Here is a 57671-nt window from a genome sequence, read left to right as displayed (position 1 = left end):
ATGTTTATTTGTTATATAAAGATTATAGGATATTTTTGTGGTTAGTAGTGAAAAATTTAGTAAAACTATCTCTATATGAAAAAAGATTCTGCTGTCTCCAACAGAACCTTTTCTAAAATGGCAAAGAGTAACTCTTACCTTACTCTTTGTTTATATACTACAGGAGTGTTAATGAAAATCCAAGGTTTCTTATATTGAGAAATAAAGAAGAGTTATTTTAAAGAATTTGATCATTGTTATAAATAAAGGAGCAGTTAGCAAAAACTAACTGCTCATCTCCAAGGGGAAACCAAGAACAAACAGCTATTATAGACGATTTAAAAAATCATACTATTGGTTTAGGATTAGTAAGGAAATACATTGCTCTCCAGAAATTAGAAAAGGCTGTAGCTTGTATAATGAAATAAGTGGTGATATGGCACGAAAGCAAACGCGAGAGTCTCTTAGTATTGTACTAGATAAAACGATAAATACGTTTATAAAAATGAGGAATAAAAGAAAGGACCCCCTGGAGTTCGGGTCCTTTTAGAAGTGATGATGTTTTCTCGGCTTGGGAAACTGAGAAAATACAAAAATATAATACATTGAGATTTAGAGAATTTCAATACTAAATTAGAGATTATCATGAGGGAGTTATAACGAGTTACTATTTATATATCCACAAATAAAACAACATAATATCACCATGAATCCCTATAACAATATGAATTTTTGTATATTTCAAAACCTAATATATCCTTCAAAAAATTTTAATAGTATAATATGTTTTGTCATATTCTTTTAGATTTTTCGACAAAAAATAACATAAATAGAAAAGATATTGGGAGAAGGAATTATGTACACAAAACTACTAAAATCAATTACATCATTATCACTTATTGGTGGTGCTTTACTATATACAAATGGTAGTGATGTAAGAGCAGCTGAGGCAAGTATTTTTTCTGATGTGCCTACGTCGCATTGGTCGTATCCGGCGATTAAAGATTTATCGAGTAAAAATATTATTTCTGGTTATGGAAATGGGAAGTTTGGTTTCGGTGATGTTGCGACGAGAGAGCAAGTTGCAGCTTTAATTTATCGTGCGTTGTTACCGAATAAGCAAGGTGGTACGTTTAGTAATGATGGTGCTCGTTACGTATTACAAGATGGATCTACTTTAAACAATCCGTATCGAGATATTCGCTCAGGATCCACATTGTTTCCAGAAGAGGTTTTAACGTTAACGAAATTAGGGATTTTTAACGGGGATGGAAACGGAGGTTTTAGACCGAAAGATTCTGTTAGCCGTGCAGAAATGGCGCAAATTATTAAAAATGCTTTTCAAGTTTCGGCTAAGCAAAAGCATACATTTAATGATGTTCCGAATGGTTTTTGGGCAGAAGGGGCGATTAGTGCGGTGCAGTCAAACGGGATTGCATCTGGTACAGGCGAAGGGAAATTTGAACCTGCTAAAACGGTAACGCGTGAACAATATGCACAGTTTTTATATAATGCTTTGCAGTATAAAAAGCCTGCGGTTGCGGTGCAAAATACAGGAGATGCAGCACTATTAGCAGCATTTAAAGATGAAGTGCAAAAGCGTATTAATGCGTACGAAACGAATATTACACTTCCATATAAAACGACAAATAGTAATACAAAAGAAGTGATGAATACACTTTTTAACGCTTATAAAGAAGTGGCAAGTAAAAATGAGTATACAAATAATAATAGATCGAATGTTTCATATGGACTTTCTGGATCACCTGGAAATTATACGTTTACACTAAAAATTACATATCGTGAAACGAAAGAACAAACAGAATATGTAATGAAGCAAGCGAAGGCAATTGTTTCTTCTATTACACAAGTTGGGATGGATGATCACGAAAAAGTGAAAGCGATTCATGATTATGTCGTAAAACATGTTTCTTATGATACGTCTTATAAAGCTTACACAGCATATGAAGCACTCGTAAATCGTTCTGCGGTTTGCCAAGGTTACGCACTATTAACTTATCAATTATTAAAAGAAGCAGGAATTGAGAATCATTTTGTAGTAGGAACTGGAGACGGTCAGCCTCATGCTTGGAACTTAGTGAAAATCGAAAACAAATGGTATCACCTTGATACAACATTCGATGATCCTCTGCCAGATGAACAAGGCCGCGTAACATATTCTTATTTCAACTTATCAGATGAGCAAATCGCAAGAAATCATGAGTGGAACCGCGGGGACTATCCGCAAGCTACAACAAATTATTATAGTACATTAACAAATAAAATTGCTGCAGGTGGTACGAAAATCCCTGCCTATCAGCAAATATTAAAAGATACAAAGTTAAACTATTTAGGAAATGAATACATCGCAAATAACTATAACGAATTAAAAAATAAAATGCAGCAACGTTATAACGAAAAGTCACCAAAGATCGAAATCCTTTATAAACAATCAATGGATGGCGCATTGCAAGATGTGAAAAAAGCAATTGGGGAAATCGGTTATCCGCAAGGGGCGAACCGTGTTTCTTATAAAGCGGAGCCGTATAATGCGAAAGAAGGATATTCTTTAGTGACGATTACGTTTATGTATTGAAATTAACCTAGATCCATAAAAGGGATCTAGGTTGTTTTTTTATTCCTGTATTTAATATATACAGTATAAATTGTATTGATATGTTACACCGTTCAAGAAAATCTGCTGTATAGAGCATGTCCCATGCTCATCAACTTAAAATTTAGAATTACCTCAAAACGAAAAAATGAACTTGTTTATTACAAGTTTAGATAAGAGAGCAGTTCGCTCTCTTTTTTATTTATCTTCGACACGATATGACAATATCTGGATGACTTGTTTGCTACCATGAAGTGAGAAATCTTACATTTTAAAAAGGGATACATTATGGCTACTCAAAAACACACTAAAATTGATGAACGCTTTGGCGTTATTAAATATCCGATCACAATCAATGAAATGGTTGAAATATCTAAAGAAATACCAAAAACTGATCGCAAATATTATCAATATGCTTTCGATGCTTTAAGGAAGGTTATGAGAGCTAAAGAAAATATCCATTACTTTGAAGTTGCGGATCCGAAGCTAACAAAAACTGGTTTCATTGTTGTCGGGGAATATAATTTATACCTAGTAATGATGAAAGGTGGCTTATTTGGTGGCGCTGAAGCTGAAGTTGTGAAATATAAAGATATCAAAATGGTTGATTTTGATATTATACAAGGGCCATTTGGGATTTCTCTTATGAATACAGGAATTATATATCTTGAAATGAAGAAAATGTTTGGAACAAAGAAGCGTACAATCCGTAATATTCCTGATTACAATGTTGATGGGGTATTAAAAGCGGTTCGTAACAAATTGAAGTAACTAATACATAATGGAGGAATCATACATGAAACGAAAATTACTTACCGCATTAACTTGTAGTGCCTTACTTATGGGAATGGCTGCTTGTAGTTCAAATGAAAAAAACACAACGGAATCAAAACCCTCTGAACCAAAGTACAAAAAAGAAGAGATGAAACCTAAAGAGAAAATAGCATTTAAAGATATGACTACAGATCAATATCTACAAAACTACAATAAAATTAAAGACGAGTTAGCTGGTCAAGGTATTCAAATACTACCTTTCAGTCTTGAGGTTGAAGAAAGCACTAAAACTTATCGTTTTTATTACACAAAAGCCGAAGATACTACATCAGAAGCAAAATGGGTTAGTGTGAACCTGAGAAGAGATGGTAAGACAATTGACAGCATGTTATATAATGGTGCGCCTGACATTAATACTGTTAAAGCCATGATAAAAGCTACTGGATTAACATGGTCAGATAAACTAGATAAAATGGTTGAAGGAAAAGAATCAAATAAAGATAGCGAAAATATGGTAGTTGATGGTGTAAGGATATCTATTTTCGGAAGTCCTACAGATATCAATGTTTCAATTGATGCACCACCAAGTATTTAAAATCATGAAAGTTGGTGAAAGATTTGTCTCTTTTTTGTTATGAATGTGGAGAAATAATCGGGGATATCAATCTCGAACAAATGTTGAATATTTCAAATTATGAAATTGAATGTAATTTTTGTGAATCCAGAAAAAGATTCAAGGATTGCTATTATCCTCATTTTTCAGTAAAGGATTTTATAAAGACCATAGACAAAATGTATGAACAAAACAAAAAAAATTTAACTGGAGAAATAAAATCAGCTTATAAAATATTTGATGAAATTAAAGATACTAATGACAACTTTACTTTAGAGGAATATACAAAAATTTATCATGCACTAGACAGTCTACTTGAAGATGAAGTGAAATATAGTATTGATATTAAATCTAATGTTTATGACAATTTAGAAGATGTATTAGTTCAAATGTATCCAACCGATTTAGCGATAAGTATCGTGGCTTCACTCCATGTTATAAATGCACCCCTTAGGAAACCAATTGTAATTTTGATAGCTTCTACAATGGAACTAATGTTTAATATTTACTATAAAGATGCACTTAGAATTGGAAAAATAAAAGAACATAGCAATCCATTTGTATCGCTCCATAAAAAAATTCAATATTTAAATGAAAATAGAACCAAAAGTCTAAAACAACATATAGAGCAGTATGACAAAGATTTTTACGATTTATGGGACGACTTACGAAAAATTAGGAATAAAGTTATTCATAGTAATTCATTATATATTTCGAACAAAATGATAGAAGATTATATGACCTTATTAAAAATATCTGTTACCGTATTTTTAAATATAACATCCGAACTTTATAGAGAATACTACAAAAGTAATAACCCAAACATAGTAAAAAAATAAATTCTTAACTATGAGGATTTAGAAAGAAAATGAAATGTAGGTTTGAACCATATTTCTCAATAAACAAAAACAACTTAACATGGTAAAATAATAGTTGGATGGGAGTCCAATACATATTATTAAAATTAAGATGGTTCAAGTCGGAGGAAGGCACCTTAGGGTGTCTTTTCTTTATTTTGCTAATGAATAGATTGTCCTCTTCTATATAACTCTTTAAAATATAAAATGTGCCATCTTTGCCCTTCCCTTATGAAGGGAGGGACAGGCATGAAAAAACGTAAAAAAAAGGCGACCAAAAAGACACAATCCCAGTCTTTCGTAAGTAATCTAGCATCGTGGACGACAGTAATGAGAAATATTCATTACTTTTTCACGCAAAGCCAGTTTGTAAAACATATAATTCAATTCATCAAAGAACAAATTGGAATGTAAAAAAGTGCTGCTATGATTAGCAACACTCAACTCAAAACTAAAGTAGATGGAACACTGAGCTGAAAGTACTGACCATACTTTCTTCGCACAAGACCAAAGTGATTTAGAAGCGGCAAAGGTGTCAGTGTTCTATCTTCTACTAAGATTATATTTTATTTTGTCCATAATAGACCTATATATACGTTAATAAAAAAGAAATACCCCAGCGACCAACCGGGGTATTTCATGACCGATAGGAATGAAAAAACTTGGCGACCAAACCTAGCTTTTGTGTTATTCCCATAAAATTTAAAAACTAAGCAACATCTTGTTGCACTTTTATTTTATCATTATCTTTCTCTTATTGTAATACATTAGATTATTTTTTAGATAAGAGTCCAATACATATTATTAAAATTAAGATGGTTCAAGTCGGAGGAAGGCACTTTAGGGTGTCTTTTCTTTTTTCTAAAAGAGAGTTTTGCTTTCAAGAAGATACATTTTTAATGGATTACTGCCATGCGTATATAGATAAAGTCCATCAAAACATATATGTTCATGAATATGTAAAATTACATAAAATTTCCGAGAAAAAGAGAGTATACTTTCTTATTGTGTAATAAAGATAAAGCCCGCCTACGGAAATAGGCGAGCTTTTTTAACATATAAAGAAAAGCAACTTTTAAGGTGCCTTCCTTCGAGTTGAAACATTTTACTAGGTTAAGTTTTGTGATGATTATTTCTTTTCATTTAAATGAACTAGAGTAGTACATCACTTTATTTTTAAGCATCCTTCTCAACAAATATGAATATTTTCATTATCCTTTTCACTACAAAGGGTAGTAATTTAGAAGCTAAAAATGCAAGTACGAAAGCAATTGCCCATGTTTTTATCCATGATTTGAGAAATAAAGCTGTATACCCAACATTCATTGAAACCATGACGAAAGAGATAATACTAGATATACCTAAAATCATAAAGAGATTAAAAATTATCGGTTCAAATTTTTTATTGATTTTCAAAATTAACACCTATTTTCTATATATACTTTGCTGTCCGATTTCACCAACATCTAATCTTACAGTTTGAAATCTATGTTGTCCAGCTTGTTGTACTTTTCTGCAATAGCAATTATTGAGATGTTAACTAGTTTGTCTGGGATGGGAACTCATGATATTGCTATCAAGCTAAGGTTGTATAAATGAACACTTTATCTTTTTTATAGCATCGAAGTTCATTTTGGGGGCGAATGTAATATTACATCATTAAAGTAATAGTTGCACTTGAATCTCTGCATATCGCATGTCTTTTCCAATAGTTTTTTAGCAGAAGCAAGCAGCTCCAACGATGATTAATAAAATAAACAATACAACTAATAAAGCAAATCCTCCCGCGAAGCCATAACTATCACCAAAGCCGAGAACAGTTCCTCCTTTAAATAGGAGGGGGAAAATAAAGGATCAATTATGTGTGTTAACGGATTCCATTTACTTTATGTATTTATGAATGGAGCAGGTTCTTTTCAAAATAGATTTATTCTTTGAAGGAGTGCAAGGACAAAATAGGAGAATCTATATTATTTATTAATAGGGAATAAGTGGGAAATAAAATTTCCAAAAACACAGATAGAAATCCGCTTTTATACCTTTCATTAAAATAATACTAGCATTATATATTGTAAGGAATACTTATCCTTAATTGTAAATGAAAGGGGGGATTAGTATGAGTTATGGCTATAATCATCCTCCTGAAAAACATCATAAACACCACAATGAAACTTTGTCAACGGGTGTATTACGTAGACATTCCGCTACGTTGTTTCTTACTGTGGAAGCTATGAATGTTGATCCAGATGATACTCATACAGTAACTGTTGAAATGTTTGATTGGTCATCGGGTTCGCCGGTATTGTTACCATTAGTAGACCCTTCAACACAAACATTGGCACCTAATCGACGTGTTACTTTTCGTTCAGCAGCTCTTTCTTCAGGTGTTTTTGCTTATGAAGTAAGAATCATTCGTTCGAAAGATAGAGATGTTGTTACGAATGTTTTTGGTCTTAGTGCAATAGTATTTAACCCACAAGAAGGAAATAATGTTTTACAACATGATTTAGCAAAATTAGATCTTAAATAGCTTTTATAAAAGTTTATTTATTGGACAAGATTAAAAAAGAGTAGGATTACATCCTACTCTTTTTTAACATCAATTATATTAAAATTTTAAAAGAAATCCTTCATCATTTTCACATCTTTAATATTCACTGTTACACCTTCAACCTTATCCTTCTTCTCATCTTTAGCAATCGTAATTTTCTCATTATTATCAACCCAAACAAGAAATTCTTCTTTTGTGTCATCTTTATATGTAACGGTAATAGTAGAATGTGCCGATTCTCGCTTTTTTTGATCTAAAGTGATTGTTTTAGGCGTGCCTTTTTGAACTGCGGAAACGATAGATTGTATCATTTCTTCGTTGTCTGTTTGAGATTTAGAAGTAGTATTATTGGTTGTCTGAAGTATTTCGATATCTGTAATGTTTGCGGAGTTTAATTGAAAGGCATTTTGTTTCTGTTCTTGCTTAGCTTGTGAAGCTTTATCTGTAGCTGAGGTGCTTGTGCAGCCTATTAAAGTGAAAGATAGAGCGGTTAGAGCGCATATATAAGTGATTTTTTTCATTATATCCCCTCCTTGGTTTAATTATAACAATTTTCTGTTAATTTAGGTAGTTATTGTAAGGGGATTTATTCTACTAGTTTTAGGATAGAGAAAGTTCAAGAGGAGGTTAACCGTAAATAATAACCATCAGGGTCTACAATACGAAAATCTTTCATTCCCCAAGATTGCATTTTAAGGTTAGATTCCACTGGATAATTTTTTTCTAATACATGTTGGTATATTTGTTCAATATTATCAAAAACCATGATAACTTCAACACCTTTACCTTTTGGCTTAAGTCCACCTGTTTTTAAATAATGATTTTCATTGAGAATATAATCAGGGGTTAATAATAAAGAAAAATCCCCTAGTTTAATCATTGCACTAGTTGCATTCTTTTTTGAGAATACAAGGGTAAGGATTTCCTCATAAAAACGAATAGATCTTTGCAAATCTTCTACAAATAACTCTAGACGAAAGTGCATATGTACTCTCCTTTTCATTTTTTTTTTCAAATTTTATGTTTAACATTTCGAAAATAGGTGTACTACATATAATATAACAAATAATTCATTTTAAAGGAGGAAGTTAAAGATGGAAACGAAGTATAGGAAACCTTTTGTATATGAATTTATTACGGAGAAAGAGGTCATGAATGCGGCGAATGATCTAGTGAAGAAAGGAATAGACCAAAAAGATATTTACGTATTAACACACGAGAAAGAAAGGACAGATAGAATCGCAGACAATGCAGACGTGAATACAATTGGTATACAAGAGGAGGGACTTGGGACAAGTATTATTAACGTCTTTCAAAAAACGGGAGATCAGTTAAGAAATAAGATGCAGGAGTTAGGGCTTAATGAGGAAGAAGCGAACTTCTACGAAGAAAAGCTAGATGAAGGCAAAATCTTGTTATTCGTTAAAGATTTAGAGAGAGTCGGTGAATGGTTACAAGAAAGAAGATGCATGTATTCTATTTAAATTTGTATCCTGTAAATCTATAAATCTATTACGAAAAGGAGATGGGAAATATGAGTGAGAACGGACTAAAAGAACAAATTACGGGTAAAGTGGAAAAGACAAAGGGACAAGTAAAAGAAGGAATTGGTGAGGTTACAGAAGATAGAAAGTTGAAAAATGAAGGGAAGTGGGACAAGACGAAGGGAACAATAAAAGAAAAAGTCGGAAAAGTGAAACAAAAGATAAGTGATGGGTTGGATAATAAAGAATAATACATGTTTATCAAGCTTTGGTTACATACCAAAGCTTGATAAATACAATATAAAACGAATATAGGAGGGTTAATTGTGGGACTTATTATTACGTGTATTGTAGGTGGACTTATTGGTGCGTTAGCTGGAATGATTACGGGAAAAGACTTTCCTTTAGGTATAGTTGGTAATGTGATTGCCGGATTAATCGGATCTTGGGTAGGTAGTGCATTATTTGGTCATTGGGGTCCTGAATGGGGAGGCATCTTTATTCTTCCAGCTTTATTAGGTGCAATCGTCTTTATTTTAATCGTTACATTCTTCTCTAGAATGCTACGGAAAGCGTAAGTATGATAATGAATGGTAATCTTAAGTTTGTTATATGTGACTATAAAGTTAATAAGCTCGTAAAAATACATAAAAAAAGCATCCAATTCAAATAATTTGGATGCTTTTTTTTATGTATTTTGCATAGGAATGAGCGGGGGATGAAGGTCCCCCGCTCATTGGAATTACAATTTCTATTATGTATTAAACCATCGTTACTTTTTTACAATTATTTATTCTTACGACTTGCCTTGGTTCTATATGGGATAAGTCCTCGCTATTACCTATATCAACTACAATCGTATTCGTTAGTATATTAATAATGGAACCAACTAATTTTGTAGCATGATCGTGTCGATAAGAAAATTGAACAAAATCTCCCTTTTTAAAGCTGTGCTCTTCCATAGATAGATCCCCCTAAAAATAATATTTATACATTATATATACACAAATTTATAAGGTTTAAACATTTAGTAGTATTTTTTAAGTGTTAAGCCGAGAAAGGTGTGGAAAATTTATTTATAATAAAAATAAAAAAATATGTTTAAAACTAATTTTTATGGGTAATTAACATAGTAGTAGTTTGAGATAAGGGGGCGGAAATGATGAATTTGGGAATAAATATTTTGCAAAATGATGTAGGTTATACGGTACAGCTTAATGGTGAAATTGATGCGTATACGGCATCAGATTTAAAAAATAAGATTATGCCTATTGCAAGCGAAAAAGAGGTTCATATTGTCGTAGATTTTACTGAGGTAGAGTATATGGATAGTACAGGTTTAGGCGTGTTTATAGCGCTATTAAAAACAGTTAAGAAAAATGATGGAAAACTAGAGTTTATTGGTGTATCTAAAAGGTTAAAAAGATTATTTGATATTACAGGGTTAACAGAAATATTAAATTTGAATTCCGATTTTGAAAAAGTAGAAAGAAGGTGACTAGGGATGATGGAGAGATTTGAAAAGATAGAAATGAAAATTCCTGCAAAGGCAGAATATGTGGCTATTATTCGTTTAACGATGGCTGGTGTTGCGAATCGAATGGGCTTTGCTTATGACGATATAGAAGATATGAAAATTGCTATTAGTGAAGCATGTACAAATATTGTACAACATGCATACAAAGAAGACGTTGGAGAAATTGCAATTGTCTTTGGACTATATGAAGATCGATTAGAAATTATGGTTGCGGATAATGGGGTTAGCTTTGATTTTAACAACTTAAAAAGGAAAGTTGGTCCGTATGATATTAGTAAACCAGTAGAACATTTGCCGGAAAATGGTTTAGGTTTATATTTAATCAATACGTTAATGGATGATATACAAATCATGCATGATGAGGGCATGACAGTTTTAATGACAAAATATATACAAAGAGAGCAGGTGGAGAATGATGGAAATCCAATCTCAACCTACAACTCTTACTAAAGAAGACGTTATTAAACTAATTGCAGAATTCCAACAAAACCAATGTAATGAAGCGCAGGAAAGGTTAGTTGAGCATTATAAAAATCTTGTATATTCCATTGCATATCGCTATTCAAAAGGCGGGCCGATGCATGAAGATATTATACAAGTAGGCATGTTAGGGCTCTTAGGCGCAATAAGGAGGTATGATTATTCGATAGGGAATGCTTTTGAGCCTTTTGCAATACCTACGATAGTAGGGGAAATAAAGAAGTATTTACGCGATAAAACTTGGGGCATTCACGTTCCAAGGCGAATTAAAGATTTAGGCGGAAAAATTAAACTTGCGATAGAGGAGCTAACAGATCATTTGCAACGTTCACCGAAGATTATAGAGATTGCAGACCATTTAGGACTATCCGAAGAGGAAGTACTAGAAATTATGGATGCGAAAAATAATTATCGAGTATCTTCCTTAGATGATGTAGTTGAAAATGCATCTGATGGAAGTTCGGTAGCGAGAATTGAATCTGTAGGTGAAGTAGAGCAAGGATATGAAGAGACAGAAAGGCGTCTCGTTTTAAAAGATATTTTTAACGTATTAAATGAAACGGAAAAGAGTGTTATTCATTATATATTTGAAGAGAATTTAAATCAAAAGGATACAGGGGAACGGTTAGGTATTTCACAAATGCACGTTTCTCGTATTAAAAGACAAGCAATAAGTAAATTGAAGCAAGCAGCATTTTTAGATACATAAAAAATTTAAAATAATGATGTTTAAAACATGAGAAAAGGGGTACGTATTAAGTATAGGAGGAGATATTAAATGTCACACGATGTGAAAGAACTAATCAAAGGATTGAATGAAGATTTAGCAGGAGAATACTCAGCAATTATTATGTATAACCATAATGCAGCAACAGTTTCTGGTATATATAGACAAGTGTTAAAACCTTTCTTTGAATCTGAAATTAGTGATGAACAAGGACATGCCCTATATTTAGCGGAGAAAATTAAGACGTTAGGTGGTACACCTACTACGATCCCTTTACCAGTGAAACAAGTAGAAGACGTTAGAGAAATGTTAGAAGAAGCTAGAAAGTCAGAATATGAAACAATTAAGCGTTATGAAAAGAGAAAAGAACAAGCAGCGAAATTAAATATGACAGAGTTAGTTGTAAAGTTAGAAGATATGATTGCAGATGAAACAAATCATATGGAAGAATTAGATCGTCTTTTAAATGATAAAGCAATGGTGCTAAATTAAAAGTGGAAATAATTTATAGAGTGAAAGAACAAACTCTCATCTCTGGGGGTTTGTTCTTTTGCTGTATAAATGTGTTTGAGTAGGAAATTTTCATTTTATAACTGAGTATGTAATACTAGAAAAATAGAAAATGATAATCGATTTACATTTTATATAAGAAAAGGGGAAATCACTTGTGTCCATTTTAATTGTAGATGATAATCCGGTGAATATCTTTGTAATTAAGAAGATTTTAAAACAAGCCGGATATCAGGATCTTGTATCGCTTAATTCTGCACAAGAGCTTTTCGAATACATCCATTTTGGAAAAGATTCTTCCAGGCATAACGAAATAGATTTAATACTATTAGATATTATGATGCCTGAAATTGATGGACTTGAAGTTTGTAGGCGATTACAAAAAGAGGAGAAGTTTAAAGATATTCCTATTATTTTTGTTACAGCTTTAGAAGATGCAAATAAATTAGCTGAAGCTCTTGATATGGGGGCAATGGATTATATTACGAAACCTATAAATAAAGTTGAATTGTTAGCGCGTATGCGTGTGGCATTACGCTTGAAATCAGAATTAAATTGGCATAAAGAACAGGAAGAAAACCTTCGGAATGAACTAGATTTAGCTACACAAGTACAAAGAAACTTATTAAGTAGACCATTAAGAGAAGAGCATATAAAAATTGAAGCAAGTTACTTACCTTCATTTAAACTAGCTGGAGATATGTATTATTGGTATAAAATCGATGAAAATCGCTACGGTATTATATTATTAGATGTGATGGGACATGGTGTATCTGCTTCATTAGTTTGCATGTTTATTTCGTCTGTATTACGTGAAACGATTAAATGTTTAATCGATCCAGAACTCGTTATGAAAGACTTAAATAAATATATGACTCTTTTACATAATGAGAATGACAATATTCCCTATTATTTTACAGCGATATACTTAGTAGTTAATACAGAAGATAGAACGATTGAATATGTAAATGCAGGACATCCTTCTGGATATGTTTTAGTTGATGAAACAAATGTAGTTGAACTAAATCGCGGAAGTTGTGCGGTAGGGTTTTTTGATGAAATAAAAGTTGAAAAGACAGTTATACCTTTTGAAAAGAACGCTCAAATCGTATTGTTTACAGATGGCGTTCTTGAAGCAATTGCAAGTGATGAGTTTGAGGCTGAAGAGAAATTACGTACTTTTACAGAAAGAAAATGGGGAGAGTTAGAAGAAGAGATAGAAGGGTTTTACAAGGAAGAACAGAAGGAAGCACAATCAGATGATATGTGTCTCATTATGATACAAGCGAATGCGAAATAAAAAGCGTATGAAATCCAAATAGAGGATTTCATACGCTTTTATTGTATTTTTTGATAGATTTGTTCGTTCGGATTAAATTGGGTATAATGCGGCATGATATCCGAGAAACGAAGAGTTTCTTTATTTCCTAAACATAGGAATCCATTGTGACCTAAACTTTCATAAAATAGTTGCTGTACTTGGTTTTGAAGTTTACTTGTAAAGTAAATTAAAACGTTACGGCAAAGTATAATATGAAATTCGTTAAAAGACTGATCAGTTACTAAATTATGCTGTGCAAAAATAATGTTTTGTAACAGTGAAGGATTAAAATAAGCAAAACGACTATCCGTTGAATAATAGTTAGAAAACGCTTGTGTACCGCCAGCTTGTAAATAGTTTTTCGTATAAGTTTGCATTTTATTTAACGGAAGGATTCCTTGTTTTGCTTTTTCTAACACGTCTGTATTCATATCTGTTGCGTAAATAACAGCTTTTTCACTTAATCCTTCTTCGTGAAGTAAGATGGCCATGGATAATACTTCTTCACCAGTTGCGCACCCAGCATGCCAAATTCTAATTTCAGGATGCTTTCTTAATTCAGGAATAACATGCTCTCTTAGCGCCTTAAAAAAGATAGGGTTACGGAACATCTCAGTTACATTGATTGAGAAATCATTTAATAACTGTTCTAAAACCCCTTCCTCATGAATTACTTTTTCAATTAACTTTGAAATGGTAGGGATATTAGAAATCTGCATTCGATTACAAATCCGCCTATAAATAGATGTGCGAGCGTATTGGCGAAAATCAAATCCTGATAGTTTAAATACCGCTTCTAATAGTAAGTCAATTTCTAAGTTCGTACGCTTATCCATATCTACTGATGGATCGAAATTATAATACTTATTTTCCACTGAAACGAAACCTCACTTATTTTATTAACCATACACTCATTACCGAATAGAGTTGATGTAAATTTAATGGTTTACTTATATAATCTGAAGCGCCAGCAGATAAACATTTTTCCTTATCATTTGGCATTGCTTTAGCAGTTAATGCGATAATAGGTATTTCATGTAACCCTAAGTTCATTCGGATATGTTCCATCGTTTCATAACCGTCCATATTTGGCATCATAATATCCATTAAAATAAGGTCGATATTTGTATTGTTTTTTAGTATTTCTAAACACTCTAGGCCGTTTTGTGCAGTAATGATATTGGCATGTTGTTTTTTTAATGCATTTTGTAATGCAAATATATTTCGATGATCATCATCGACAATTAAAATAGTTTTCTCTTGGAAGACGTTATTTGTTTCTGGAATCACGATAGTTTCCTCAACAACTTCAGCAGGAATAACTTCATCTACTGTTGCTGCGACTTCTAAATTAGATAACTGTATATCATGTAATCCATTTGGAAGGTTAGGAATATATACAGTGAAAGTACTGCCTTCTCCTACATGACTTTCTAACGTAATCCAACCACCTAATAGTCTAGCAAACTCTTTACAAATAGATAAACCTAATCCTGTACCACCATACTTTCGAATTGTTGCACCATCTGCCTGTTGAAAGGCTTCGAAAATAAGTTGATGCTGTTCTTTAGCGATACCAATACCAGTATCTTTTACCGAAATGGTTATCCAATCATTACTGATAGACTGCATTTCATGGCTCAAATTAGTTGCTTCTATTGAATCAAAATGTAAAGAGACAGATCCTTTTTCCGTAAATTTAAATGCATTGGATAATAAGTTTTTAATAATTTGTTCAATCCGTTTTGCATCTGTATAAAACAGATCGGGAATCGTATCACTGTTTTCAACAGTAAATTCAACATTTTTTTGTGCAGCGATATGTAAAAAGTTTTGCTGCATACTTGCAGCCATATCACTTATGTTCGTTGCTTCAAAAATGACATCTAGTTTTCCGGCTTCTACTTTAGATAAATCTAGTATGTCATTAATTAAAGTAAGTAAATCCTTCCCTGATGAATGAATGACGGTTGCCAATTCAATTTCATCATCGGATAAATGATTATCATGATTTTCTTTTAACATTTCAGATAATAGTAAAATACTATTTAACGGTGTGCGTAATTCATGTGACATATTTGCTAGAAATTCTGATTTGTATTTTGAACTACGTAACAACTCACTTGCTTTTTCTTCTAATTCTAATTTAGTCACTTGTAAGTCAGCTGTCTTTTGCTCGGCTTCTTCCGTTCTAGACTCTAACTGTTCGTTCGTTGTTCTTAATTCCTCGGCTTGCATTTGTAGTTCTTCGGCTTGCGTTTGTAATTCTTCTGATTGAACTTGTAACTCTTCTGTCATTGCTTGTGATTCATGTAAAAGAGTTTGAATTCGCATACGTCCCATAATACTATGGATTGTTAAACCTAGATTATCAACAGTTTGTTGAATTAAATCTTGATGTAAGTCTGAAATGTCAGTTACACTTACTAACTCCATTACTGCAATCACTTCATCTTCAAATAAGACAGGGATGACTAGTAGATTTTTAGGACGTATTTCTAATAATCCAGTAGTAACGTAACGAAACTCTTCGGGTATGTCCCTGAGAATAAAACTTTTCTTTTCTAAAGCAGACTGTCCAATGAAACCTTCACCCATTTTAATAGATTGTTTTCCAATATCAGCACCTTGCTCAGCGAAAGAAGCTTTCTTCACATAGTAGACAGTTTCTTCAACTTCTTCACGTACATAAAATGCACCGCAAGAAGTTTGCGTTTTCTGTATAATTCCACTCAAAATTTTGTTACCTAACATCTCAATAGAAGATACACCTTGATACATTAAAATTAATTCTGCAAGCTCAGTTTGTAACCATTCTCTTTTCGATATTTCGTCTAGTAGGTGATTTGTTGTATGAGCAAGATCTTTTATTTCATCATGTGTATTTACATGAATTCTTTCCGTAATTTTTTCTTTCGAAGAAATGGATTTAATAGCTTGAATTACATTTTTAATCGTTTTTGTAATGGAATTGGAAATATAAAGTGAAACGATAATGGCAACACAAGAAAGTAAGAACAATAAACTGTATAACCAAATCTCTAATTTATTATTTTCAATATCTAATTGTGCAGCTCTTTTTTTCGTTAATTGCTCCTCAGTGCTACGGAAGTCAGTTAGTTGTGATTGTAATGATTGGATTTCGGTAGTGTCGATTTCTTGTATTTTATTACTATTATGATTTGCAATTAACGGGTGAATCTCTTTATTTATCCAATTAGTAATGTTTCCATTAATCTCTTTTAATTTTTCTTGCTGAGATGGATTATCTTCTAATAAAGAAAAAAGATCATGGTAATGTTTTTCATAATCTCTTTCGGCAGAGTTAAGAGATTGCAAATAGTTCGCGTTATTAGAAGTAATAAAGCCTTTCGCTTTATTTTCTATTGTTAGCAAGTCTTTCTCCACTTGATTCGTTAAATTAAGAACTTTAAAATCGTGATCAATAATAAAATTACGAGATTTTTGTAAATTAGAAATCTCATTGTTTAGCATAATAAAAGAAATAAGTAAGAACAAAATGATAACTAAATAACCAGCCATAATTTTGTAGCGAATACTAAATTTTGCTTTCGAGTTCATTAAAAATTCCTACCTTCAAGGTTATTAAAAGTTTTCTATTTTAAAGAATGAAAAACGTAATATATATTATATCAGTTTTCATAGGGCTAAACTAGAAATCCCCCTATTGTATTAGGGGGTCTCGTTTTGAATAGAGGAAATCATTTTGAAGTATAAAACTATGTATGAAAAATAACAATCGAGGGAATAGGGGATAATAAAACCTTTAAGAAGGAAAGAGTGTTCTTAAAGCTCTTTTTGCATCTATTCCTTCAAATATAAATAATACAAGCTCTCTCTTTTTTATAGTAAGGAAAAATGATACTAATGTGCTTAAGTTTTTAATAGAAGTAAGTGTTCCTTTTTTACTTATAAATACATTTGTTTGAAATGTTGTCATTAAAGCATAAAAATGATGAATCTGCGTTATTGTAGGTGTTTCATTATAAAGAATAGTAGTAGAGTGAATGGCATTCATTGTAATATTCCTTTCCATATAGTAAGTACAACAATATAAACATACCCGTTTTAAAAAATGTTAAACATATAAAATTAAAAAAATATAATTATAGTTTTTTACGTTTAGAAAGAGTTGGAAAGGGTATACATGTACTATAACGAGATTGAACGAAGATGAATTGTAAGGTTTTATACTTTTACTTTAAATAAAAAGGAGACTGTTACATATGGATAAAATGATAACGGATATTACATTTGATTTCATTTACTTGTTAAGTAGTTCTCTTGTAGTCCTTTTATTATTAGCATTTTTCGTAAATGGTTATGTGAATAAAAAAATTAGTGTATATAAAAACGAAGAGTAATAAAGATACGTTATATAAAATTTTAGGAGGTTAATAGTTATGAATATGGATAGAAAAATAGTAGGTGTTTTTCCAACAATTGATGATGCGGCACTCGTTATTAATGAATTAAAGGAAAAAGGATACCCGGCAGATAACATTTCAGCTATTGCGAAAGATCAAAAGGAAATTGAACATCTGGAAGAAAAATCAGGTGAGAAAGTGAATCATGAAACTGCACATAAAGCGGATATCTTTTCAGCGACAGGGCTTGTAGCTGGAGGAGTAGCAGGCGGACTCGGAGGTTTATTAACAGGCCTTGGTGTACTTGCTGTATCTGGACTGGGCCCAATTGTAGCAGCGGGACCGATCGCAGCAGCAATTGGGGGAGCCGGTATTGGCGGAGGAGCTGGAAGTTTAATAGGAGCATTTATCGGATTAGGCATTCCAGAAGAACACGCTAAGAAATATGAAGAATACATTTACGATGGAAATATATTAATTTTAGTAGATGCAAAATTAGATGATAAGTTAGAAATCTACAAAATATTTGATAAGCATAATGCGTATAACTCTGATTTCTTTAAATAAGCAAAGTGAATATCGTTTTTTGATCTTACAACTTTGGCGCGACCGAGGAGTCGTATGACTATAAGAGAGGAAGGGCTTATGGTAAAAGATCAAGTTTCAGAGAGAAGGGGTGTCTTGTCGTGATTGTAAAAATATTAAAGGATAGTAGTAATAGCTTCCTTTGTACAGTGCAAAATAAAAATGGAGATAAGTATGTGAAGAAATGGTTTCGTAAACATGAAAACAAGGAAGAATTAGGACGACCAACTTTTAAAGAAGTAGAACGCGACTGGAAAGAAAATAGGGAATCGTTTATGTATCCTAATGTTAAAGCACTTTATTAAACAAAATAGTCGCTGTATTCTTACAAAACTGTCACATTCCTGTAAGGTAATTCAATAGATTCGTTGCTTGTTCCATGTCATAATAAAGACATAAGAAAGCTAATTAAAACTACAAATTATTAGGAGCGTGTCAGTCATGATTGTAACAACAACGTCTGGAATTCAAGGTAAAGAAATTATTGAGTATATCGATATTGTAAATGGTGAAGCTATTATGGGTGCAAATATTGTCCGCGATTTATTCGCTTCTGTTCGTGATGTTGTCGGTGGTCGTGCTGGTTCTTACGAAAGTAAGCTAAAAGAAGCTCGTGATATCGCAATGGATGAAATGAAAGAACTTGCAAAACAAAAAGGTGCGAACGCTATCGTTGGCGTTGACGTAGATTACGAAGTAGTTCGTGATGGAATGTTAATGGTTGCTGTAAGTGGTACAGCTGTACGTATATAAGTAAAAAAACAGGCTCACCCCTCGAAGCTTATGCTTTGAGGGGATTTTTTTGTATTTGACTAAAGTCTTGGAAGTATATTATAATGAGTTCAGAATTAAACGTTTAAACTTTTAAACATTTGGTCGTAATGTGATCAAGAAAGGATATAATATGGGAAAACAAGCTTTAGAGCAATTTCGTACATGTATTCCATTTTTTCAATTGTTATGTGATCCGCACCGTCAAGATATAATCCTTTTGCTTAGTGAAAGTGGACCTTTAACAGTGAGTGAAATAACGGCACAATCAACTTTATCTCGTCCAGCAATTTCACATCATTTAAAATTGTTAAGAGAACAAGGATTAGTGGAAGCTGAAAAGCGTGCCACAGAACGTTATTATTCAGTTACTTTGGACGTTGCTGTCGATTCGTTAAAAAAATTACTATCTTTAATTGAAACTGAGTGCCTTTAGAATGTATCTAAAGGTTTTATATTGGTCTAAACGTTTAAAAGATTAAACGTTTAAAAGTTTAAAAATTAATTTATAAATAAGGAGTGTATACCTATGAATCAAATAGACATAAATAATATTCTTGAAGAACATAAAGAGTTTTTTCATACAGGTTCGACGAAAACTTTACAATTTCGGTTAGAACAATTACGAAAATTAAAAGACGGTATTCAGCGTTATGAAAAGAGAATAATAGAAGCATTATATAAAGATTTAGGGAAAAGTGAATTTGAAGCGTATGTAACTGAGGTTGGCTTTTTGTTAGATAGTATCAATAACACGATGAAAAATTTGAAAAAATGGATGAAGCCAGAAAAGGTGAAAACACCTTTCACTTTATGGCCGGCTAAAAGTTTTATTATGAAAGAACCGTACGGAACAGTATTAATTATCGGTCCTTATAATTACCCTTTCCAGTTACTCATTGAGCCTCTTATTGGTGTAATTGCTACTGGGAATTGTGCAGTGCTTAAGCCATCTGAAAATACACCTCATATTACGAGTGTGGTGAACGAATTAATTAGTGAACTATTTGATAAAAGTTATGTTCGAGTAATTGAAGGTGAGAAGGAAACAACATCTACACTTATTCATGCCCCATTTGACTACATCTTTTTCACTGGAAGCGTACAGGTTGGGAAAATTGTTATGGAAGCCGCTGCTAAAAATTTAGTTCCAGTAACGTTAGAACTTGGAGGAAAGAGTCCAGTAATTGTTGATAAGACAGCAAACATAGATTTAGCAGCGAAGAGAATCGTATGGGGGAAACTTTTAAATACAGGTCAAACTTGTATTGCACCGGATTATATGATGGTACATTCGGACGTGAAAGAAGAGTTAATTTCAAAAATGAAAGAAACGATTGTGAATTACTATGGAGAAAATTCGATGCAAAGTAAAGATTACGGCCGCATTGTGAATGAGCGTCAATTTGATAGATTAGCTTCGATCATTGAACAGGATAAAGAAAATGTAATATTTGGCGGAACATCTGTAAAAGAAAATTTATATATAGAACCTACCTTATTAGAAGCGAAATCTTGGTCAGATGCAACTATGCAAGATGAAATCTTCGGGCCGATTTTACCAATTCTAGAATATAATCAGCTAGAGGAGGCTATTCAGACCATTAATAAACGTCCGAAACCCCTAGCGTTATATGTATTTACAGAAGATAAGCAATGTGAGGAAGAGGTATTAAGCAGACTTTCCTTTGGCGGAGGCTGTATAAACGATACGATTTTCCATTCTGCTAATAGTCACTTACCGTTCGGTGGGGTTGGGAATGCAGGGATCGGAGCGTACCACGGGAAATATAGTTTTGATCTTTTTTCACATCATAAAAGTATTGTAAAGAAAAGTACCAAAATGGACGTAAGTTTTGTAATGCCTCCTTACAGTGAGAAGAAGATGGACTTCATTCGAAAGTTTTTAAAATAATATGTAACGTTGCAATTTAGAAATTTTGAAAAGGCGGAATAGATGATTATGATTATCCGTACTCAGTTGCAGCTTTAGCAAAAAAGAATGGGCTGTATTCCTTAAAAAGCCCATTCTTTTATTTAAGTTGTAAGATTCCTTGCTTCTAGGTTTCTTTTTACCATAAATGGTATCTTGTACAAAAGGGGGGACTCAAGGGTTAAGTTGAAAAGAAACAGCAACATATATGTAACACGGGTGCGAATGTTATGATAAATAATAAAATTGTTATTTGAGGTAAGGGGAGAAATAATGGTATGAATAGCTTTAGAGAGTGTATAGTTGATAGAAATAAACGATGGAGCATGTAAAGCGTTATATTACATAAAATTTATAATGAATGGAGGCGATTACATTATGTTTTGGTTAGGATGTTTTTTAGGTTATATAGTAGGTTCAGTTATTACATGTGCACTACTTTACTATGGGTATAGATCCAGTGAAAATAAAAAAGCGGATATACGAAAGAGGGAGGAGAGGAAAATCAATAAAAAAGGTGTATAGTAGGCGAAAGGTAAGGTGATAGTGTTGATACAAATATAAAGGACAGTACATATTGTATATGACTACTATGTACTGTTCCGCTTATTCTTTTTGGATTATGAGAAGTTGTTTCCTGTCTTGCTATAAATTTCATAAGCAAAAAATCCAAATAAATAGCCGATTCCAGCTCCTAAACTCACCGCAAGAAGTGAATAATCCGGGAAAAACATGCCGAAAATCAAACCGATTATACAGCCAACGAGCATTCCCATTGGTATAAAGCTGTCTAATAAAATTTGAGCGTTTTTTGACTTTTTCTTACCTAATGTACCGTTTTCATATTTATGTTTAAGCCTTCCAATCACATATAATACAATTCCCCCGACTATTACAACAGGCGCAATTGCCGTAAGTAACCACATGTTAGGATCTCCTTTCACCTTTTAACATAATTATACCAGATACTTACAATTAGCTGTTCCTGAAGATACTATCTAGCCTATTTAAAAGGCTAATCAAAAAGGCTCTTCTTCAATTGTAGTTAATAACTCGTCAAAAAGACTTTCCCTTTCGTTTTCTCAGCAGACTGCACAATATCAACCGCCGCTTTCACATCCGCTAAGTCATATGTAGAATGGACTTTCATAAAACGTAATTGCTTATTTTCTACTAAGCGAATTAAATGACGAAACGTCTCTTGCCATTTATATGGTGACACGTCTTTATTCCAATGTCGTAAATGAAATATGTTCGCGTGCACTTTTGCTTTCGTGACAATCTCTGCCCAGTTAACTTGTACACCTGATAGAAGCCCGATCGTTAAAAAGTGCCCGTTTGGACGTAAGGAGAAAGCTAATGTATTTCCATCCGGTCCCCCGATAGAATCAATCGCAGCATCCGCGCCGAGCCCGTTCGTTAATTCCATAACGGTTTCATAAAGCGGGGTAGTGGAAGTATCGATTACGTATGCAGCACCAAGGCGTAGTAACTCCTCTGTATGCTTATTATTTCTTGTAACAGCAATTAATCGGAAGTTTAAAATTTGTGATAACTGCGCAAAAAGATGCCCAATGGCGGATCCACAAGCATTCACTAATAAAACATCATTCTGTTGTAAGTTTAGCGTTTCTGTACATGTAACCCACGCCGTAAGAGGATTAATATACATTTGTGCCGCTGTAAAATCATCAATAGAATCAGGAATAGGGACTACAAAGTCAGCTGACGTCTTCACATACTCTTGCCAAGTACCTTCTCCGCGTAACGGTAAAACCCGTTTGCCGATCAGATCTCTTGAAACAAAAGCTCCCACATCTTCTACAATACCAACACCTTCATAACCAGGTATGTTAGGTAATGGGATTCTATGAGCGTACGCTCCCGTTATTGGAATTAAGTCAGATGGATTAATCGGTCTAACTAGCATACGAACTAAAACTTCATTCTCTTTTAATGGTTCTATATTTTTATATTCAACTTGTAGTACATCTTTTGGATTGCCGAACTTGTGAAATTGAATGTGTTTTCCGTGCAAGATAAATGATCCCCCTTAGTTTGATTGGGTTTATTATAGCATTTTTGGTTTGAAGGGCTATTTTGTTGAAAATGAATAAAAGGGAACAAAAGGCTATTATTCTTCCCGTTCTAGTTTGTAAGGTTTAGCCTAGTATTGCATAATTTGCAGTGTAGGCCTTATGTTAATAATTAGTATGAGTATGTATTTTATATTTAATTGGAAGTTAATTGTAGTAATTGTCTTAATTTATTTAAAGTTTCTGGGTCTTTAGGTCGATACATAGTGAGTTTTAAGTCTGGAGCGTCATACACCCGGAATGTAATATGTTCGAATAATAGTGTGCCTACTATTGGATGATGGATTTCCTTTTTTCCACTCGGTGTACCGAGAACATCGTGAGCGGGCCACCATTCTTGGAACTCTACGCTAATAGCCATTAATTCTTCCACTACTTCTTTGAGCCATTCTTCACCAACAAAACGACTACATGTAGCTCTAAATTGTGCTAAAAGTCTCCTTGCATGGGCCTCCCAATCATTTGCTAATAAGGTTCGATATTCTTGGGAGGCAAAACATCTCCAAACTGCATTTCTTTCTTTGAAACTCATAGTTTCAAAATCTCCAAATACTGCACTTGCAACACGGTTCCAGGTTACAACATCCCAAAGTTGATCTGTTACATATATCGGGTAAAACTTTAAATCATCTATAAAATTTTGTAGTACAGGGCTTACTTCGTCATCAGTTTTTAAAGGCTTTTCAGGAGGTAACTGTTGATGAGCTAATAAAAACATATGCTCACGTTCTTCTTTATCTAAGCGTAAGGCATCAGCTAAACTTTCTAAAGCCTGTATTGAGACTTGGATATCTCGGCCTTGTTCAATCCACGTGTACCAAGTTACCCCAATATTAGCTAGTTGTGCTACTTCTTCACGACGTAATCCTTTGGCTTTTCTGCGTGAACTAATTGGTAATCCAAAATCTTGTGGAGAAAGTCGATTGCGTCTAGACTTCAAAAAATTTCCGAGTTCTTTTTTTCTTTCCTGTTCACTGTTCATAAAAAGCCCCTTTCTTTAAGGTAGTACTGTTAATACTAGTATAACTGGATATCTATTTACATTAAAATATTTGTTTTATATTAAAGTTGTAGTTTTGATAAAGGGGGTGAATAAAGTGAATAAAGCCAATGCTTCTGTACAAGAAAACCCAAGAGTTACAAAGGGAGTAATCTTTTTCATGGCAGTTGCTTGTGGATTTACAGTGGCGAATGTGTATTTAAATCAGGTTTTGCTTGTAAGCATGGGGAAGACATTTAATGTAGCAGCAGCATCTATTGGTATTGTAGCCACTTTAACACAAGTAGGATATGCTTTAGGGAATCTTTTAGTAGTACCACTTGGGGACATATTTGAGAGAAGAAAATTAATTTTAACGTTGCTATGTGCAGTAAGTCTTTCACTAGCAGCAGCCGCTATTTCACCAAATGTGACTTGGCTTGTGGTGACCAACTTTTTGATAGGGATTTGTACGGTTATTCCTCAGATAATTGTACCCCTTGTAGCTAGTTTGGTTGATGAAAAGGTGCGCGGAAAGGTCCTAGGAAATGTAGCCATAGGCTTGGTATGTGGGATTTTAGGAGCACGTTTTGTTAGTGGCTTGATTGACGTGCATTTTGGTTGGAGAGCAATGTATTGGGTCTCCTTTGCAAGTATGCTGGTAATCATTGTACTCACAAGACTTTTACTACCCAAAAGTCAAGGGGTTGCTTCTATGAAGTATAGTGAGTTATTGACTTCATTAGGCCCCATGTTTATACAAGAAAAAGTACTGCGTCAAGCTTGTATAAGCCAAGGAATGATATTTGGTGCATTTAGCGTGTTCTGGACAACTCTTGGCTTCCTTCTACAATCACCTTCTTATTCATATGGAAGTGATGTTGTAGGATTAGTCGGGTTAGTTGGAATAGGAGGTGCATTTGCTACTCCTATAATTGGGCGGGTAATTGATAAAAAGAGTCCAATTTATGCGAATACTCTTTGTATGACAATTACATTCATAGCATTTATTATTTCTATTACGTTAGGTTACTGGTTAACTGCTTTAATTTTATCTGCATTATTAGTAACTGTAGGTACACAAGCAAATCAAGTTGCATGTCAAGCCAGAATATTTCAGCTCTCCCCAGATAAACGTAGTAGATTAAATGGACTGTATATGGTAGCCACTTTTTTAGGTGGGGCACTTGGATCGTATATAGGGGTATTAGCTTGGAGCAATTGGGGTTGGCTAGGAGTTTGCATAACAGGTATGGTGATGGTGAGTTTAGGATTTACGAGTCTTTTAAACATGAAAAATGAGGTTAAGAGCTTAAAAATGGTTGAAAATATGAAAAGGGGCGATGCATAATGGTAAGGAATGAAAAGAATTATCAAAAAGGTCTAGATATTCTGAAAAAAATAGACGAGGAGAATTATCAAGCGATTGTCGATAGTTTTAAAGATTCTATTGCACCAGATTTAGGCACATTAGCTGTTGAATTTAATTACGGACAAATTTTTTCAAGACCAGGATTAGATTTAAAGTCTCGTCTATTAGCTACAGTAGCTGGGTTAACGGTATTAGGAAATACGCAACAACTTAAGTTTTATATTAATGGAGCTTTAAATGTAGGGTGGACAGAAGAAGAAATTGTAGAAGTAATGATGCAAATGTTGATTTATGGTGGTTTTCCAATAGCTTTAAATACGATTTTGACAGTTGCTACGGAAGTATTTGAAGAAAGAAAAATGGCAACAAAGTAAAAAAACGTAAGGGATGGAGAATAATATGATTATTGATAGCCATGCACATAGCAGGTTTAATGGAAAATAAAAATGTCTTTGTGAATGAAAGACATAATTTTACACTAGTTGATGTTGCAGATGAACCCTTACAAGGAGGTGGCTTTGAAATTAATGACACTGATTTACGAGCAGCTAGATTTGCTACGGATACATAAGTGGATTGGTGAGCATACGGAATTAATTCTCACGGATAAACCTTATGTTAAAGAGATGGATAAAGATACTACCATGGAAGGGTTTCCTAATACTCTGACAAGAAGCCACTTGAAAAGTGGCCTCTTCTATTTTTTATTAAGCCGAAGCTCTCTTCATTCTCTCAAGTAAACTAGATAATACATGCGTACGATACGACTCTAGTTTTTTACCTTCATAAGTACGGATACCTAATTTTTTAAGTTCTTTTACATACCAACCTTTGCTTCCGAAATACATGTGATCGCTCCCCTTCAACTTTGTTTTATTTGTTCTGATTGCATATGGAGGTACAGGTAATATAATGAAGGAAATGAATTTCGCGCGAAAATGGTTAACTTTGTTGCAAAAGACATATATACTAAAGATAGTATACAACGAGGTGGACAAGACGTGATTATAGAGAAGCACGAAATTCAAATTGACCAAATTACGAGCGGTAAAGTGAATATCTTTACTTTCTATAGAAATAGAAAGCAAATTGATGATCATTTTTTACGATTGCAAGAACCATCGCTTACAGCAAACTACTTCTTCCATTTTCATTTTGATGCAGAGAGCTTGCATCTACTGCAGGAAGAGTTTCCGGGCGTATATCCGTACGACGGTAGTGAAACGATTCACGATTGGACGGAAAAGATGAAAGCAGAATTGCAACATCAGATCCAAACAGGAAAATGGAATAAACGCGTACGTATCGGTAATCGCATTCTAGATGTGGTGTTTACGTGGTGTGACGAAGATATAGTAGAGTGAAAAAGAAGCGGATGACGCTTCTTTTTTTAGCGCTGGAATAAAACGAGCTTACCTGCAGTAGATGTGCAGCGATGTGTTTTTTCATACAATCCTTTTTCTCGTAAAATAGATTCACCTTTTGCTTTCGCTTCTTTTTCAGTTGCCGCCTCGAATGATTCGTCTAATGCTTTTGAACCATCTTTTTCAAAGACTGTTAGAACGTATACTCCCATGAAAATTCCCTCCAATAATAAAAATCAGAATCTTATAACTATTTTGGCATAAATCACTAGAATATGCAAAGAAATATATGACATTGCGTGTTAAAATAGAGTGAAAGTTTTATGAGCACTAGATTTACTATTCGTAGTAAAGTACGGAAAAAGAAAGGATCGTTATTTGTGAAACAAGTGAAGTTTATACATGCGGCTGATTTGCATTTGGATAGTCCGTTTAAAGGGATGGAGATGAATGTACCGCAGTCTGTTTGGGAGAGAATGAAGCAAAGTACGTTTGAATCGTTCGAGCGTATTGTTGATAAAGCGATTCAAGAGCGCGTTGATTTCGTATTACTAGCCGGGGATTTGTATGATGCGGAGACGAGAAGTTTGAGGGCGCAAGTGTTTGTGCGCGAGCAAATGAAGAGACTTTCGCAGTACGATATCCCTGTTTTTATTATTCACGGTAACCACGATCATTTAGGGGGAAGCTGGGCAGCAATTGAGTTTCCGGAAAATGTTCATGTGTTTACCGAGCCTTATGTAGAAGAGAAATCATTTTATAAAAATGGTGAGTTGTTAGCTTCTATTTACGGATTTAGTTATTTGCAGCAAGCGGTAACGGATAATATGACAGCGCAGTATACGAAAATGAGTGATGCGCCTTTTCATATTGGCATGCTTCACGGAAGTGTGGAAGGCGATTCAGAGCATAATCGCTATGCACCGTTTCAAATTCGTGAGCTGAAAGAAAAACAGTTTGATTATTGGGCTCTTGGCCATATACATAAACGTGAAATTTTATCAGAAGAGCCGTATATTATTTATCCAGGTAATATACAAGGGCGTCATCGTAAGGAAACAGGGGAAAAGGGTGCGTACCTGATTGAACTTACGAAACAAGGAACGCAATGTTCATTTTTCCATACGGCTGATGTTGTGTGGGATGAGATAGAAGTGAATATTGATGGACTTGAAACTGTTGATGAACTTATGACGAGTGTGTCAACTGCGATGAATGAATGCCGAAGAGAAGAGGAAGGTACGCTATTAACTGTCGTATTTACAGGACAAGGCCCACTTTCTCCGTATTTACGTGACGAAAAGCGTGTGGAAGAGATTTTTCATATTTTAGCATCTGGCGAAGAGCGAAAAGATTTCGTGTATGCGATGAAGTGGAAAAATGAGACGGTCTCTTTTGCGGAAATCGAACGTTTGAAAGAAGAAAATCATTTCGTCGGTAGTGTGCTAAAGGAGTTAGAAGCTTTCACAAATATGGACGGAGTATTGCGCACGATTTGGACATCTCCTGTAGCGCGTAATAGTATTGAATCTTTTACAGAAGAAGAGAAGAAAGAGATTCAAAAGGAAGCGGAAAATATTATTTTAGAACAATTATTCCAGCAAGAGAGGGATAAGAAATGAGAATGGAAAAACTCCATATTTATGGATACGGAAAATTAGAAAATGTAGAAATGAATCTGTCAATGCTGACGGTGTTGTACGGTGAAAATGAAGCGGGGAAATCGACAATTCGCTCATTTATGAAAAGTATTTTATTCGGTTTTCCGACGAGAGGACAACGCCGTTATGAACCGAAAGAAGGCGGCAAGTATGGCGGTGCGATCACTGTACAAACAGAGAAGTACGGCCGTTTGAAAATTGAACGATTACCAAAGACAGCCAATGGCGAGGTAACCGTTTATTTTGAAGACGGGAAAACGGGCGGCGAAGAAATTTTACACGATATATTAACCGGGATGAATGAAAGTTTATTTGAATCGGTCTTTTCTTTTGATATGCATGGCCTTCAAAACATTCATCAGCTAGGCGAAGCGGATATCGGCAATTATTTATTTTCGGCAAGTGCAGTCGGAAGTGATGCGTTATTGCAGCTCGATAAAAAGCTAGAAAAAGAAATGGATCAGCGCTTTAAGCCGAGCGGGCGTAAACCGGAAATTAATGTGTCACTGCAAGAGATGAAGAAACTGGAAGAGAAGATGAAAGAGTGGCAAGGAAAAATTGGCACGTATGAAAAGCAAGTGGAGCAGTTAAAAGAAAGTGAAGAGAAGCTTGCTTCTGTTCGCGCAGAAAAAGAGAGTGCAGAAAAGCGAAAGCAAGATTATGAAATATTAGTAGCGCTAGAGCCTCTCGTTATTGAAAAGCGTGCGTATGAGAAAGTGTTAGAAAACGAGAGCAGGCAATTCCCTGTAAACGGAATGGCGCGCTATGAAGCGATTAAGGCGAAAATGGAGCCGCTCCAATTACAAGTTGATTCGCTTCATAAAAAAATAGAGAATGTGCAGTCAGAAATAGAATCGATTCAAATAGATGAAGAGTTTTTACAAAAAGAAAGTTATGTAGAAGAACTTCGTATGCAGCATATGTCTTACGAAAATGCACGCCAAGAAATGCGTGATATAACAAGAGCGATTACGAATATAAAAGAAGAACTGGCAGAATTAGAACAGCAAATTGGTGCTACTTTTGAAAAAGAAACAGTTCTTTCGTTTGATATGAGTTTGGCAACGAAAGAGTTAATTACGCAAACGGTGCAAAAGGCGCGCGAATTAGAAACGCAAAAAGCACAGCTTGACGATCGTTTTAAAGTAGCGCAAGAGCAATTAGAAGAACAAGAAGAAAATATAAGACAAATTCAGAAGCAAATGTTAGCGGATGAAGAGCGAAATACGTTAGTTGAGAAAGAAAAATCGCTCCAAGATGCGGCGTTTATCGGTATGGGCGCTGAGAGAATGAAGCGCAAATATGAGGAAAAAGCAGGAGCAGCGATGCAAAAGAAAAAACAGTGGCAAAGAGTTTGTCTTCTGTTACTTCTTATTAACACATGCGTGTTATTCACAAGCTTATTTATAGATAACCGCCCGCTCTTATTTATTAGTGTCATTGTTTTTGTAGGGATTGTTCTTGCTCTTGTTTTATATAAAGATCCGTCAAGTGGATTACAAGAAGAGCTCCTTACTCTTCAGCAAAGTGCTGGCGGGAGACAAAGTGAAGAAGCGATGTCTGTTCGTTATGAGTTAGAAAAAGATGAAGAGATTCGTAAGTTATTTGAGCGTGAGTCATATAAATTGCAGCAAATGGAGCGAGCGTATGATAAAGTCGTTTCATCGTATGAGGAATGGGAGAGAGAAACGTTCCGCACAAGCGAACAAGTCAATGTGTATAAAAAGCGCTATACGTTCCCTGAATTTTATACGTATGCACACATATTGCCGGCGTTTGAGCGTATGGAAAAAATGCAGCAATTATATCGTGAATTAGAGAAGCAAGGTGCGCGAAAATCTTCATTATATGAAATGATTTCGCAATTTGAACATAAACTAGAAACTGTTATCGGTAGCGCGGAGTATAGTAAGCTGCACGAGGCGCAAAGTCGTATGCAAAATGAGAAAGAGAAGCGCCAAACTTGTAAGCAGTTAAAAGAAAAACTGACGGAATGGCAAGAAGAATATGAGTTCATGCAAGAACAATTAAAGCAATTACTAGTAGAACGAGACAGTTTATGGCATATTGCAGAAGCTACAAATGAAGAGATGTTTTTAGAAGCAGGTAAACTAGCGGAAAAACGTGAAGATGCTGAGAAACAAGTCGGGCGTTTATTACCGCAAATTGATCTTTTAGAACAACGTTTAACGAGTTTATCATTAGCTGAACATTATGAGGCTGATGGTTATGATGAAAAATTAAAGCAAGAAATGACAACCGCGCAAAACTGTCTTACGAAAGAGAAAGAACTGACAGAGCGCATTGCGAAACATCGTATGGAAATTGCGAATTTAGAAGAAGGTAGTACGTACGGTGATTTACTGCATGAATGGGAAATGAAAAAAGCGCAAGTGCGTGAACAAGTGAAGAAATGGGCTGCTTATGCGGCTGCCAAGACAGTGTTAACGAAAACGAAGCAATATTATCATGAAGTACATCTTCCTCGTATTTTACAAAAGTCAGAAGAGTATTTCGTCTATTTAACAGGCGGACGATATAGTAAAATCTTTTCACCGTCAGAGGCGGAGCCGTTTATTGTAGAGCGTAACGATGGTATGCGTTTTTATAGTCATGAACTAAGCCAAGCGACAGCTGAGCAGTTGTATTTATCGCTGAGATTTGCGTTAGCAAAAACATTTGAGCATGATTATCCATTTATTATTGATGATAGTTTCGTGCATTTTGACGCGGTAAGGACAAATCGTACAATTGAACTAATAAAGGAAATAGCGCAAGATAGACAAGTCATATTCTTTACATGTCATGCGCATTTACTCGCGTATTTTACAGAAAAACAGATTATAAAATTAACACATATGCGTAAAGAAAATGAGTTGTAGTGTGCTATACTAAAAGTAACTGATTTGGTGGAGGAATTCGAATGAAAAAGAAAATTGCAGAGTATGAAGTTGGTGAACAAGTCGATATTTTCTTGTTAATTAAAACAGCGACAAAAGGTATCGCGAGCAATGGAAAGCCATTTTTAACAGTAATCTTACAAGATCCAAGTGGAGATATTGAAGCGAAATTGTGGGATGTATCACCAGAAGTTGAGAAACAATATGTAGCGGAAACAATCGTGAAAGTAGCTGGTGACATTCTAAACTACAAAGGACGTATTCAATTACGTGTGAAACAAATTCGTGTTGCGAATGAAAATGAAGTAACAGACATCTCGGACTTCGTAGAAAAAGCGCCAGTGAAAAAAGAAGATATGGTTGAGAAAATTACGCAATACATATTTGAAATGAGAAACCCGAACATTCAACGTCTAACAAGACATTTATTAAATAAGCATCAAAACGAATTTTTAGACTATCCAGCAGCGACTAAGAACCATCATGAGTTCGTATCTGGATTAGCTTATCACGTCGTATCGATGCTTGATTTAGCGAAAGCTATCTCAAATCTATACCCATCGTTAGATAAAGACTTACTATATGCAGGCGTTATTTTACATGACCTTGGTAAAGTAATCGAATTATCTGGTCCAATTTCTACAACGTATACGTTAGAAGGAAATTTATTAGGACACATTTCGATTATGGTGAACGAAATTGGTAAAGCAGCAGACGAGCTGCAAATCGATGCAGAAGAAGTATTAATTCTTCAACACATCGTTCTTTCTCACCACGGAAAAGCAGAATGGGGTAGCCCAAAACCACCATTAGTAAAAGAAGCAGAAATTCTGCATTACATCGATAACTTAGATGCAAAAATGAACATGATGGACCGTGCATTAGGACGCACAAAACCAGGCGAGTACACAGAGCGTGTCTTTGCTCTTGATAATCGTTCGTTCTATAAACCGACGTTCCATAATTAATAGTGTGAATAAAGTGGCCTCATTAAGTTTTAAAAGCTTAGTGAGGCTATTTTTATAGGAAGTAAATCGTACGATACAAAAAATGTCTCGAATTTGAGATATTTCTCTTGCTTTTTAATCACTTGAGGTGTAAAGTGATAGTAACGAAAGCGATTGAGTCATATGAAAAACATACACTCAGTTGCTTTCGATAAAAAACAAAGTAAGTTATGCAGTAAAAACTAAGATGAATTTACAAAAACATAATGAAGAATAAATTGAAACGTTAAAAACCATATTAGTTGTGGGAAATGTTATTTTTTTAGTTATCACTTGACTAGTAAAACGAAACGGAGGAATAAACAATGCATGAGATTAAAGGGCATCATCACATTTCGATGGTTACGAAAAATGCAAATAAAAATAATCACTTTTATAAAAATGTACTTGGCTTACGTCGCGTGAAAATGACAGTAAACCAAGATGATCCGTCAATGTATCATTTATTTTATGGAGATAAAACAGGAAGTCCAGGTACGGAATTAACGTTTTTTGAAATTCCTTTAGTAGGAAAAACATATCGCGGTACGAATGCCATTACTCGAATTGGGTTACTCGTTCCTTCAGAGGATAGCTTGCATTACTGGAAAGAACGATTTGAGACATTTGATGTGAAACATAGTGAAATAACAACATATGCAAATCGTCCTGCTTTGCAATTTGAGGATGCTGAAGGTCTTCGCTTAGTATTACTCGTTTCAAACGGAGAAAAAGTAGAGCACTGGGAAACTTGGGAGAAATCAGAAGTTCCTGCAGAGCATCAAATTCAAGGAATGGGTTCTGTGGAAATGACAGTTCGTAGACTTGATAAAATGGCGAGTACACTTACAGAGATGTTTGGTTATACAGAGGTTAGCCGCAGCGAAGAGGAAGCGATTTTTCAGTCCATTAAAGGCGAGGCTTTTGGAGAAATCGTTGTGAAATATTTAGATGGTCCTACTGAAAAACCGGGCCGCGGTAGCATTCACCATTTAGCAATTCGTGTGAAAAACGATACAGAGCTTGCTTATTGGGAAGAACAGGTGATACAAAGGGGCTTCCAGTCTTCAGGAATCATTGACCGTTTCTATTTTAAAAGCTTATATTTCCGCGAATCAAACGGAATCCTATTTGAAATTGCGACAGATGGACCAGGATTTACAGTTGATGGAGATGTGGAACATTTAGGAGAAAAACTTGATTTACCACCGTTCTTAGAAGATCAGCGTGCAGAGATTGAAGCGAATTTAGCACCTATTGAAGAGAAGTAAAAGAAGAGAAAATATAAATTTTAAAACCATCGGAGGAATATAAAATGAACCAATTAAAAGGAATTCACCACGTTACAGCAATTACAAGTAGTGCAGAAAAAAACTATGAGTTTTTCACTCACGTTTTAGGAATGCGTTTAGTTAAAAAAACAGTAAACCAAGATGACATTCAAACGTATCATTTATTCTTTGCAGATGATAAAGGTAGTGCAGGAACAGATATGACATTCTTTGACTTCCCAGGTATTCCAAAAGGAGTACACGGTACAAATGAAATTTCAAAAACTTCATTCCGTGTTCCAACTGATGCAGCTTTAGAATATTGGGTGAAACGTTTTGACCGCCTGGAAGTCGAACATACAGGAATTAAAGAACAATTTGGTAAGAAAACTCTATCTTTCGTTGATTTTGATGACCAACATTATCAATTAATCTCAGATGAACTTGATAAAGGGATCGAATCAGGTACACCTTGGCAAAAAGGTCCAGTTCCATTAGAATATGCAATTACTGGTTTAGGCCCTGTATTTATCCGCATTGCGAACTTTAGTTTCTTCAAAGAAGTGTTAGAAAAAGTTCTATTATTTAAAGAGGTTGCGCAAGAAGGAGAATTCTATTTATTTGAAGTGAACGAAGGCGGAAACGGTGCATCTGTCATTGTAGAACATAATACAGTTCTTCCAGAAGCACGACAAGGTTTTGGTACAGTGCACCATGCTGCATTCCGCGTAGAAGATCGCGCTGTATTAGAAGAATGGATCGAGAGAATCAGTAGCGTAGGGCTTCCTTCATCTGGTTATGTAGACCGTCACTTCTTCGAGTCATTATACGCAAGAGTTGCACCACAAATCTTATTTGAATTTGCAACAGACGGCCCAGGATTTATGGGAGATGAGCCATACGAAACACTTGGTGAAAAATTATCTTTACCTCCATTCCTAGAGCCAAAACGTGAAGAAATCGAAAAATTAGTTCGTCCAATTGATACAGTAAGAAGCACGAAGGAATTTATTAAAGAGTAAAAGTAGAGATGGTAAGTAGGAGAGCAAGTAGTTTTAGCTGATAGCTGGAACTGCTTGCTTTTTTTGTTTTCGCTTTATAAGTATTTTGCTAAAATGAATGTAAAACTGATGGAGGAATAGAATGACGAAAATTAATGGGTATACTTGTAGATGCTGCGGTACATATCATGAAGAAATTCCAACGAGCTATGGATCAGCAGCTCCTTTTTATTATTATGATGCTGAACCTGAAGAGCGAGAAGATAGATTTGAAATGAACGATGATTTATGCGTGATGAATGGAGAACACTTCTTTATGCGAGGGAGTATTGAAATTCCTATCATTGGCACAGATGAACATTTCATATGGGGTGTATGGGTTTCATTAAGTCAAGCAAATTTTGATAAGGTGAATGAATGCTGGGATAAACAAGAACTGTTAGAGCCAATGTTTGGGTAGCTTTCTACAGATTTACCATATGAGCTGGAAACAGTCAATTTAAAAACGATGATTCACCCAAGAGCCGATGGCATTCGTCCTTATATTGAACTAGAGCCGACAGATCATCCTCTAGCAGTGGAGTTTAGAGAAGGAATAACGATGGAACGGGTACAAGAAATAGCGGAACAACTTTGCTTAAATAACGAGGATGATGAGGAAGAGTGCTGATGTTTGGTCGGTGCTCTTTTTTATCATGTGCAACTATATTTTAAATTTCTTGCAACCATTTTAAAGCATATACAGTCTAATAATTATATAAAACATAAATGGTAGATTTCTAAGGGGGAATTTAAAATGGAGCTGCTTATAAAGCGGGCTCAAAAAGGTGATGAGGAAGCCTTTATTGAGGCAATTGATATATTAATGCCACAAATGTATAAGGTGGCAAAAGCACGCTTGAAAAAGGAAGAAGATATAGGGGATGCCATACAGGAAACAATTTTGTCTGCTTTTACAAATTTAAAAAAGGTAAAAGAACCAGAGCATTTTAAAACATGGATTACGAAAATATTGATGAATAAATGTAATGATATAGTACGAAAAAATAAGGTTTTATATGTCGATGATTATGGAAAAGTGCAGGAAGAACAAATCGTAAAAGAAAACATTGAACAAAACCTTGAATTTAACAATATGCTTAGTTATTTAAGTGTGGAGTATCGTTTAGTAATCGTACTCTATTATGTAAATAAATTTAAAACAAAAGAAATTGCAGAGATTTTAAATGAAAAAGAGGGAACGATTAAATCAAGACTACATAGAGCGAGGCAACAGTTAAAAGAATATTATTTAAAAGAAGACTGGGAGAGTATAAACAATGGGGGGAATTTAAAATGAATGATCAATTCGAGCATAAATTAGAAAAAGTATTAAATGATGATGTAACAATTCCTACTAGTGTTTTGAAGAAAAAAGAACTTGCTTTTGAAGCAATTAGAAAAAGTAAAAAGCAAAAACAACCATCCTCTCATAAAAAAATAGTGGCAGCGATGATAGCGGGGCTAACGATTGTTGGGGCAAGTGTCGGAGTTGGCGTGTATGGTGATTCAACATTAGCTGTAGTAAAGGAATTCTTCTTTGCGAAAGATCAGGGAGTTCAAAAAGCGGCAGATAATGGATATGTGCAAAAAGTAGATGGGAATCATGTGATGAAAGATAATGGGGTTACAATCCAAATTAAAAATGTACTGTATGATAAATCTAAAATAGCAGTTTCTTTACAATTGAAATTTGAAGATAAAAGTTTAATAAGTAAAGTGACAGATTTAAGAATGAAGTATGATTTAACAGATGATAAAGAACGATATATAGAGAAGGCGGAATACACAGAAGGGTTAACAAATGAAAATAGTAAGATGTTGGCAGGTAGCGAATGGAGTATTCAGGCGGGGGAAGAAGAGGGAGAAATAACTTATAATTTAATATTCCATCCTATGGATTCAATTGATAACATTGATAGTCTAAACTTTAATATTAGTTCTATATCTTTGTTTGCGCCATTAGAAAATAAAGATGTTTCTTACAGGACAGAAGCAGAATCTCAATCAAATATTGTAAAAGAAGATATAGAAGTTTGGCATAAGAATGGTATGCAACTTAATAAGGAAATTCAAGGGAAGTGGCAAGGGGGAATAAAATTAGATTCGAGGTTTAAAGGAAATCAGGAGATTCAATTTGTTCCTAAGCAACAACCGGAGTCTGTAAAAATAGTGTCTGCAGAAGTACTTCCAACAGGAATGAATATCACATTTGAACGTGATTCTTCTGGAAATGATGAAGAAATAAAACGTCAAATAAAAACAATTGATAGTGTTATTCTTATGGATGAAAAAGGGAAAACATTTAAGTCAACATTGAAGGGATACTCAAGTGCTGGGGATAATGGGAAAACAATTAAGGTGAAAACGTTTGATGTTACTATTTTTGATAATGTGAATCATTTTAAAGTGTTATTAAAAGATGGTGATGGAAAAGATGTTGTAATTGATTTAGCTCGTGAAGAGAAAAAATAAAGTGTATGATAAAAAACGCAAACTTCTAATCAAAAGAAGCTTGTGTTTTTTATTAACTAAAAGAAGTAAGAAGAACAATTAATTCGGGGATACAAAAGAAGATAGCACCAATTGATTATTAGCTCACACCAATCGGACTGTTCATTAACACGAATAAAAGAATTGACTTACTTTAAATATGTAACTATAATGGTTACAAAATAACCATAAGTAATAGAAATGAGTTATATTTTTTTAGTATAATTGTAACTATTGTAGTTACAATTAAAATTAATCATAAAATAACCAAAAAATGTAAAAACTTTAAATAGCAACAAGAGAAAGGAGACGGGAATGTTGAAACGGTTTAAGTTTTATATGATTAGCGGTATTGTGCTCGTTTTGCTTATCGTATGTAACTTCGTTGATAAGCCGATTGCGAAGGTTGGAGAAGTGAAAGATACTGTTATGATGAAGCTGAATACGAAAGAGAGTATGGCGCAAATTGATGGGCAGACGATTTATTTTAAGAAAATTGGTGAGGGGAAACCACCTTTACTTATGCTGCACGGGTTTGGTGGTTCTTCAGATGGATTTAGTGATATTTATCCGGAACTTGCGCGGGACCACACGATTATTGCAGTGGATATTTTAGGGTTTGGGCGTTCTTCTAAGCCAATTGATTTTGAGTATTCGTTTCCTGCACAAGTGAATTTATATTATAAGTTAATGAAAAAGCTCGGATACGATCAGTTTGCGGTGCTCGGTCATTCAATGGGCGGAGAGATGTCACTGAATTTAGCGTATTTATATCCGGATGCAGTGACGCATCTCATTTTGGCGGATTCTACAGGAATAGAGTCTTTCCAGCAAAAAGAAAGTTATGAAGTGCCGCCGTTATCGACAGACTTACAAACTGTAACTGAGATTACGGATTACAATAAAAATGAAGTGAAAAATAGTCGCGACGATAAAGAGCACTATGATCAGCTGACGAAAATGAGAGAGCGCCGCATTGCGATGGAAGCCGATAAAATTAAGGTGCCGACTTTAATTATATGGGGACGACACGATAAGAGTGTTTCTTGGAAAAATGGTGAACTGTATCATGGACTATTTGCAAATAGTACGTTTCATATTATTGAAAAGGGATACCATGCACCGTTTCGCCAGGAACCAATCGAGTTTATGGAATATGTACAAGCGTTCTTCGCGAAGAATCCACAATGATAAAATTTTAAGCATAAATCTACTTCTTTCCTCATACAGTGAAACTAATAAGGCTTGTCTAAGGAAAGGAATGAAGTAGAGTGGAAACTTTACCATGGTGGGTGTATCTTGTAATCGTTGGGATCGTATTAAGTGGCTACATGGTTTTATATACTTCAAAAAAAGAGCAAGAGATGGATAATGAGTTTATTGAAAAAGAAGGCGAAGTGTATATGAAGCGTTTAGCAGAGGAACGAGAGAAACGTAATCAAGATAGTGATAAAGATTCTGTATTGCTTTAATAGAAATGTTCAAAGGCTACCATCTAGTAGAAGGTTCCATCTAGGTGGTAGCCTTTTTCTTTTTGGGGGAGCATGTATACGAAATTTATCATGAACTTTTATTGATGGCATTTATATATATGTTTCCTCATAAGAATGGAACTAGCGGGGTATTTTACTGGGGGGGATTAACAATGCATAGGGATGAAACTCCATTACATCCGGATACAGGTGTTACATCTGTAATGTTTGTTGAGCGTTCATTAAATGAAATTCGTTTTTGGTCTAGAATCATGAAGGAGCATTCTCTTTTTCTTCGCTTAGGGTTTAGATGCGAGGATACGCAATTAATTGAAGAGGCGAATCAATTTTATCGATTGTTTGAACATATTGAACAAATAGCGCATTCCTACACAAATGAAACAGATCCTGAGCAAATCAAAAGATTTAATGCAGAAGTACAACAAGCCGCAACTAATATTTGGGGATTTAAACGAAAGATTTTAGGGTTGATTCTCACATGTAAATTGCCGGGACAAAATAACTTTCCACTGTTAGTTGACCATACGAGTAGGGAAGCTGATTATTTTAGAAAACGTTTAATGGAATTAAATGAAGGAAAATTAGATGCTCTTCCTGATGCTATTATTAAAGAAAATGTTTTCTTTTTGAGGATTATGGCAGACCATGCTAAATTTATTGGTCATCTTCTTGATCCATCGGAAAGAAAGCTTGTAGATACAGCACGAAATTTTAGCAATGATTTTGATGCATTAATGTATCAAGCAATTGACTTAGAATCTATGAAACCGCAATCCCAAACAGTCCCTCTTTTAGATCAATTTTTAGATCAAAATCGTGTGTCAGTTGCATCGCTTCGGGATTTTAAGAAAACAGCACGTGATTTAATTGAGCAATGTAAAATAAAGAGTATCATCCATCCATTATTAGCAGACCACGTTTTCCGTGAAGCTGATAGATTTCTTGAAATCATTGATATGTATGATGTTCATCTTACAAATATTCAATCACAACCTAGATATTAGAAGATAAGGAAAGATACTATTTTGCTTTCAGTTGAGAAGTTAACAATGTATTGTTAGCTTCTTTTTTGTGTAGAAATGTCTCTTTAAAAACTACATAATTCCCTTTGACCAAATATGTAATTCTCTGTAAAATGATATATATGGAAAAATTATGAATATACAGGGAATCTGTGGATGTTAGCTTCTAATAAATTATTCAGGGGGAATTTATTAGTTAAGTATATTAACTTGTTTGCAATACATTTTACAAATAAAGGGGTATTAGTAATCATGAAAGCAAAAAAATTAGTAAGTTTAGCATTACCAGTTATGTTATTGAGCGGTTGTATTACAATTGAAACGGATGGTAAGAAAGCCGAACCAAAGAAAGAAGAGACGCAAAAGGTAGAGAAAGAGAGTAAGGCTGCTGAAAAAGAGAGTAAGTCAACTGATAGCAAGAAAGAGGATAGCCTATCTGTAGCGAAAGGTGAAGGTACAAACAGTAGTTCATCAAGTAGTCAACAAAGTTCCTCTTCTAATTCTTCAACTGGTAAGGTAACTGGTTCGGATGTTGAAAGGTACAAGGCAGATATCATAAACAGTGCTACTCAAATTGAAGATACAATGAAATTAATTGAAGGAATAGCAAATTCAGACGTAAAATCATACAAACAAAAGAAAAGTGAAGTACAACTAAGTTTAGGTGGAGCAAAGGCAACAACGAAGAAACTGAAGAATTTACAAGCGCCTCCTGAGTTACAGGGAGAACAGGCGAAGATAAAGCAATCGATGGAACTGTATGCGGATTGTTTCCAACTTCTCTTTGATGCATTAGACCAAGAAGACGAGAGTAAAATGCATCAAGCAGTAAGTAAAGCACAAGAAGGTTCAAAACTGTTTGAAGAAGCAGCGAAGAGCATCGGTAGTAAAACCAACTAAGAATAAATGATTTAAAGGGGTATGAGGTATGAAAGTGAAGAAACTAATAGCTGCTGCAGTTCCAGTTCCAGTTCCATTGTTAATATCGTGACTTTATTTCAAACTCATCTGCTACTTAATATATTTTTACTACATATAGAAAAGAAACCCTAACTTCATTTTTTATAGTGAATTTAGATCAATTACGAAGTATTAATATTGAAGAATTATGAGATCGTTTTAAAAGCATTTCATTTAGTAGAGGAAGAACCAAATAGATGCTGTTAGCTATCACAAAAAGCCAATGTGCATATGCGAATGGAAACAAAGACAGGCCATAGTATAGAAAAAATCTATATTATGGCCTGTTTTTATATGTACTTTGGTTTTCTTATGCATATGTATTTTTAGATAATCAAATAGATTAACATAAAAATGAAAATGTAATTGATTTTTACTAGAGAGTAATTTACATTTAATTTATGTAATATATGGTTTTAATATTATTGGGAGGGATGTATTATGAAAAAAGTAAATTTCTTAATTTAACAACGGCCGCCACACTAAGTTTAAGCCTTTTATTCACAGGAGCTGTATCCGCCGCTACTGAAGAAAAATTCAGTCCAAAACAAATGAGTTTAGATAAAGTTACATCTGAAAAAATTGATATGTATCAACTAAATCAAATTCAAGATACATTTACAAAAAAAACTGAAAATCAGGTAACTTTTTATTGGAAAAATACACAAGGTATAGAGGAATCAATTGATTTATCTGTTCGAACAGATGCTAGAGGAAATATAACTTCCGTAAACGAAGTCACTACACATGACAACCTAGTTGATTCTCTAGTTAAAAAGAAAAAACCAGGGAAACCAGGGAAAGGTTCGAGTCCAAAGGTACCATATAAATTAAATGGTGGAACAAATAAATCTAGCTTTATTAACGAACACGCTTATAATAGACATAAATATAATCCAAAAGAAAAATCTACTTCTAGCAAAACTCAGTATGGTCGAGATGTTGACGTGAAAAAGTTAAGGGAGGAAACAATGCATAATTATGAAAATAAGTGGAGTCAAACGGATAACAAGGGTAACAGAACAACAACTTATGCTAAACAATTTGATGGTAATTTAAGCACTTCTGATTCATCAACAAGTCATCATAGGGTTATAATCAATCATTCTGACTCATCAAGAAGTACACAATTCCCATTGTACTTAAAGAACTAACATGAATACAAAAAAATTTCAAACCTATGTGGCGTTGTCAACAAAAGACTGGAGTGCTGAAACATTTGTAAGAACCTTAGAAGAGATTGTATCTTCGGCAAAAGAATATGAAAATGATTATATTGAAGTCCATCAAGTATTAGAAATGGTAGTAACAGAAGTTGAAGTTGAGTATGTAATCATTTTAAATCATACGAGAAACTTAGATGATTTGGGGAAATATCTTAAATAACACATTTCAAATACTGTTTATAAAAAGTATGTAATCAGTATGACAAAGGAAAAACTTTCGGTCGTTTTACGTGAAAAGAAGGCGAAGTTTATAGGAGACGTTGAGAAGAAGAGCGAGAGAAACGGAATCAGGATAGTAATAAAGATTCGGTGTTATTATAATAGTAGAGAGAAGTTATCTGAAAAGGGTGTGAGATACAGTCTGTTTTAGATAGCTTCTTTTATTAATGGAAGTTTGGATATTTGTATCTATAGAGAGAAAAAATTAGTGTAAAGTTGATATGAGAAAGAGTGGGAATTATTTTGAATTAGAATTTGAAAGGAACTGGATAGGGTATTTTTTGCTAAAACAACGAATAATTGAAACTTTATATAGTTGATTCTTGATGATTAAAATAAAATGAATGATATATGTGTTGATATAAAAAAATCATTGGTTTTTTTATAGGTTTTTGAAGATTTTTTGTTGACTATATTTGTTTGTTACAAAAATCGTTGTCTGGATATTAAATAAGTTTACTGGGGCGAGCATTACACTTGTAGCAGATGCACCGTATGTAATGAACTTTTTACCTCTCATATTAATGGTTATAGGTGGTATAGGATCTGATAAGTTGAAGAAAATATATATAGATAGAGGAAATAATTCCCCACACTAGCTGTTCTTTCTACTCAAATTGTGTACTATAAAGGATAGGATGACATAAAGAAGGGGACATATAGAATGGAATTTCATGAACAAAAGATTTTGCCGGCAGTGAGGCAAATTAAAGATTTGGAAAAGCTATTACATAGTTCGTATGAGTATATCGTTATTTTAGATATTCATGTCGGTCAATTGAAGAGTGTTATATCGCTTGCGAAGCAATATTGTAAAAAGGTGTTTTTACATGTGGATTTAATTCATGGTTTGCAGAGTGATGGGCATGCGACGGAGTATTTATGTCAGGAGTTTAGGCCGTACGGATTACTTTCGACAAAAGCGAGCGTCATTATGAAGGCGAAGCAAAAAGGTGTTGTGGCAATTCAGCGTATCTTTTTAATCGATTCGAGTGCAATGGAGAAGAGTTGTAATCTTTTAGAAAAGACGAAGCCGGATTATATAGAGGTGCTCCCGGGAGCGTTAACGGATGTGATCGCTGAAGTGAAAGAGCGTACTGGTGTACCGATTTTAGCGGGTGGTTTTATTCGTACTGTTGATGATGTAGAGAGAGCTTTAAATGCTGGTGCGACAGCAATTACGACATCAAAACGTGAACTATGGAAACATTACCAAAAAAAGTGACGAAAATGTGAAATAATTCTGTTGACACCGCTTTCATTAACGGTTAACATTATAGACAAGTTAATAAACGTGACGGAGAAAAGTAGAGATCCACATTTCATTGTTTCTATATAAATTTATATAGAAGCGTGCAAAGCTGTGGGTCTTTTTCTTTTGACAAAAACGAATGGCCATTCATTTTACCTCTATCACATTTGAAAGCGTTTAAATTGATTGTGGAGGGATACTATGTCAGCATTTTTAGGAGAGTTAATAGGGACTGCGTTGTTAATCGTACTTGGTGGCGGCGTTTGTGCTGGTGTAAGTTTAAAGAAGTCGTTTGCGAAAGATTCTGGTTGGATTGTTATTACAATGGGCTGGGGCTTAGCGGTAGCGGTTGCAGCGTACGCGGTTGGATCAATTAGTGGGGCACATTTGAATCCAGCTTTGACGATAGGATTAGCATTTAAGGGAGCGTTCCCATGGAGTGACGTACCTGGCTATATCGCAGCACAAATGATTGGGGCAATTATCGGGGCAGTTATCGTATATTTACATTACTTACCACACTGGAAAGAAACAGAAGATCCAGGAACAAAGTTAGGCGTATTTGCAACAGGTCCAGCAATTCCGAACACATTTGCAAACCTTTTAAGTGAAATGATTGGGACATTCGTTTTAGTATTTGGTATATTAGCAATTGGTGCAAATAAATTTGCAGATGGATTAAATCCATTTATCGTAGGTTTCTTAATCGTAAGTATTGGTTTATCATTAGGTGGAACGACAGGATACGCAATCAACCCAGCACGTGATTTAGGTCCGCGTATCGCGCACTTCTTCCTTCCGATTGCAGGAAAAGGCGGTTCAAATTGGAAGTATGCATGGATTCCAGTAGTAGGTCCAATCTTAGGTGGATCACTTGCAGGATTATTCCATCAAGTTGTATTTGAAGGAAAACAAAATGCAGCACTTATTTATGTGATTATTGCAACTGTGATTGTACTAGCAATCTCTTATATGACAAGTAAAAAAAGTGGAAGCAATACAAATAGTAGAAAAGTAGCATAAGGGGGAAACCATTATGAAAAAATATATTCTTTCATTAGACCAAGGAACAACTAGCTCACGCGCAATTCTTTTCAATAAAAAAGGTGAAATTGTTCATTCAGCTCAAAAAGAATTTACACAACATTTTCCAAAGCCAGGCTGGGTAGAGCATAACGCGCAAGAAATTTGGGGATCTATTTTAGCGGTTATCGCAACTTGCTTAAGTGAAGCAGATGTAAAGCCAGAACAAATCGCTGGTATCGGTATTACGAACCAACGTGAAACAGCGGTTGTATGGGATAAAACGACTGGTAAACCAATTTATAACGCAATTGTATGGCAATCTCGCCAAACCGCTGAAATTTGTGATGAGTTAAAAGAAAAAGGTTATAGCGAAATGGTTCGCGAAAAAACAGGTCTTTTAATTGATGCATACTTCTCTGGTACGAAAGTAAAATGGATTTTAGATAACGTTGAAGGTGCAAGAGAGAAAGCGGAAAACGGCGATTTATTATTCGGAACAATTGATACGTGGCTTGTATGGAAACTATCTGGTGGTAAAGCGCACGTAACGGATTACTCAAATGCATCACGTACATTAATGTTTAACATTCACGACTTACAGTGGGATGATGAACTTCTAGACATGTTAACAGTACCAAAGAGCATGCTTCCGGAAGTACGTCCATCATCTGAAGTGTATGGAGAAACAATTGACTATCACTTCTTCGGTCAAAATGTACCGATTGCAGGTGTAGCTGGTGATCAACAAGCGGCATTATTTGGACAAGCTTGTTTCGGTGAAGGTATGGCGAAAAATACTTACGGAACTGGTTGCTTCATGTTAATGAACACTGGTGAAAAAGCAGTAGCTTCTGAGCACGGCCTATTAACAACAATTGCATGGGGAATAGATGGTAAAGTAAACTATGCATTAGAAGGAAGTATTTTCGTAGCAGGTTCTGCAATTCAGTGGTTACGTGACGGAATGCGCATGTTTAAAGATGCAAGTGAGAGTGAAGTGTATGCGAATCGCGTTGAATCAACTGACGGTGTATACGTTGTACCAGCATTCGTAGGATTAGGTACACCTTACTGGGATAGTGAAGTACGCGGCGCTATGTTTGGTGTAACACGCGGTACGACGAAAGAGCATTTCATTCGTGCAACACTAGAATCTTTAGCTTACCAAACGAAAGACGTATTATGCGCAATGGAAGCAGATTCAGGTATTGAACTGAAAACATTACGCGTTGATGGCGGAGCAGTTAAAAATAACTTCTTAATGAAGTTCCAAAGTGATATTTTAGATGTTCCTGTAGAGCGTCCGGTGATCAATGAAACAACAGCTTTAGGTGCAGCGTACTTAGCTGGTCTTGCGGTTGGATATTGGAAAAACCAAGATGAAATTAAAGAACAGTGGCATATGGACAAACGCTTTGAACCAACAATGGAAGCGGAAACAAGCGAAGAGCTATATGCTGGATGGAAAAAAGCAATTGAAGCAACAAAAGCTTTCAAATAATCATAAACAGTGTTATAATGGTGACAAGTTAATAATTCGGTAGGAGATTTGGAGAGACCACAACACGCTATAGAGGCGAAATCTATAGCGGAGTTTGTGGTCTCTTTTTTCGTTATCAAAGGGAGGAATTACCATGAAATTTTCAAGTAAACAACGTAAAGACGTATTAAACGGAGTAAATAAACAAGAATTAGATGTGATCGTAATTGGTGGAGGTATTACTGGTTCTGGTATTGCATTAGATGGAGCAACACGCGGGTTATCAACAATTGTGTTTGAAATGCAGGACTTTGCAGCAGGTACATCAAGTCGTTCAACGAAGCTTGTACACGGTGGTCTACGTTATTTAAAACAACTTGAAGTGAAAATGGTAGCAGAGGTGGGGAAAGAGCGTGCGATCGTATATGAGAACGGTCCCCATGTAACAACACCAGAGTGGATGTTACTTCCGTTCCATACAGGCGGTACGTTCGGATCATTCAGTACATCAATTGGTCTTCGTGTATACGACTTCTTAGCAGGTGTAAAACGAAGCGAGCGCAGAAAAATGTTTAACCGTGAAGAAACGCTGAAGAAAGAGCCTCTTGTAAAACAAGAAGGATTAAAAGGCGGCGGTTACTACGTAGAATATCGCACTGATGATGCGCGTCTTACAATTGAAGTAATGAAAGAAGCAATTGAGCACGGCGCAAAAGCTGTTAACTACGCAAAAGTAGATAGTTTCTTATATAAAGATGGAAAAGTATGTGGTGTACGTGTAATCGATTTACTAGACGGAGAAGTATACGAAGTTTACGGTAAGAAAATTGTAAACGCAGCTGGTCCTTGGGTAGATACACTTCGTGAAAAAGATAACTCGAAAAAAGGAAAAGTACTTCAGTTATCAAAAGGTGTTCACTTAGTAATTGATCAAAAACGTTTCCCATTAGGGCAAGCAATTTACTTCGATACACCAGATAAACGTATGGTATTCGCGATTCCACGCGGAGGAAAAACATATGTAGGTACAACAGATACGTTCTATGATAAAGACGCAGCTGTACCACAAATGACAACAGAAGATCGCACATACATCATTAATGCGATTAACTACATGTTCCCAAGCGTCAAAATTACGGAAAAAGACATCGAATCAAGCTGGGCTGGCGTACGTCCGTTAATTTACGAAGAAGGTAAGAGTGCATCTGAAATTTCTCGTAAAGACGAAATTTGGACTTCTGAATCTGGTTTAATTACAATCGCAGGTGGTAAATTAACAGGATACCGCAAAATGGCTGAAATGGTAGTAGACTACGTAACAAACTTACTACAAAAAGAAGGCCATAGTGCATATCCGAAGAGCACAACGAAACATATGCCAATCTCTGGTGGACATGTAGATGGCTCTAAAGGATTACCAGCATTTATCGCGAAAAAAGCAGGCGAAGGTACGAAATACGGTTTAACAACAGCACAAGCAGAAGAATTCGCGAAATTCTACGGCTCTAACGTTGACGTACTATTTGACCTAGCGAAAAAACATAAAGACGAAGTGAAAGAATACAACATGCCGCTAGACGTTCTAATCCCACTTGTATACGCAATGGATTACGAAATGACAGCAAAACCAGTCGACTTCTTCGTACGCCGCAGAGGCGCTGTATTCTTCAACATCCACTGGGTATACGAGTGGAAAGAAGCAGTAATCAACTACATGGCTGCAAAACTAGGCTGGAGCAAAGAAGAGCAAATGAAATACACAGCAGAACTAGAAAAAGCATTAAGAGACGCTGTCATTCCTGTAGATCAACAAGAACATGCAGCTGCATTAGCGTAAAATAGAGAAACACCTGAAGAGAAACTCTTTAGGTGTTTTTTTATCTTGACTAAAAATAAATAAAATGTGTTACAATGATGGTAGAGTATATAGTATGAATTTTGCATAAAATAAAGAAGACAGAAGCCTGAGAAACTTCTGCCTTTGTAACCTAACTTGCTATTGTGGTGGTAGTAGGTGCGGTTATAAGACAATTACATTAACGTTTTAGCCGAGAACCGCCCTTACCTTTTCCACGAAGCAGGGTGGTTCTCGCTTTTTTGTATACAGAAATTAGCCATGGACCGACGTATCTTCTACCGATGACAACGCCAGCTCCGGTCAGGATACCATACACTAATTTAATGACAAACATCGCGATCATATTATCACCTCCCCCTTTTTTCAAAATGGAAGAGATGATTACCACACCTACTAGTTATAGCTTATTAAGTTACGTATTTATTGTATTATGTTTTAAAATAGGGAACAAGACATATAGATAAAAAGCCCTAGCGTTCAAACTCAAACCCCCACTGAAAGGCTTTATCTCAGTAGGGGTAGTTGACTCCTTGTTAAATAAACATAACTAAAAAAATAAAGATACTGATAACAATATCCAAATGAAATACACGGCAGAACTAGAAAAAGCAATAAATTAACAAGAACAAACAGCTGCGTTATGTATAGAATTTCAAATACTACACTTGTATGAAGAGTGTACTGGTTTTGATAATATCGATCCATCTTTGTATGGCCATGAAATATTAGATTCTTTAAGTGAACGTTAGAAAGAAGGAGGACTCGATTAAATCGGTTCTCTTTTTCATTTAGCGATAGGAAACGAAGACGACCCTCTTATTGCAAACTTAAAGAGCGCCGTGGGAGAAAGACGCTCTTTAGGTGAATGTATTGTAACGACTATTCGGTTTATTATATGTAAGTTGCTGAGGAAGTGTTTTATAAAAAACGTTATTACCCTCTGTATTTTTTTATAAATTTATAAAACTTTTCCATACAGTGCGTCGTCTAATATATGGGAAGGAGGGAAGGCTGTGGATGAATTAATGATAGAAGCGTTTGAAATAGAAGATAAGGAGGACCTTATCGACGAAATAATGAACAAGTATGGACAAGAAGTCTTACAGCTTGTGTATTCATATGTGAATAATAAAGAGGTTGCGGAGGATTTAACGCAAGATATATTTGTGAAATGTTATAAATCTCTTCATACATATAAAGGGAATTCGAACTTAAAAACATGGCTATGGAGAATTGCAATTAATCATTGTAAGGACTATTTAAAAAGTTGGTATAACAAAAAAGTTATTGTTACAGAAGATGACTTTACGTATATGGAGAGTCAAAAAGAAAGTGTGGAACAAACTGTCATTCAAAATGCGGAGGATCGTGAACTGGCTTCTGCAGTAATGAATTTACCGATCAAATATCGAGAAGTCATTTATCTATTTTATTATGAAGAATTATCAATTAAAGAGATTGCGATTGTAATAGATGTGAAGGAAAACACGATAAAAACGAGGCTGAAAAAAGCAAAGGAGCTTTTGAAGAAAGGATTGGAGGAATAGTCAAATGGAAGATCGATTAAAAGGCTTGCGAAAATCAATGGAGAACACAACTTTTAAACATTTGAGTTTTTCTGATCAGCACCAGAAGCGGGTGCGTGAAAAAATCAATCAATCGTCCGAAAAAGAAGCAGACATCCTTTTAGCAGTGTTGCAACTTCTTATGAATGAAAAAACAGGTTATGAATTGATGCAGTTACTACGGGGAAGAGGGATTCAAACATTTGAAGGTAATGAAGGGTCTCTATACACTTTGTTACATCGTCTAGAGCAGAATCTCTTTATCCAATCTAGCTGGGACCACGAAGGAGCTAAATATTATCAATTAAATGATAAAGGAAACAAGATGCTGCGAAAAGCAGAGAAAAATGCTACGAAGGCACGATTTATATTAAAAGGATTCGTACAGGAGTGAGAAGAAATTGAACAAAAAAGGGGAGCGTTTTTTAAAGGAAGTTACGAACCATATTAAATCAAAAGAAGCGAAGGACTTAGTGGCAACGGAACTAGACTTTCACTTGAAACAGACGAAGGATATGTGGATAGGGAAAGGGTTAAGTGAGGAAGTTGCTGAAGATAAGGCCGTTGAACAAATGGGGAGTCCGATTAAACTGGGGCAGGAACTTAACAAACTTCATAAGCCAAAGGTTGATTGGTTTTTAATTGGTTTATTAGTGGCTGCGATGGGGTTAGGGTTTTTGCCGGTTATAACTTTTGGACATGCTGACTTATTCATGAATAAGGTGATATTTGTTATTCTCGGTGTTGCAACAGCTATTGGGATGATGCTACTTGATTACCGGAAGCTAGAAAGACTCGGGTGGCTGTTTTATACAATTGGTATACTCATCTTGTTAATGATAAAATGTTTTCCGACTGGTTACGTGATTGGGGAAGCAATAATAAAAATTGGCCCCATCAAAATTGACTGTCTAACGACGATACCATTCTTCTTTCTAGCTTGGGCTTCATTTTTTAATAACAGTAGATTAAAGTTTATACATCTGCTAATGTTGTACGTATTTTCTTTATATCTATTTTTAATTACATCAATTATGGTGCCAATTTTTATTTATATTACGATGGTATTCGTTATGCTTTGGTGGAGTAAGCTAGGAAAGAAAACAGCATGGATAATTACGATATTACCAATTCTCCCCTTTGTTATTAGGGATCTATTTTCCTGGTCCGCTGTAAAAGAATACCGTATGGCCAGAATTTTAGGATTTATAAACCCAGAGCATGATCTATGGTATTTACGATTAAAAGAGGCAATGTCTTCAGCAGGTTGGTTTGGTACATATGGAAATATAAAGTCTATCCGTGCTGCCCATACTGATTTTGTATTTGCAAGTTTGACTTACTATTATGGATATGTACTTGCGCTAGTTCTTGTCGTGATTCTTTCTCTTTTTGCAGTAAGAATAATGAACATAGCTTATAAAATAAATGATGGTTATGGTAAATTGCTTCTCGTTGGCGGAGTGACTCTTTTTGTAATCCATTTTATTTGTAACGTTGGCATGACCCTCGGGATATTACCGCGTGTTTCTATATCATTACCTTTTATTAGCTACGGATTGATACCAACTCTGTTTCATGCATTTATAATGGGAATTGTGTTAAGTGTATATCGACGTAAAGATATTTCAACGAGAATGCAAAAGACGCCTTGATGATTTGAAGTGCACCCCGAAAATGGGGTGCACTTTTTGTATTTACACACTTAACAAGTGTTTCCGTTCTCAACTTCTCCGCATGAATCTGGAATTTGCTTATCTTTTATTAATAGTAATAAAAGTTCAAAAAACTGTTCGCGTTGTTCTAATGTGAGGTTTTGTAAAATATCGTTTGCGACTTTGTCTTGGAAAGCGAGCGCCTGCTCCATATTGGAATGTGCGCGTTCAGTAAGTTGAATTAATGTAGCTCGGCGATCAGTTGGATCTGGTATACGAACTAGGAGCTTGTCTTGTTCGAGTGCATCGACAAAATCGGTAACTGTACGTGCTTTGACGCCTAATTTAGCAGCTAATGCGTTCATTCGAATGGGACCATTTTCAGAAACGGTAGATAGAACGCGTAGCCTTGGCCCTGTTAGATGATAAGGTGTGTCAAGGGCTGACAATTGAGATTGAAATTCTCTTTGAACATAGTTGGACGATTGCATTAAAATATGAATGATATCTATTGCAGCTGGATTATTTGATTTCATGAATGGGATGACCTCCTCATTATTTTGTAGTTCATTTTTGCACGTTTCATAAATATATTGTATATTATTAGTGAGTATCCTCTCTATATTATAAACGATTAGTGAGTAAACTCATTATATCGCGTACTCATAATGTGTAATAGCGGGATAATTACTATTATAACTGATGCGGGGGTCTATAGAAAACGATAATAGAGTGAGGTGTATGTAAGGAATTTAATTTCAACTCGTTTCAGCATTCAATAGAAATACCTTTAAAAAAACATATGTAACGGAGGATTGTACATGACTATTGTAGCATTAGTACTTCAATGTTTATTAATTTTTGCATTTTTCTTTTCGAGTGTGAGTAAAATTGCGGGAGCAAAAATGCAAGTAGAGGCTTTCGCTCATTTAGGTTTACCGCAATGGTTTAGAATTGCGACAGGTTGGATTGCTTTAGCAGGAGTAGTTGGACTAATTTTTGGTTTCTGGAATGAAATTATATTAGTTTTAGCAGCATTATGGATTGCTTGTATTATGTTAGGAGCTGTATTGTCACATATGCGTGTTAAAGATCCAATTGGAAAAATCATGCCAGCAGCCGTGCTTATGATTTTAGCGCTAATTCTTGCGTTCATTCATTCTTCAGCAGTAATAGAACTTCTGTAAAGCAAATTGTAGATTTGATTGAATAGAGGTAGAAACTGAGCACGTACGATAAAAATGATATCCTCATTATAATAAAATAGTGAGGATATTCATTATGTTGATACTCATTTAAATTTGTATAAATTATGGGAAAGAGAAAGGGGGTCTACACGATGGTAGATCATTCATCACAAAATGCGGATAAATTGCTAGGAGTTTTAGTCGTTACGCTAATATTTTCGGTTATGAACGGTACGATGTTTAATGTAGCTCTTCCTGAAATCGGTAAAGAATTCAACCTTGTTCCTTCAGAGGTTAGCTGGATTATGACGAGTTATATGGTCGTTTACGCCGTTGGTTCTATCGTGATGGGAAAACTGGCGGATAAATATCGGCTAAAGGATTTGTTGACGTACGGATTGCTTATTTTCGCTCTAGGTTCCTTGCTTGGTCTACTTGCTACTGAGTATTGGGTTATCATTTTAGGCCGTGTCATTCAGGCAGCGGGAGCTTCTGTTCTTCCTGCGACAGCAATGATTATTCCGGTTAGATACTTTGCGCCAGAGAAAAGGGGGCGTGCGCTTGGAACTTCAGCAGTTGGTTTAGCACTTGGTAATGCGTTAGGACCAGTTGCGGCAGGGTTAATCACAAGCTTTGGAAGTTGGAGATTTATGTTTGTTCTTTCTTTACTACCACTTTTGACGCTTCCTTTCTTTAGGAAGTATTTAGATAATGCGAAAGGGAAGGCGGGTAGTATTGATATTCTTGGCGGAGGGTTATTAGCTATATCAGTCGCGTTCTTCTTGCTTGCCATTACGCAGATGCAAGTGCTGTTATTCCTTGGAGGATTTGTTATGTTAGCTTTCTTCATTTTGCGAATTAGAAAAGCTACAGAGCCTTTTATTAAACCGACTCTGTTTAAAAATAAGAATTTTTCGATTGGGTTACTCCTTGCCTTTATGACGACAGCGATGAGCTTTAGCATGACATTCATGACGCCGCAATTTCTATCGGCAGTAAATGGATTGACTCCTTCGAATATTGGTTTTGTTTTAGTTCCAGCTGCAATTGCCTCGGCAATTATGGGAAGAAAGGGAGGAAGGGTAGCTGATACTCGGGGCAATTTTGTACTCGTTTTTATTGCCTCAGTATTCATATTCCTTGCTTTCTCATTATTATCTACTTTCATTGGGGTCTCGGCTTTTGTCATAGCATTGATTTTAATTTTCGGAAATGTAGGACAGACCTTTATGCAGATTTCAATGTCTAATACAATTTCGCAAACACTGTCAAAGGAAGAGACAGGTGTTGGAATGGGATTACTGTCGATGATTAATTTCATATCTGGCGCGATGGCTATGAGTGTAGTAGGGAAATTGCTTGATAAAGGATCTACTTCACTAAAGCTAAATCCTTTTGTTGCAAATGAAGCTGCAAATATGTATAGTAATATCTTCGGCGTGATGTCATTGTTAATCTTACTTGTAGTTGTGCTCTACCGTTTTCAATTTGGTATGGGCGTTTCTACGTTAAATATGACTAGCAAAGGTAGTAAAAACTTATAAAAGAAAATACAAGGAGGGTTTATGTATGAATGCTCAAACTGCATCTGTTTCTTCGCAGTCAAAGGAGTTTGACAATGTGAAAAGACTCCCAATTTTAATATCAATGATCATTGGAGCGTTTTTCACCATTTTGAATGAAACATTATTGAACGTTGCTTTTCCACAATTAATGATTGAGTTGAATGTAACAGCGTCGACTCTTCAATGGCTTTCAACAGGGTACATGCTTGTAGTTGCTGTACTCATTCCAGCTTCTGCTTTATTAGTACAATGGTTTACAACAAGACAAGTATTCATAGGTGCTATGGTAATCTTTACTTTCGGTACACTTGTAAGTGCGATTGCGCCTGGATTTTCTATACTATTAATGGGTCGCTTGTTACAAGCAGCAGGTACGGGATTAATAATGCCCGTATTAATGAATACGATTCTCCTTCTATATCCTCCTGAAAAGAGAGGAGCGGCAATGGGGAGTATTGGGCTTGTAATCATGTTTGCCCCTGCCATTGGGCCGACACTTTCAGGGCTCATTTTGGAAACATTGAATTGGAGATGGCTATTTTATTTCGTTCTTCCATTCGCAATTTTTTCTATCATTTTTGCGTTTATTTATTTAAAAAATGTCTCTGAGCCTACTAAACCAAAGGTGGATGTATTATCTATTCTTTTATCTACAATTGGATTTGGCGGAATTGTTTATGGATTTAGTAGCTCAGGTGAAGGTTGGGGTAGTTTCCAAGTATATGGCATAATCCTAATTGGTCTTGTAGCAATTCTATTCTTCGTATTGCGTCAATTGAAATTGAAAGAGCCATTACTAGACCTTAGTGCATTTAAGTATCCGATGTTTACGCTCACGACAATTTTATTGACGATCATGATGATGACGATGTTCTCGACAATGACGTTATTACCATTTCTATTCCAAGGTGCTTTAGGCTTAACTGTCTATGCAACTGGTCTTATCATGCTTCCAGGTAGCCTGTTGAATGGTCTGCTTTCTCCAGTTTCAGGGAAGCTTTTTGATAAATTTGGTCCAAGAGCGCTTATTATTCCTGGTACGATCTTATTAGCAGGTGTGATGTGGTTCTTTACACAAGTAACGGCAGATACGTCTAAAATAACTTTCATCCTATTACACGTCACTATGATGATATCTATTTCAATGATCATGATGCCGGCGCAAACGAACGGTTTGAACCAACTTCCGAAGCGATTTTATCCTCACGGAACAGCTATTTTGAATACTCTATCACAAGTAGCGGGTGCGGTAGGAGTTGCGTTCTTTATTAGCGTTATGACTTCCGGACAAAAGAAATATTTGGATGCATCTTCAAATCCAACTGACCCAGCTCAATTAACAAAAGCAATGGTTTCAGGCGTGCATAACGCATTTACAATTGGCTTTGGTTTGGCACTACTTGCAGTCGTTGTAGCTTTATTTATAAAACGCTCGCAGAACTCAGAAAGTTAAGGGTCGAAGTAAAGAGGGTATGCCGAGGGCAACCCTCTTTACTATTTTGTTCCTACATAGTAATTTGATTTTGGTTCCTTCTTATTAAAATAGTATTTGTCGGATAGCACACCACACCTTTTTAAACTTATAATGGAACAGCTCTAACTTAGTGATAAAGTTTCATTTTATGTTTAAATAAGTAAACTCGCTTTAATAGAAGTACACAATTCAGAACGAGAAATGGATTCAGCTAGCTGCTGTAAATAAGCATACTCTTCCGCGTCTTTTTCAGAAGTGTTAAGATCCAATAAAGGTGAAGAAAGAAGTACATCAATCGTAAGTAAACTTGAATCATGAGAGACGATGTTATAACCTGCAAAAACAGGTCATTTTAAGTAAGTGCGTGTTTGCATGCGTATCACTATTTTATGTACAATAAAAGAAAAGCCTCTTATGAGATGGGGAGAGAAAAACTCATGTCCAGCCAACAATTAGTGAATTTACGTATTGATTTTGCGTTTAAACAACTATTTGGCACAAGTGGAAATCAAGATTCTTCTTTTCGACAAGCATATGAAGCAAGAGAAAAAGCTTTGATGGATGAAGCCGCAAAGTTTGCTCATGCTCGTAATGAAGGAAAGAAAGAGGGAATTGAAGAAGGTAAGATTCAATTAATTCGTGGAATGCATAAAAATGGAATGTCAATCAAAGATATTGCAAAGTTTACAAATTTACGTTTAGAAGAAATAGAAAGCATTTTAAAAGTATAAATGATAGAAAAAACACCTCCACTGAATTTGCATACTTTGAAGTGACCCAATGAAATAAGACAAGGAAAAAACACCTCTTATACCGTATTTAATTTAAATACGAATATACGGAGGTGTTTTTTCATGTGCCACTCTTTAGGTTCATTTCAAATTATCAAGGTGTAATAAGTTCAAAACTCTCCGAATCAGCCTCAACAATAAAAGGACTAACTTCGCCAACGCTATAAAGTTGCAATTCGTGCATCGCGCGTGTACAAGCAGTGTAGAACAATCTACGAACGCTCTCATCGCTGTATACATGTTTAGAAGCATTGTAAATAATAACAGCATCAAATTCGATACCTTTCGCTAAGTAAGCTGGGATCACGACGATGCCTTGCTCATACTCGGCTGAGTTACTCTTCACGAGTTTAATATTCTCGATATGATTAAGCGCTTCGTAAGCAGCTGCACTTTCGGCTGCAGATTTACATATAATTGCGATCGTGTTGTGATTTTGTTTTTGTAGTTCAGCAACTTTGGCAGTAATATGTTCGTGCAGTTCGCTCTCATTCGCTACTTTCGTCACTGTAGGTTTCTCACCGTCACGTTCAAAGGCGTGAATGTTCTTGCCCTCCGGCACGAGAGCACGTGTGAATTCAATAATCGGTTTTGTTGAGCGATAGCTACGAGTTAAGTTGATACCGTTCGTTTCATCTGGCCCGTATAAGCTAGTAAGTGTATTGAAATTCACTGTTTCACTCGCATGGGCAAAGATCGCTTGGTTAAAGTCCCCGAGTACAGTCATTCTTGCAGCAGGGAAGAGACGTTTTAAAAACTCGAACTGAAATGGTGAATAATCTTGCGCTTCGTCTACGAGTACGTGTTTAATCGATCTATTCGTTTGGAAGCCTTCAATTAACTCTTTTAAAAGTAAAAATGGAGTTGCATCCTCGTAATATAATTTTCCTTCATCGAGCATGTTCACCGTTAAAGAACAAATGTCATCCCAGTCTTTCGGTTTTTCTCCCGTAACCCATGATGCATCTGTGAAGAGCTGTTTATATATTCCTGTGAAATTGATAAAGCGCAATGTTTGAACACCTTTGCGAAGTGGTTTCAATTTTTTACGGACAATCATACGTCCAAGTACTTTCGCTTCTTTCTCAAAATCGTTAAAGGAGTTGTCGTCAAACTCACCTTTTTTCTGTAAATATTTATAAGCCTTTTGGTATTCATCTTTACTAAGTAATTCAATTTCTTCTTCTACCCAAGGCTTTTTCAGTTCTGTTTTTTCAATTGCATCTATTTGTTTATTTAACCAATCCGTTAATTTTTCAATTCTATTATGGAAACGGAGGGAGGAGTCGGTATTGTAAAATTGCTCTGTAATTTCTTTCGCAGAAACAATTAGCTTTCCTCTAAATTTCATTCCTCTAAATAGCATACCAGCTGATTCAAGAGATTGTCTGTACGCTCTAATCATCTCGAAAAATTGAGTAGATGCTTTAAAGCGAATGCTTGCATTTCTTGTTTTATAGATAGGGCTATTTGTTTCAGTGAGCATATATTCTAATTGCTCGTATGGATCTTCCACGTCAAATGACTTACTTAGTCTATGATTTAAATATTCTTGGAACGTCACTTGCTGCATATTTTCTTCGCCGAGTTCAGGTAGTACGTTAGATACGTA

General features: G+C 35.1%; 62 protein-coding genes and 5 pseudogenes (1 of these 67 only partly in view). 50 read left to right on the top strand and 17 right to left on the bottom strand.

Going from position 1 to position 57671, the window contains the following annotated elements:
- The first annotated feature begins 835 nt into the window (after positions 1-835).
- The 5 genes from ACTFNE_RS23165 to ACTFNE_RS23145 all read left to right on the top strand — a co-directional run bounded on the left by ACTFNE_RS23165 (position 836) and on the right by ACTFNE_RS23145 (position 5251).
- Positions 836-2575, top strand: coding sequence for an S-layer homology domain-containing protein (locus ACTFNE_RS23165; RefSeq protein WP_270705493.1), 1740 nt, complete (start codon positions 836-838; stop codon positions 2573-2575).
- A 306-nt stretch (positions 2576-2881) separates the two neighbouring features.
- Entirely contained in the window at positions 2882-3364 is a 483-nt protein-coding gene (locus ACTFNE_RS23160) for a PH domain-containing protein (RefSeq protein WP_270705494.1), read from the top strand.
- Between the two features lie 25 nt (positions 3365-3389).
- Positions 3390-3962 carry a hypothetical protein gene (locus ACTFNE_RS23155; RefSeq protein ID WP_270705495.1) on the top strand — a complete coding sequence of 191 codons (573 nt, stop codon included), beginning with the start codon at positions 3390-3392 and terminating at the stop codon, positions 3960-3962.
- Positions 3963-4042: 80 nt separating this feature from the next.
- The gene (locus ACTFNE_RS23150; protein WP_270705496.1) at positions 4043-4819 is read left to right on the top strand and encodes a hypothetical protein; all 777 of its coding nucleotides are present in this window, start codon (positions 4043-4045) and stop codon (positions 4817-4819) included.
- 267 nt (positions 4820-5086) lie between these two features.
- Positions 5087-5251, top strand: coding sequence for a hypothetical protein (locus ACTFNE_RS23145; RefSeq protein ID WP_169823856.1), 165 nt, complete (start codon positions 5087-5089; stop codon positions 5249-5251).
- A 762-nt stretch (positions 5252-6013) separates the two neighbouring features.
- Here ACTFNE_RS23145 and ACTFNE_RS23140 read toward each other — a convergent pair.
- Positions 6014-6253, bottom strand: coding sequence for a DUF2798 domain-containing protein (locus ACTFNE_RS23140; RefSeq protein ID WP_000700215.1), 240 nt, complete (start codon positions 6251-6253; stop codon positions 6014-6016).
- 300 nt (positions 6254-6553) lie between these two features.
- Positions 6554-6637: pseudogene (locus ACTFNE_RS23135) on the bottom strand (YjcZ family sporulation protein); the annotation flags it as partial.
- A 316-nt stretch (positions 6638-6953) separates the two neighbouring features.
- Between ACTFNE_RS23135 and ACTFNE_RS23130 the strand changes: the two are divergent.
- Positions 6954-7367, top strand: a complete 414-nt coding sequence (locus tag ACTFNE_RS23130) for a hypothetical protein (protein WP_046199501.1) — start codon at positions 6954-6956, stop codon at positions 7365-7367.
- An 86-nt stretch (positions 7368-7453) separates the two neighbouring features.
- On the opposite strand, the gene ACTFNE_RS23125 is transcribed toward ACTFNE_RS23130, so the two are convergent.
- Both ACTFNE_RS23125 and ACTFNE_RS23120 read right to left on the bottom strand, forming a co-directional pair.
- On the bottom strand, positions 7454-7909 hold the full coding sequence (locus tag ACTFNE_RS23125; protein ID WP_046199502.1) for a lipoprotein: 456 nt from the start codon (positions 7907-7909) through the stop codon (positions 7454-7456).
- Positions 7910-8004: 95 nt separating this feature from the next.
- The gene (locus ACTFNE_RS23120) at positions 8005-8373 is read right to left on the bottom strand and encodes a VOC family protein (RefSeq protein WP_000545705.1); all 369 of its coding nucleotides are present in this window, start codon (positions 8371-8373) and stop codon (positions 8005-8007) included.
- Between the two features lie 109 nt (positions 8374-8482).
- On the opposite strand from ACTFNE_RS23120, the gene ACTFNE_RS23115 reads away from it, so the two are divergent.
- From ACTFNE_RS23115 to ACTFNE_RS23105, 3 genes are all read left to right on the top strand, one after another.
- Entirely contained in the window at positions 8483-8872 is a 390-nt protein-coding gene (locus tag ACTFNE_RS23115; RefSeq protein ID WP_000448798.1) for a general stress protein, read from the top strand.
- A gap of 50 nt (positions 8873-8922) precedes the next feature.
- Positions 8923-9123, top strand: coding sequence for a CsbD family protein (locus ACTFNE_RS23110; RefSeq protein WP_001293465.1), 201 nt, complete (start codon positions 8923-8925; stop codon positions 9121-9123).
- Positions 9124-9198: 75 nt separating this feature from the next.
- Positions 9199-9450 (top strand): GlsB/YeaQ/YmgE family stress response membrane protein, encoded by a 252-nt coding sequence (locus tag ACTFNE_RS23105; protein ID WP_000522902.1) that lies wholly within the window; start codon positions 9199-9201, stop codon positions 9448-9450.
- 183 nt (positions 9451-9633) lie between these two features.
- Here the strand turns inward: ACTFNE_RS23105 and ACTFNE_RS23100 are convergent, their stop codons facing one another.
- A complete protein-coding gene (locus ACTFNE_RS23100) occupies positions 9634-9834 on the bottom strand; it encodes a hypothetical protein (RefSeq protein WP_000391022.1) in 201 nt (66 codons plus the stop codon).
- 197 nt (positions 9835-10031) lie between these two features.
- On the opposite strand from ACTFNE_RS23100, the gene rsbV reads away from it, so the two are divergent.
- The 5 genes from rsbV (at position 10032) to ACTFNE_RS23075 (ending at position 13426) form a co-directional block, all read left to right on the top strand.
- The gene (rsbV, locus tag ACTFNE_RS23095; protein ID WP_046199503.1) at positions 10032-10370 is read left to right on the top strand and encodes an anti sigma b factor antagonist RsbV; all 339 of its coding nucleotides are present in this window, start codon (positions 10032-10034) and stop codon (positions 10368-10370) included.
- 6 nt (positions 10371-10376) lie between these two features.
- Positions 10377-10859, top strand: a complete 483-nt coding sequence (gene rsbW / locus ACTFNE_RS23090; protein WP_000970574.1) for an anti-sigma B factor RsbW — start codon at positions 10377-10379, stop codon at positions 10857-10859.
- Positions 10822-11598, top strand: a complete 777-nt coding sequence (gene sigB / locus ACTFNE_RS23085) for an RNA polymerase sigma factor SigB (RefSeq protein ID WP_033701091.1) — start codon at positions 10822-10824, stop codon at positions 11596-11598. The genes rsbW and sigB overlap by 38 nt, the downstream gene beginning before the upstream one ends.
- 69 nt (positions 11599-11667) lie before the next feature.
- Positions 11668-12108, top strand: coding sequence for a ferritin-like domain-containing protein (locus ACTFNE_RS23080; protein ID WP_046199504.1), 441 nt, complete (start codon positions 11668-11670; stop codon positions 12106-12108).
- Positions 12109-12283: 175 nt separating this feature from the next.
- Complete coding sequence (locus ACTFNE_RS23075; protein WP_046199505.1) at positions 12284-13426, top strand: fused response regulator/phosphatase; 1143 nt, start codon at positions 12284-12286, stop codon at positions 13424-13426.
- A 38-nt stretch (positions 13427-13464) separates the two neighbouring features.
- Here the strand turns inward: ACTFNE_RS23075 and ACTFNE_RS23070 are convergent, their stop codons facing one another.
- The 3 genes from ACTFNE_RS23070 to ACTFNE_RS23060 form a co-directional block, all read right to left on the bottom strand.
- Positions 13465-14322, bottom strand: coding sequence for a CheR family methyltransferase (locus ACTFNE_RS23070; protein WP_046199506.1), 858 nt, complete (start codon positions 14320-14322; stop codon positions 13465-13467).
- Positions 14323-14338: 16 nt separating this feature from the next.
- Positions 14339-17029 (bottom strand): ATP-binding protein, encoded by a 2691-nt coding sequence (locus ACTFNE_RS23065; protein ID WP_046199507.1) that lies wholly within the window; start codon positions 17027-17029, stop codon positions 14339-14341.
- A gap of 205 nt (positions 17030-17234) precedes the next feature.
- Positions 17235-17486, bottom strand: a complete 252-nt coding sequence (locus tag ACTFNE_RS23060; protein WP_046199508.1) for a hypothetical protein — start codon at positions 17484-17486, stop codon at positions 17235-17237.
- 208 nt (positions 17487-17694) lie between these two features.
- Here ACTFNE_RS23060 and ACTFNE_RS23055 point away from each other — a divergent pair, with 208 nt between their 5' ends.
- The 6 genes from ACTFNE_RS23055 (at position 17695) to ACTFNE_RS23030 (ending at position 21106) form a co-directional block, all read left to right on the top strand.
- Positions 17695-17832 carry a hypothetical protein gene (locus ACTFNE_RS23055; protein WP_000359816.1) on the top strand — a complete coding sequence of 46 codons (138 nt, stop codon included), beginning with the start codon at positions 17695-17697 and terminating at the stop codon, positions 17830-17832.
- 39 nt (positions 17833-17871) lie between these two features.
- Positions 17872-18402 carry a general stress protein gene (locus tag ACTFNE_RS23050; RefSeq protein ID WP_046199509.1) on the top strand — a complete coding sequence of 177 codons (531 nt, stop codon included), beginning with the start codon at positions 17872-17874 and terminating at the stop codon, positions 18400-18402.
- A 119-nt stretch (positions 18403-18521) separates the two neighbouring features.
- Entirely contained in the window at positions 18522-18725 is a 204-nt protein-coding gene (locus ACTFNE_RS23045; RefSeq protein ID WP_046199510.1) for a DUF4028 family protein, read from the top strand.
- A 136-nt stretch (positions 18726-18861) separates the two neighbouring features.
- A complete protein-coding gene (locus ACTFNE_RS23040; RefSeq protein ID WP_000637511.1) occupies positions 18862-19173 on the top strand; it encodes a YbjQ family protein in 312 nt (103 codons plus the stop codon).
- A 151-nt stretch (positions 19174-19324) separates the two neighbouring features.
- Positions 19325-19627 carry an ArsR/SmtB family transcription factor gene (locus ACTFNE_RS23035; RefSeq protein ID WP_046199511.1) on the top strand — a complete coding sequence of 101 codons (303 nt, stop codon included), beginning with the start codon at positions 19325-19327 and terminating at the stop codon, positions 19625-19627.
- 93 nt (positions 19628-19720) lie between these two features.
- On the top strand, positions 19721-21106 hold the full coding sequence (locus ACTFNE_RS23030; protein WP_270705502.1) for an aldehyde dehydrogenase: 1386 nt from the start codon (positions 19721-19723) through the stop codon (positions 21104-21106).
- Positions 21107-21744: 638 nt separating this feature from the next.
- Here ACTFNE_RS23030 and ACTFNE_RS23025 read toward each other — a convergent pair.
- From ACTFNE_RS23025 to ACTFNE_RS23015, 3 genes are all read right to left on the bottom strand, one after another.
- The gene (locus tag ACTFNE_RS23025; RefSeq protein ID WP_046199513.1) at positions 21745-22050 is read right to left on the bottom strand and encodes a hypothetical protein; all 306 of its coding nucleotides are present in this window, start codon (positions 22048-22050) and stop codon (positions 21745-21747) included.
- 119 nt (positions 22051-22169) lie between these two features.
- Entirely contained in the window at positions 22170-23165 is a 996-nt protein-coding gene (locus ACTFNE_RS23020; protein ID WP_046199514.1) for a zinc-dependent alcohol dehydrogenase family protein, read from the bottom strand.
- Positions 23166-23356: 191 nt separating this feature from the next.
- Positions 23357-24202 carry a helix-turn-helix transcriptional regulator gene (locus ACTFNE_RS23015; protein WP_046199515.1) on the bottom strand — a complete coding sequence of 282 codons (846 nt, stop codon included), beginning with the start codon at positions 24200-24202 and terminating at the stop codon, positions 23357-23359.
- A gap of 178 nt (positions 24203-24380) precedes the next feature.
- On the opposite strand from ACTFNE_RS23015, the gene ACTFNE_RS23010 reads away from it, so the two are divergent.
- From ACTFNE_RS23010 to ACTFNE_RS23000, 3 genes are read left to right on the top strand one after another with little or no spacing between them, the layout of a single operon-like run.
- Complete coding sequence (locus ACTFNE_RS23010) at positions 24381-25550, top strand: MFS transporter (RefSeq protein WP_046199523.1); 1170 nt, start codon at positions 24381-24383, stop codon at positions 25548-25550.
- Positions 25550-25945 (top strand): carboxymuconolactone decarboxylase family protein, encoded by a 396-nt coding sequence (locus tag ACTFNE_RS23005; protein ID WP_046199516.1) that lies wholly within the window; start codon positions 25550-25552, stop codon positions 25943-25945. The genes ACTFNE_RS23010 and ACTFNE_RS23005 overlap by 1 nt, the downstream gene beginning before the upstream one ends.
- A 41-nt stretch (positions 25946-25986) precedes the next feature.
- Entirely contained in the window at positions 25987-26142 is a 156-nt protein-coding gene (locus ACTFNE_RS23000; protein ID WP_157180316.1) for a hypothetical protein, read from the top strand.
- Positions 26143-26278: 136 nt separating this feature from the next.
- On the opposite strand, the gene ACTFNE_RS22995 is transcribed toward ACTFNE_RS23000, so the two are convergent.
- Entirely contained in the window at positions 26279-26419 is a 141-nt protein-coding gene (locus ACTFNE_RS22995) for a YflJ family protein (RefSeq protein WP_000273537.1), read from the bottom strand.
- A gap of 153 nt (positions 26420-26572) precedes the next feature.
- Between ACTFNE_RS22995 and ACTFNE_RS22990 the strand changes: the two genes are divergently transcribed.
- Positions 26573-26935, top strand: a complete 363-nt coding sequence (locus tag ACTFNE_RS22990; protein WP_000582776.1) for a hypothetical protein — start codon at positions 26573-26575, stop codon at positions 26933-26935.
- Between the two features lie 26 nt (positions 26936-26961).
- Here the strand turns inward: ACTFNE_RS22990 and ACTFNE_RS22985 are convergent, their stop codons facing one another.
- Complete coding sequence (locus ACTFNE_RS22985; protein ID WP_000539554.1) at positions 26962-27147, bottom strand: YhzD family protein; 186 nt, start codon at positions 27145-27147, stop codon at positions 26962-26964.
- 168 nt (positions 27148-27315) lie between these two features.
- Between ACTFNE_RS22985 and ACTFNE_RS22980 the strand changes: the two genes are divergently transcribed.
- The 19 genes and pseudogenes from ACTFNE_RS22980 (at position 27316) to glpD (ending at position 47801) form a co-directional block, all read left to right on the top strand.
- Positions 27316-28557, top strand: a complete 1242-nt coding sequence (locus ACTFNE_RS22980; RefSeq protein WP_046199524.1) for a metallophosphoesterase family protein — start codon at positions 27316-27318, stop codon at positions 28555-28557.
- Positions 28554-31478: an ATP-binding protein gene (locus tag ACTFNE_RS22975; protein WP_270705505.1), complete on the top strand. Its 2925-nt coding sequence runs from the start codon at positions 28554-28556 to the stop codon at positions 31476-31478. The genes ACTFNE_RS22980 and ACTFNE_RS22975 overlap by 4 nt, the downstream gene beginning before the upstream one ends.
- 41 nt (positions 31479-31519) lie before the next feature.
- The gene (gene yhaM / locus ACTFNE_RS22970; protein WP_000726639.1) at positions 31520-32464 is read left to right on the top strand and encodes a 3'-5' exoribonuclease YhaM; all 945 of its coding nucleotides are present in this window, start codon (positions 31520-31522) and stop codon (positions 32462-32464) included.
- Between the two features lie 344 nt (positions 32465-32808).
- Entirely contained in the window at positions 32809-33753 is a 945-nt protein-coding gene (locus ACTFNE_RS22965; protein WP_270705506.1) for a ring-cleaving dioxygenase, read from the top strand.
- A 44-nt stretch (positions 33754-33797) separates the two neighbouring features.
- The gene (locus ACTFNE_RS22960; protein WP_001072547.1) at positions 33798-34775 is read left to right on the top strand and encodes a ring-cleaving dioxygenase; all 978 of its coding nucleotides are present in this window, start codon (positions 33798-33800) and stop codon (positions 34773-34775) included.
- Between the two features lie 121 nt (positions 34776-34896).
- Positions 34897-35424 (top strand): annotated as a pseudogene (locus tag ACTFNE_RS22955) (DUF2199 domain-containing protein).
- Positions 35425-35550: 126 nt separating this feature from the next.
- Complete coding sequence (locus tag ACTFNE_RS22950; RefSeq protein WP_270705507.1) at positions 35551-36093, top strand: RNA polymerase sigma factor; 543 nt, start codon at positions 35551-35553, stop codon at positions 36091-36093.
- Complete coding sequence (locus ACTFNE_RS22945; protein ID WP_270705508.1) at positions 36090-37268, top strand: DUF4179 domain-containing protein; 1179 nt, start codon at positions 36090-36092, stop codon at positions 37266-37268. Before ACTFNE_RS22950 ends, ACTFNE_RS22945 begins: the two co-directional genes overlap by 4 nt.
- A gap of 336 nt (positions 37269-37604) precedes the next feature.
- Positions 37605-38477 (top strand): alpha/beta fold hydrolase, encoded by an 873-nt coding sequence (locus ACTFNE_RS22940; RefSeq protein ID WP_140157328.1) that lies wholly within the window; start codon positions 37605-37607, stop codon positions 38475-38477.
- A gap of 80 nt (positions 38478-38557) precedes the next feature.
- Positions 38558-38758: a sporulation YhaL family protein gene (locus tag ACTFNE_RS22935; protein WP_000449227.1), complete on the top strand. Its 201-nt coding sequence runs from the start codon at positions 38558-38560 to the stop codon at positions 38756-38758.
- 173 nt (positions 38759-38931) lie between these two features.
- A complete protein-coding gene (locus ACTFNE_RS22930) occupies positions 38932-39783 on the top strand; it encodes a DUF2935 domain-containing protein (RefSeq protein ID WP_000554476.1) in 852 nt (283 codons plus the stop codon).
- Between the two features lie 270 nt (positions 39784-40053).
- A complete protein-coding gene (locus tag ACTFNE_RS22925; RefSeq protein WP_270705509.1) occupies positions 40054-40701 on the top strand; it encodes a DUF7018 domain-containing (lipo)protein in 648 nt (215 codons plus the stop codon).
- Between the two features lie 470 nt (positions 40702-41171).
- Positions 41172-41915: a hypothetical protein gene (locus tag ACTFNE_RS22920; RefSeq protein WP_270705510.1), complete on the top strand. Its 744-nt coding sequence runs from the start codon at positions 41172-41174 to the stop codon at positions 41913-41915.
- Between the two features lies 1 nt (position 41916).
- Complete coding sequence (locus ACTFNE_RS22915; RefSeq protein ID WP_001093032.1) at positions 41917-42147, top strand: hypothetical protein; 231 nt, start codon at positions 41917-41919, stop codon at positions 42145-42147.
- A 74-nt stretch (positions 42148-42221) separates the two neighbouring features.
- Positions 42222-42308, top strand: a pseudogene (locus ACTFNE_RS22910) (sporulation YhaL family protein); the annotation flags it as partial.
- A 562-nt stretch (positions 42309-42870) separates the two neighbouring features.
- Positions 42871-43431, top strand: a complete 561-nt coding sequence (gene glpP, locus ACTFNE_RS22905) for a glycerol uptake operon antiterminator GlpP (protein WP_000394287.1) — start codon at positions 42871-42873, stop codon at positions 43429-43431.
- 228 nt (positions 43432-43659) lie between these two features.
- The gene (gene glpF, locus ACTFNE_RS22900; protein ID WP_001272193.1) at positions 43660-44481 is read left to right on the top strand and encodes a glycerol uptake facilitator protein GlpF; all 822 of its coding nucleotides are present in this window, start codon (positions 43660-43662) and stop codon (positions 44479-44481) included.
- A gap of 13 nt (positions 44482-44494) precedes the next feature.
- On the top strand, positions 44495-45985 hold the full coding sequence (gene glpK, locus ACTFNE_RS22895; RefSeq protein WP_000759991.1) for a glycerol kinase GlpK: 1491 nt from the start codon (positions 44495-44497) through the stop codon (positions 45983-45985).
- Between the two features lie 133 nt (positions 45986-46118).
- A complete protein-coding gene (glpD, locus tag ACTFNE_RS22890; RefSeq protein ID WP_270705511.1) occupies positions 46119-47801 on the top strand; it encodes an aerobic glycerol-3-phosphate dehydrogenase in 1683 nt (560 codons plus the stop codon).
- A gap of 199 nt (positions 47802-48000) precedes the next feature.
- On the opposite strand, the gene ACTFNE_RS22885 is transcribed toward glpD, so the two are convergent.
- Positions 48001-48165, bottom strand: a complete 165-nt coding sequence (locus tag ACTFNE_RS22885) for a hypothetical protein (protein ID WP_000561154.1) — start codon at positions 48163-48165, stop codon at positions 48001-48003.
- A gap of 670 nt (positions 48166-48835) precedes the next feature.
- Between ACTFNE_RS22885 and ACTFNE_RS22880 the strand changes: the two genes are divergently transcribed.
- The 3 genes from ACTFNE_RS22880 to ACTFNE_RS22870 are packed head-to-tail and all read left to right on the top strand — an operon-like array spanning position 48836 to position 51042.
- Positions 48836-49369, top strand: a complete 534-nt coding sequence (locus ACTFNE_RS22880) for a sigma-70 family RNA polymerase sigma factor (protein WP_046198661.1) — start codon at positions 48836-48838, stop codon at positions 49367-49369.
- Between the two features lie 4 nt (positions 49370-49373).
- On the top strand, positions 49374-49781 hold the full coding sequence (locus ACTFNE_RS22875) for a PadR family transcriptional regulator (RefSeq protein WP_270705512.1): 408 nt from the start codon (positions 49374-49376) through the stop codon (positions 49779-49781).
- A 7-nt stretch (positions 49782-49788) separates the two neighbouring features.
- Entirely contained in the window at positions 49789-51042 is a 1254-nt protein-coding gene (locus tag ACTFNE_RS22870; RefSeq protein ID WP_270705513.1) for an FtsW/RodA/SpoVE family cell cycle protein, read from the top strand.
- 50 nt (positions 51043-51092) lie between these two features.
- Here ACTFNE_RS22870 and ACTFNE_RS22865 read toward each other — a convergent pair whose 3' ends face one another.
- A complete protein-coding gene (locus tag ACTFNE_RS22865) occupies positions 51093-51578 on the bottom strand; it encodes a MarR family winged helix-turn-helix transcriptional regulator (protein ID WP_270705514.1) in 486 nt (161 codons plus the stop codon).
- Positions 51579-51863: 285 nt separating this feature from the next.
- On the opposite strand from ACTFNE_RS22865, the gene ACTFNE_RS22860 reads away from it, so the two are divergent.
- The 3 genes from ACTFNE_RS22860 (at position 51864) to ACTFNE_RS22850 (ending at position 55247) form a co-directional block, all read left to right on the top strand.
- Positions 51864-52229: a DoxX family protein gene (locus ACTFNE_RS22860; protein WP_270705515.1), complete on the top strand. Its 366-nt coding sequence runs from the start codon at positions 51864-51866 to the stop codon at positions 52227-52229.
- Positions 52230-52381: 152 nt separating this feature from the next.
- Entirely contained in the window at positions 52382-53773 is a 1392-nt protein-coding gene (locus tag ACTFNE_RS22855; protein WP_270705516.1) for an MFS transporter, read from the top strand.
- 25 nt (positions 53774-53798) lie between these two features.
- Positions 53799-55247 carry an MDR family MFS transporter gene (locus tag ACTFNE_RS22850; RefSeq protein ID WP_074540047.1) on the top strand — a complete coding sequence of 483 codons (1449 nt, stop codon included), beginning with the start codon at positions 53799-53801 and terminating at the stop codon, positions 55245-55247.
- A 173-nt stretch (positions 55248-55420) separates the two neighbouring features.
- On the opposite strand, the pseudogene ACTFNE_RS22845 reads toward ACTFNE_RS22850, so the two are convergent.
- Positions 55421-55615: pseudogene (locus ACTFNE_RS22845) on the bottom strand (hypothetical protein); the annotation flags it as partial.
- A 159-nt stretch (positions 55616-55774) separates the two neighbouring features.
- On the opposite strand from ACTFNE_RS22845, the pseudogene ACTFNE_RS22840 reads away from it, so the two are divergent.
- Positions 55775-55999 (top strand): annotated as a pseudogene (locus ACTFNE_RS22840) (hypothetical protein); the annotation flags it as partial.
- Between the two features lie 154 nt (positions 56000-56153).
- Here ACTFNE_RS22840 and helD read toward each other — a convergent pair.
- Positions 56154-57671 carry the 3' portion of an RNA polymerase recycling motor HelD gene (helD, locus tag ACTFNE_RS22835; RefSeq protein WP_270705519.1) on the bottom strand. It continues 813 nt past the right edge of the window, so the window shows 1518 of its 2331 coding nt (coding positions 814-2331); the start codon falls outside the window, past its right edge; its stop codon occupies positions 56154-56156.

Source organism: Bacillus cereus group sp. MYBKT111-2, assembly GCF_051915205.1.
Lineage (GTDB): Bacteria > Bacillota > Bacilli > Bacillales > Bacillaceae_G > Bacillus_A > Bacillus_A paranthracis.
Note: the sequence above shows the minus strand (reverse complement) of the source record. Positions and strands in the feature narration are given on the sequence as shown.

Coding starts and splice junctions, on each gene's coding strand:
- ACTFNE_RS23080 (WP_046199504.1), top strand. CDS start 11,668: ATGTCACACGATGTGAAAGAACTAATCAAAGGATTGAATGAAGATTTA.
- ACTFNE_RS23030 (WP_270705502.1), top strand. CDS start 19,721: ATGAATCAAATAGACATAAATAATATTCTTGAAGAACATAAAGAGTTT.
- ACTFNE_RS22855 (WP_270705516.1), top strand. CDS start 52,382: ATGGTAGATCATTCATCACAAAATGCGGATAAATTGCTAGGAGTTTTA.
- ACTFNE_RS22920 (WP_270705510.1), top strand. CDS start 41,172: ATGGTTTTAATATTATTGGGAGGGATGTATTATGAAAAAAGTAAATTT.
- ACTFNE_RS23065 (WP_046199507.1), bottom strand. CDS start 17,029: ATGAACTCGAAAGCAAAATTTAGTATTCGCTACAAAATTATGGCTGGT.
- rsbW (WP_000970574.1), top strand. CDS start 10,377: ATGATGGAGAGATTTGAAAAGATAGAAATGAAAATTCCTGCAAAGGCA.
- ACTFNE_RS23150 (WP_270705496.1), top strand. CDS start 4,043: ATGTTGAATATTTCAAATTATGAAATTGAATGTAATTTTTGTGAATCC.
- ACTFNE_RS23120 (WP_000545705.1), bottom strand. CDS start 8,373: ATGCACTTTCGTCTAGAGTTATTTGTAGAAGATTTGCAAAGATCTATT.
- ACTFNE_RS22865 (WP_270705514.1), bottom strand. CDS start 51,578: ATGAAATCAAATAATCCAGCTGCAATAGATATCATTCATATTTTAATG.
- ACTFNE_RS23145 (WP_169823856.1), top strand. CDS start 5,087: ATGAAAAAACGTAAAAAAAAGGCGACCAAAAAGACACAATCCCAGTCT.
- ACTFNE_RS22860 (WP_270705515.1), top strand. CDS start 51,864: ATGACTATTGTAGCATTAGTACTTCAATGTTTATTAATTTTTGCATTT.
- ACTFNE_RS22965 (WP_270705506.1), top strand. CDS start 32,809: ATGCATGAGATTAAAGGGCATCATCACATTTCGATGGTTACGAAAAAT.
- ACTFNE_RS22915 (WP_001093032.1), top strand. CDS start 41,917: ATGAATACAAAAAAATTTCAAACCTATGTGGCGTTGTCAACAAAAGAC.
- ACTFNE_RS23100 (WP_000391022.1), bottom strand. CDS start 9,834: ATGGAAGAGCACAGCTTTAAAAAGGGAGATTTTGTTCAATTTTCTTAT.
- rsbV (WP_046199503.1), top strand. CDS start 10,032: ATGATGAATTTGGGAATAAATATTTTGCAAAATGATGTAGGTTATACG.
- yhaM (WP_000726639.1), top strand. CDS start 31,520: ATGAAAAAGAAAATTGCAGAGTATGAAGTTGGTGAACAAGTCGATATT.
- ACTFNE_RS22995 (WP_000273537.1), bottom strand. CDS start 26,419: ATGTATTTCGGAAGCAAAGGTTGGTATGTAAAAGAACTTAAAAAATTA.
- ACTFNE_RS23050 (WP_046199509.1), top strand. CDS start 17,872: ATGAATATGGATAGAAAAATAGTAGGTGTTTTTCCAACAATTGATGAT.
- ACTFNE_RS22875 (WP_270705512.1), top strand. CDS start 49,374: ATGGAAGATCGATTAAAAGGCTTGCGAAAATCAATGGAGAACACAACT.
- glpD (WP_270705511.1), top strand. CDS start 46,119: ATGAAATTTTCAAGTAAACAACGTAAAGACGTATTAAACGGAGTAAAT.
- ACTFNE_RS23005 (WP_046199516.1), top strand. CDS start 25,550: ATGGTAAGGAATGAAAAGAATTATCAAAAAGGTCTAGATATTCTGAAA.
- ACTFNE_RS22885 (WP_000561154.1), bottom strand. CDS start 48,165: ATGATCGCGATGTTTGTCATTAAATTAGTGTATGGTATCCTGACCGGA.
- glpK (WP_000759991.1), top strand. CDS start 44,495: ATGAAAAAATATATTCTTTCATTAGACCAAGGAACAACTAGCTCACGC.
- ACTFNE_RS23000 (WP_157180316.1), top strand. CDS start 25,987: ATGCACATAGCAGGTTTAATGGAAAATAAAAATGTCTTTGTGAATGAA.
- ACTFNE_RS23035 (WP_046199511.1), top strand. CDS start 19,325: ATGGGAAAACAAGCTTTAGAGCAATTTCGTACATGTATTCCATTTTTT.
- ACTFNE_RS23015 (WP_046199515.1), bottom strand. CDS start 24,202: ATGAACAGTGAACAGGAAAGAAAAAAAGAACTCGGAAATTTTTTGAAG.
- glpF (WP_001272193.1), top strand. CDS start 43,660: ATGTCAGCATTTTTAGGAGAGTTAATAGGGACTGCGTTGTTAATCGTA.
- glpP (WP_000394287.1), top strand. CDS start 42,871: ATGGAATTTCATGAACAAAAGATTTTGCCGGCAGTGAGGCAAATTAAA.
- ACTFNE_RS22945 (WP_270705508.1), top strand. CDS start 36,090: ATGAATGATCAATTCGAGCATAAATTAGAAAAAGTATTAAATGATGAT.
- ACTFNE_RS23025 (WP_046199513.1), bottom strand. CDS start 22,050: ATGTGGTTACTTACGGCAATTGCGCCTGTTGTAATAGTCGGGGGAATT.
- ACTFNE_RS22960 (WP_001072547.1), top strand. CDS start 33,798: ATGAACCAATTAAAAGGAATTCACCACGTTACAGCAATTACAAGTAGT.
- sigB (WP_033701091.1), top strand. CDS start 10,822: ATGATGGAAATCCAATCTCAACCTACAACTCTTACTAAAGAAGACGTT.
- ACTFNE_RS22930 (WP_000554476.1), top strand. CDS start 38,932: ATGCATAGGGATGAAACTCCATTACATCCGGATACAGGTGTTACATCT.
- ACTFNE_RS22985 (WP_000539554.1), bottom strand. CDS start 27,147: ATGGGAGTATACGTTCTAACAGTCTTTGAAAAAGATGGTTCAAAAGCA.
- ACTFNE_RS22925 (WP_270705509.1), top strand. CDS start 40,054: ATGAAAGCAAAAAAATTAGTAAGTTTAGCATTACCAGTTATGTTATTG.
- ACTFNE_RS23165 (WP_270705493.1), top strand. CDS start 836: ATGTACACAAAACTACTAAAATCAATTACATCATTATCACTTATTGGT.
- ACTFNE_RS23060 (WP_046199508.1), bottom strand. CDS start 17,486: ATGAATGCCATTCACTCTACTACTATTCTTTATAATGAAACACCTACA.
- ACTFNE_RS23110 (WP_001293465.1), top strand. CDS start 8,923: ATGAGTGAGAACGGACTAAAAGAACAAATTACGGGTAAAGTGGAAAAG.
- ACTFNE_RS23055 (WP_000359816.1), top strand. CDS start 17,695: ATGGATAAAATGATAACGGATATTACATTTGATTTCATTTACTTGTTA.
- ACTFNE_RS23160 (WP_270705494.1), top strand. CDS start 2,882: ATGGCTACTCAAAAACACACTAAAATTGATGAACGCTTTGGCGTTATT.
- ACTFNE_RS23115 (WP_000448798.1), top strand. CDS start 8,483: ATGGAAACGAAGTATAGGAAACCTTTTGTATATGAATTTATTACGGAG.
- ACTFNE_RS23010 (WP_046199523.1), top strand. CDS start 24,381: ATGGCAGTTGCTTGTGGATTTACAGTGGCGAATGTGTATTTAAATCAG.
- ACTFNE_RS22975 (WP_270705505.1), top strand. CDS start 28,554: ATGAGAATGGAAAAACTCCATATTTATGGATACGGAAAATTAGAAAAT.
- ACTFNE_RS22850 (WP_074540047.1), top strand. CDS start 53,799: ATGAATGCTCAAACTGCATCTGTTTCTTCGCAGTCAAAGGAGTTTGAC.
- ACTFNE_RS23040 (WP_000637511.1), top strand. CDS start 18,862: ATGATTGTAACAACAACGTCTGGAATTCAAGGTAAAGAAATTATTGAG.
- ACTFNE_RS23155 (WP_270705495.1), top strand. CDS start 3,390: ATGAAACGAAAATTACTTACCGCATTAACTTGTAGTGCCTTACTTATG.
- ACTFNE_RS22950 (WP_270705507.1), top strand. CDS start 35,551: ATGGAGCTGCTTATAAAGCGGGCTCAAAAAGGTGATGAGGAAGCCTTT.
- ACTFNE_RS23125 (WP_046199502.1), bottom strand. CDS start 7,909: ATGAAAAAAATCACTTATATATGCGCTCTAACCGCTCTATCTTTCACT.
- ACTFNE_RS23130 (WP_046199501.1), top strand. CDS start 6,954: ATGAGTTATGGCTATAATCATCCTCCTGAAAAACATCATAAACACCAC.